This window comes from Blastococcus sp. SYSU DS0828 (assembly GCF_054050975.1).
Genome location: NZ_JBJHAK010000005.1, coordinates 56835 through 114505 on the forward strand (window position 1 = coordinate 56835; position 57671 = coordinate 114505).

46 protein-coding genes (1 of these 46 only partly in view) are annotated in these 57671 nt (G+C 73.8%); 16 read left to right on the plus strand and 30 right to left on the minus strand.

Annotated elements, in window-relative coordinates; all coding sequences use genetic code 11:
- Window positions 1-69: 69 nt before the first annotated feature.
- The 9 genes from ACI79Q_RS05500 to ACI79Q_RS05540 all read right to left on the minus strand — a co-directional run bounded on the left by ACI79Q_RS05500 (window position 70) and on the right by ACI79Q_RS05540 (window position 10754).
- Window positions 70-1821, minus strand: a complete 1752-nt coding sequence (locus ACI79Q_RS05500) for an ABC transporter substrate-binding protein (RefSeq protein WP_456614340.1) — start codon at window positions 1819-1821, stop codon at window positions 70-72.
- Window positions 1822-1892: 71 nt separating this feature from the next.
- Window positions 1893-2702: a triose-phosphate isomerase gene (gene tpiA / locus ACI79Q_RS05505; RefSeq protein ID WP_456590327.1), complete on the minus strand. Its 810-nt coding sequence runs from the start codon at window positions 2700-2702 to the stop codon at window positions 1893-1895.
- A gap of 1 nt (window position 2703) precedes the next feature.
- Complete coding sequence (locus ACI79Q_RS05510) at window positions 2704-3909, minus strand: phosphoglycerate kinase (RefSeq protein ID WP_456612868.1); 1206 nt, start codon at window positions 3907-3909, stop codon at window positions 2704-2706.
- The gene (gap, locus tag ACI79Q_RS05515) at window positions 3909-4913 is read right to left on the minus strand and encodes a type I glyceraldehyde-3-phosphate dehydrogenase (RefSeq protein WP_456590325.1); all 1005 of its coding nucleotides are present in this window, start codon (window positions 4911-4913) and stop codon (window positions 3909-3911) included. The genes ACI79Q_RS05510 and gap overlap by 1 nt, the downstream gene beginning before the upstream one ends.
- Before the next feature lie 340 nt (window positions 4914-5253).
- Window positions 5254-6228 (minus strand): DNA-binding protein WhiA, encoded by a 975-nt coding sequence (gene whiA / locus ACI79Q_RS05520; protein ID WP_456590378.1) that lies wholly within the window; start codon window positions 6226-6228, stop codon window positions 5254-5256.
- 140 nt (window positions 6229-6368) lie between these two features.
- Entirely contained in the window at window positions 6369-7301 is a 933-nt protein-coding gene (locus tag ACI79Q_RS05525) for a gluconeogenesis factor YvcK family protein (protein WP_456590324.1), read from the minus strand.
- Window positions 7302-7336: 35 nt separating this feature from the next.
- Complete coding sequence (gene rapZ, locus ACI79Q_RS05530) at window positions 7337-8311, minus strand: RNase adapter RapZ (protein ID WP_456590323.1); 975 nt, start codon at window positions 8309-8311, stop codon at window positions 7337-7339.
- Entirely contained in the window at window positions 8308-10344 is a 2037-nt protein-coding gene (uvrC, locus tag ACI79Q_RS05535) for an excinuclease ABC subunit UvrC (protein ID WP_456596477.1), read from the minus strand. Before uvrC ends, rapZ begins: the two co-directional genes overlap by 4 nt.
- A gap of 134 nt (window positions 10345-10478) precedes the next feature.
- The gene (locus ACI79Q_RS05540; RefSeq protein ID WP_456598841.1) at window positions 10479-10754 is read right to left on the minus strand and encodes a hypothetical protein; all 276 of its coding nucleotides are present in this window, start codon (window positions 10752-10754) and stop codon (window positions 10479-10481) included.
- 290 nt (window positions 10755-11044) lie between these two features.
- Here ACI79Q_RS05540 and ACI79Q_RS05545 point away from each other — a divergent pair, with 290 nt between their 5' ends.
- Window positions 11045-12310 carry a cytochrome P450 gene (locus ACI79Q_RS05545; protein ID WP_456614341.1) on the plus strand — a complete coding sequence of 422 codons (1266 nt, stop codon included), beginning with the start codon at window positions 11045-11047 and terminating at the stop codon, window positions 12308-12310.
- A 64-nt stretch (window positions 12311-12374) separates the two neighbouring features.
- Here the strand turns inward: ACI79Q_RS05545 and uvrA are convergent, their stop codons facing one another.
- Together uvrA and ACI79Q_RS05555 are read right to left on the minus strand one after the other, a co-directional pair.
- A complete protein-coding gene (gene uvrA / locus ACI79Q_RS05550; protein ID WP_456590319.1) occupies window positions 12375-15272 on the minus strand; it encodes an excinuclease ABC subunit UvrA in 2898 nt (965 codons plus the stop codon).
- A 162-nt stretch (window positions 15273-15434) separates the two neighbouring features.
- Window positions 15435-16892: an amidase gene (locus tag ACI79Q_RS05555; RefSeq protein WP_456590318.1), complete on the minus strand. Its 1458-nt coding sequence runs from the start codon at window positions 16890-16892 to the stop codon at window positions 15435-15437.
- A 47-nt stretch (window positions 16893-16939) separates the two neighbouring features.
- On the opposite strand from ACI79Q_RS05555, the gene ACI79Q_RS05560 reads away from it, so the two are divergent.
- Window positions 16940-17605: an MBL fold metallo-hydrolase gene (locus ACI79Q_RS05560; RefSeq protein WP_456590317.1), complete on the plus strand. Its 666-nt coding sequence runs from the start codon at window positions 16940-16942 to the stop codon at window positions 17603-17605.
- Between the two features lie 62 nt (window positions 17606-17667).
- On the opposite strand, the gene ACI79Q_RS05565 is transcribed toward ACI79Q_RS05560, so the two are convergent.
- From ACI79Q_RS05565 to ACI79Q_RS05595, 7 genes are all read right to left on the minus strand, one after another.
- Complete coding sequence (locus ACI79Q_RS05565) at window positions 17668-18711, minus strand: phosphotransferase family protein (RefSeq protein WP_456614342.1); 1044 nt, start codon at window positions 18709-18711, stop codon at window positions 17668-17670.
- A complete protein-coding gene (locus tag ACI79Q_RS05570; protein ID WP_456614343.1) occupies window positions 18708-19919 on the minus strand; it encodes a phosphotransferase enzyme family protein in 1212 nt (403 codons plus the stop codon). Before ACI79Q_RS05570 ends, ACI79Q_RS05565 begins: the two co-directional genes overlap by 4 nt.
- Window positions 19906-21792 carry an ABC transporter ATP-binding protein gene (locus ACI79Q_RS05575; protein ID WP_456614344.1) on the minus strand — a complete coding sequence of 629 codons (1887 nt, stop codon included), beginning with the start codon at window positions 21790-21792 and terminating at the stop codon, window positions 19906-19908. The genes ACI79Q_RS05570 and ACI79Q_RS05575 overlap by 14 nt, the downstream gene beginning before the upstream one ends.
- A complete protein-coding gene (locus ACI79Q_RS05580) occupies window positions 21789-22964 on the minus strand; it encodes a glycosyltransferase family 4 protein (RefSeq protein ID WP_456614345.1) in 1176 nt (391 codons plus the stop codon). The genes ACI79Q_RS05575 and ACI79Q_RS05580 overlap by 4 nt, the downstream gene beginning before the upstream one ends.
- Window positions 22964-24229 (minus strand): glycosyltransferase, encoded by a 1266-nt coding sequence (locus ACI79Q_RS05585; RefSeq protein WP_456590312.1) that lies wholly within the window; start codon window positions 24227-24229, stop codon window positions 22964-22966. Before ACI79Q_RS05585 ends, ACI79Q_RS05580 begins: the two co-directional genes overlap by 1 nt.
- A complete protein-coding gene (locus ACI79Q_RS05590) occupies window positions 24216-25514 on the minus strand; it encodes a glycosyltransferase family protein (protein WP_456590311.1) in 1299 nt (432 codons plus the stop codon). The genes ACI79Q_RS05585 and ACI79Q_RS05590 overlap by 14 nt, the downstream gene beginning before the upstream one ends.
- Window positions 25515-25673: 159 nt before the next feature.
- The gene (locus tag ACI79Q_RS05595; protein ID WP_456590310.1) at window positions 25674-25955 is read right to left on the minus strand and encodes a hypothetical protein; all 282 of its coding nucleotides are present in this window, start codon (window positions 25953-25955) and stop codon (window positions 25674-25676) included.
- 86 nt (window positions 25956-26041) lie between these two features.
- On the opposite strand from ACI79Q_RS05595, the gene ACI79Q_RS05600 reads away from it, so the two are divergent.
- Entirely contained in the window at window positions 26042-26629 is a 588-nt protein-coding gene (locus ACI79Q_RS05600) for a sugar O-acetyltransferase (protein WP_456596471.1), read from the plus strand.
- Between the two features lie 107 nt (window positions 26630-26736).
- Here the strand turns inward: ACI79Q_RS05600 and ACI79Q_RS05605 are convergent, their stop codons facing one another.
- From ACI79Q_RS05605 to uvrB, 5 genes are all read right to left on the minus strand, one after another.
- On the minus strand, window positions 26737-28407 hold the full coding sequence (locus tag ACI79Q_RS05605; protein WP_456614346.1) for a M28 family metallopeptidase: 1671 nt from the start codon (window positions 28405-28407) through the stop codon (window positions 26737-26739).
- A 273-nt stretch (window positions 28408-28680) separates the two neighbouring features.
- Entirely contained in the window at window positions 28681-30645 is a 1965-nt protein-coding gene (locus ACI79Q_RS05610; protein ID WP_456614347.1) for a S9 family peptidase, read from the minus strand.
- Between the two features lie 57 nt (window positions 30646-30702).
- Window positions 30703-31803: a TerC family protein gene (locus ACI79Q_RS05615; protein WP_456590306.1), complete on the minus strand. Its 1101-nt coding sequence runs from the start codon at window positions 31801-31803 to the stop codon at window positions 30703-30705.
- A gap of 142 nt (window positions 31804-31945) precedes the next feature.
- Window positions 31946-33091, minus strand: coding sequence for a TerC family protein (locus ACI79Q_RS05620; protein WP_456614348.1), 1146 nt, complete (start codon window positions 33089-33091; stop codon window positions 31946-31948).
- Between the two features lie 288 nt (window positions 33092-33379).
- Window positions 33380-35494 (minus strand): excinuclease ABC subunit UvrB, encoded by a 2115-nt coding sequence (gene uvrB / locus ACI79Q_RS05625; protein WP_456587807.1) that lies wholly within the window; start codon window positions 35492-35494, stop codon window positions 33380-33382.
- Between the two features lie 505 nt (window positions 35495-35999).
- Here uvrB and glgX point away from each other — a divergent pair.
- Both glgX and treY read left to right on the plus strand, forming a co-directional pair.
- Window positions 36000-38111, plus strand: coding sequence for a glycogen debranching protein GlgX (glgX, locus tag ACI79Q_RS05630; RefSeq protein ID WP_456598848.1), 2112 nt, complete (start codon window positions 36000-36002; stop codon window positions 38109-38111).
- Window positions 38108-40456 (plus strand): malto-oligosyltrehalose synthase, encoded by a 2349-nt coding sequence (gene treY / locus ACI79Q_RS05635; protein ID WP_456614349.1) that lies wholly within the window; start codon window positions 38108-38110, stop codon window positions 40454-40456. The genes glgX and treY overlap by 4 nt, the downstream gene beginning before the upstream one ends.
- Window positions 40457-40505: 49 nt before the next feature.
- On the opposite strand, the gene ACI79Q_RS05640 is transcribed toward treY, so the two are convergent.
- Together ACI79Q_RS05640 and ACI79Q_RS05645 are read right to left on the minus strand one after the other, a co-directional pair.
- Complete coding sequence (locus tag ACI79Q_RS05640) at window positions 40506-41465, minus strand: ATP-grasp fold amidoligase family protein (RefSeq protein WP_456614350.1); 960 nt, start codon at window positions 41463-41465, stop codon at window positions 40506-40508.
- 241 nt (window positions 41466-41706) lie between these two features.
- Window positions 41707-42471: a hypothetical protein gene (locus ACI79Q_RS05645; protein WP_456614351.1), complete on the minus strand. Its 765-nt coding sequence runs from the start codon at window positions 42469-42471 to the stop codon at window positions 41707-41709.
- Window positions 42472-42682: 211 nt separating this feature from the next.
- On the opposite strand from ACI79Q_RS05645, the gene ACI79Q_RS05650 reads away from it, so the two are divergent.
- Window positions 42683-43423: a hypothetical protein gene (locus tag ACI79Q_RS05650; protein ID WP_456614352.1), complete on the plus strand. Its 741-nt coding sequence runs from the start codon at window positions 42683-42685 to the stop codon at window positions 43421-43423.
- A gap of 2 nt (window positions 43424-43425) precedes the next feature.
- Here the strand turns inward: ACI79Q_RS05650 and ACI79Q_RS05655 are convergent, their stop codons facing one another.
- The gene (locus ACI79Q_RS05655; protein WP_456614353.1) at window positions 43426-44319 is read right to left on the minus strand and encodes an ATP-grasp fold amidoligase family protein; all 894 of its coding nucleotides are present in this window, start codon (window positions 44317-44319) and stop codon (window positions 43426-43428) included.
- Between the two features lie 478 nt (window positions 44320-44797).
- Here ACI79Q_RS05655 and treZ point away from each other — a divergent pair, with 478 nt between their 5' ends.
- Both treZ and ACI79Q_RS05665 read left to right on the plus strand, forming a co-directional pair.
- Window positions 44798-46552: a malto-oligosyltrehalose trehalohydrolase gene (gene treZ / locus ACI79Q_RS05660; RefSeq protein ID WP_456612875.1), complete on the plus strand. Its 1755-nt coding sequence runs from the start codon at window positions 44798-44800 to the stop codon at window positions 46550-46552.
- 1 nt (window position 46553) lies between these two features.
- Complete coding sequence (locus ACI79Q_RS05665) at window positions 46554-47294, plus strand: dihydrofolate reductase family protein (protein ID WP_456614354.1); 741 nt, start codon at window positions 46554-46556, stop codon at window positions 47292-47294.
- Between the two features lie 21 nt (window positions 47295-47315).
- On the opposite strand, the gene ACI79Q_RS05670 is transcribed toward ACI79Q_RS05665, so the two are convergent.
- A complete protein-coding gene (locus ACI79Q_RS05670; protein WP_456614355.1) occupies window positions 47316-47900 on the minus strand; it encodes a maltokinase N-terminal cap-like domain-containing protein in 585 nt (194 codons plus the stop codon).
- 93 nt (window positions 47901-47993) lie between these two features.
- Here ACI79Q_RS05670 and ACI79Q_RS05675 point away from each other — a divergent pair, with 93 nt between their 5' ends.
- From ACI79Q_RS05675 to ACI79Q_RS05700, 6 genes are all read left to right on the plus strand, one after another.
- Window positions 47994-48596 (plus strand): NUDIX hydrolase, encoded by a 603-nt coding sequence (locus tag ACI79Q_RS05675; protein WP_456614356.1) that lies wholly within the window; start codon window positions 47994-47996, stop codon window positions 48594-48596.
- A gap of 60 nt (window positions 48597-48656) precedes the next feature.
- Window positions 48657-49727 carry an ATP-dependent DNA ligase gene (locus tag ACI79Q_RS05680; RefSeq protein ID WP_456587796.1) on the plus strand — a complete coding sequence of 357 codons (1071 nt, stop codon included), beginning with the start codon at window positions 48657-48659 and terminating at the stop codon, window positions 49725-49727.
- 86 nt (window positions 49728-49813) lie between these two features.
- Window positions 49814-51373: an alpha/beta hydrolase gene (locus tag ACI79Q_RS05685; RefSeq protein ID WP_456587795.1), complete on the plus strand. Its 1560-nt coding sequence runs from the start codon at window positions 49814-49816 to the stop codon at window positions 51371-51373.
- Window positions 51374-51407: 34 nt separating this feature from the next.
- Window positions 51408-52475 carry a DNA polymerase domain-containing protein gene (locus ACI79Q_RS05690; RefSeq protein ID WP_456614357.1) on the plus strand — a complete coding sequence of 356 codons (1068 nt, stop codon included), beginning with the start codon at window positions 51408-51410 and terminating at the stop codon, window positions 52473-52475.
- 134 nt (window positions 52476-52609) lie between these two features.
- Window positions 52610-54190 carry an alkaline phosphatase D family protein gene (locus ACI79Q_RS05695; protein ID WP_456587793.1) on the plus strand — a complete coding sequence of 527 codons (1581 nt, stop codon included), beginning with the start codon at window positions 52610-52612 and terminating at the stop codon, window positions 54188-54190.
- Window positions 54191-54366: 176 nt separating this feature from the next.
- Window positions 54367-55470 carry a glycerophosphodiester phosphodiesterase family protein gene (locus ACI79Q_RS05700; RefSeq protein ID WP_456614358.1) on the plus strand — a complete coding sequence of 368 codons (1104 nt, stop codon included), beginning with the start codon at window positions 54367-54369 and terminating at the stop codon, window positions 55468-55470.
- 132 nt (window positions 55471-55602) lie between these two features.
- On the opposite strand, the gene ACI79Q_RS05705 is transcribed toward ACI79Q_RS05700, so the two are convergent.
- Window positions 55603-55848, minus strand: coding sequence for a hypothetical protein (locus ACI79Q_RS05705; protein ID WP_456598859.1), 246 nt, complete (start codon window positions 55846-55848; stop codon window positions 55603-55605).
- 267 nt (window positions 55849-56115) lie between these two features.
- Here ACI79Q_RS05705 and ACI79Q_RS05710 point away from each other — a divergent pair, with 267 nt between their 5' ends.
- Together ACI79Q_RS05710 and ACI79Q_RS05715 are read left to right on the plus strand one after the other, a co-directional pair.
- Window positions 56116-56523 carry a hypothetical protein gene (locus tag ACI79Q_RS05710; protein ID WP_456587790.1) on the plus strand — a complete coding sequence of 136 codons (408 nt, stop codon included), beginning with the start codon at window positions 56116-56118 and terminating at the stop codon, window positions 56521-56523.
- Window positions 56524-56681: 158 nt separating this feature from the next.
- On the plus strand, window positions 56682-56885 hold the full coding sequence (locus ACI79Q_RS05715) for a cold-shock protein (protein ID WP_014377016.1): 204 nt from the start codon (window positions 56682-56684) through the stop codon (window positions 56883-56885).
- A 75-nt stretch (window positions 56886-56960) separates the two neighbouring features.
- Here the strand turns inward: ACI79Q_RS05715 and ACI79Q_RS05720 are convergent, their stop codons facing one another.
- Together ACI79Q_RS05720 and ACI79Q_RS05725 are read right to left on the minus strand one after the other, a co-directional pair.
- The gene (locus ACI79Q_RS05720; protein WP_456596448.1) at window positions 56961-57437 is read right to left on the minus strand and encodes a hypothetical protein; all 477 of its coding nucleotides are present in this window, start codon (window positions 57435-57437) and stop codon (window positions 56961-56963) included.
- Window positions 57438-57509: 72 nt separating this feature from the next.
- Window positions 57510-57671, minus strand: the end of a protein-coding gene (locus tag ACI79Q_RS05725) for a hypothetical protein (RefSeq protein ID WP_456614359.1). Its footprint extends 480 nt past the window's final position; 162 of the gene's 642 nt are visible here — the last part of the coding sequence; its start codon lies off the right edge, out of view — the gene reads right to left on this strand; its stop codon occupies window positions 57510-57512.

The window sequence follows — 57671 nt, forward strand, 5'->3', positions numbered from 1 at the left end:
TTCTCGGTTCGAGCGTAGCCGACGGGGCCGGGTGGTCCGGTCAGCCCTGCCGGCGCCGACCCGCGGCTGTCATCGGACGCCTGCAGTGGCGACGTCGTAGCCGTCGTACGGCCGCATGACCAGGCCGTTGCGCAGCCGCTGCCCCGCCAGGAGCTGGATGCGCGTCTCGACCAGCGGGACGTAGGCGGCTCGAGCCAGCGCCGCCTCGGCCACCTCCGCCCACGTCACCTCCCCCGCCTTCGCCCGGTCGACCAGGGCGTTGACCTCCGGGTCGTCCAGCCGGGCGTGATTGGGATTGCCCACCCGGGCGATGCTGCGCCCGTCGACGAGGGGGACGAGGAAGGACCCGGCCGTCGGGAAGTCCGCGGTCCGGGTGGCCAGCACGAGCCCGTACCCGCTGCGGGCCACGTTGTCCGGGTTGCCGACGTCGGTCGCGTAGAAGGTCGCCGGGTCCAGCGGGCGGACCTCGACGTCGATCCCGATCTCGCCCAGCTGGCCGGCGATCTCCTCGGCGACGTCGACGCTGCTGCGCACGTCGGGCACGGCGAGGACGGTGGCGAACCCGTCGGGCTGCCCGCACTCGGCCAGGGCGGCCCGGGCGGCATCCAGGTCCGGGCCGTCGTCGCCCCCTCCCGGCCCGTCCGGCAGCGCCCGTGGCCACAGCTGGTTGCTGCGCACCGCGTCGACGGCACCGCCGAGTGCGGACTGGACGGCACGCCGGTCGATGGCCGCGGCGACGGCGGCCCGGCAGGCGGCGTCGTCCATCGGCGCGACGTCGGTGGGCAGCGCGAGCAGACGCACGGCGCCGGTGGTGACGTCGTCGACCCGGTCCAGCAGCTGCTCGCCGTCGTCCCCGGCGAGGCGGGCCGTCGTCGCAGGCATCACCCCGGTGCCCGAGATGTCGATGTCGGCGGAGCCGGCGAGCAGCGCCTGGTCCCGCGCCAGCCCCGAGAGGTCCGTGCGCACCACCACGCTGTCGGGCAGCGCCGTCCGCACCTGGTCGGTGGCCGGGTCCCACTCCGGGTTCCGCTCCAGCAGGATGCCCGTCTGCGGGTCGACCGAGGAGATGGCGTACGGCCCGGAGGACACCGGGTCGTCGCCGTACGCACCGCGGGTGTCGGCCTCCGCCGGTACCGGGCTGGCCGACGGCAGCGCCAGCACGTACGGCAGGTCAGGTTGCGGGGCGCGCAGCTGGAAGACGATCGTGCGGTCGTCGGGCGTCTCGATCGAGGTCAGGTCGGGGTCGTCCTCGTCGGTGGAGTACGGCCCCGGGTAGGGGTTGGCGGGGTCGTCCAGCAGGCCCACGAGGTAGGTGGGGCCCCCGACGATCACGTCGGAGGCGAACGAACGCTGGATGCCGTACTTCACGTCGGCGCTGGTGATGGGCCGGCCGTTCTCGAAGCGGACGCCTTCCTTGAGGGTGAAGGTCCAGCGCAACCCGTCCTCGGACACGGTGCCCAGGTCGGTGGCCAGGTCCGGGACGAGCTCGCCGGTCTCCCCCGGCGCGCTGGCGAACGTGACGAGGGTGCGGGCGTACAGCCGCATGAGGTTCCACACCCCCGGCAGGTAGGAGCGCTGCGGGTCCAGGCTGTCGATGGCCGGGGCGACCACCCGGAGCGTGCCGCCGCGCTCGTCCGACGGCGACCGGACACCCTCGATGCCGGCGTCGGGTCCGTCGGCGAGCACCGGCACGTCGGCCCGGCCGCCCGCGCCACCCAGGCAGCTGACCGCGAGGACGGCGACCAGCAGGATCACCGCCGCGGCCGCGAGCAGGCGCCGCGGGGACCAGTCCCGGGCCCACGGCGGGAGCCGGTCGGTCACCCGCTCCAGCGTCGAAGGCTCCACCTGCTGCCCGTCCCCTTCCGTCTGCGGCCGGGGACGGGCAGCAGGGTTCAGCTACCGCCGGCGATCCGGCAGATCTGCGCGAACTCGTCGGCGTCCAGGCTGGCCCCACCGACGAGTGCGCCGTCGATGTCCGCCCCGGCCAGGATCCCGGCCGTGTTGGCGGCCTTCACCGACCCGCCGTAGAGGATACGGACGCCGGCGCCGGTCTCGGTGCCGAAGCGCTCGGCGAGCCGCGCCCGCAGGGCACCGCACACCTCCTGCGCGTCCTCCGGGGTGGCCACCTCGCCGGTGCCGATGGCCCACACCGGCTCGTAGGCGACCACGAGCCCGCTCACCTGCTCGGCGGTCAGGCCCTCGAGCGCGGCGTCCAGCTGCCGGGTGCAGTGCGCGACGTGGTCGCCGGCCTGGCGGACGTCGAGCCCCTCCCCCACGCACACGATCGGCACGAGCCCGTGGCGCACCGCCGCCTGCACCTTGGCGGCCACCACGGCGTCGTCCTCCGCGTGCAGCGCCCGCCGCTCGGAGTGCCCCACGGTCACGTACGTGCAGGCGAGCGCAGCGAGCATGCCCCCGCTGACCTCACCGGTGTAGGCGCCGGCGTCGTGGGCGGAGAGGTCCTGGGCTCCGTAGCCGATCGCCAGCTTGTCGCCGGCCACCAGCGTCTGCACGCTGCGCAGGGCCGTGAAGGGCGGGAGGACGACGACCTCGGTGGCGTCGAGCTCCTTCTCCTTGAGGGAGAACACGACCTTCTGGACGAGCCCGATGGCCTCCAGGTGGGTCATGTGCATCTTCCAGTTGCCGGCGATGAGCGGCCGGCGGCCCTCGCGGGGCTGGGTGCGGCGGTCGTTGCGGGCCATCTCACTCCCCCGCTCGGTCGGCCAGCACGGCGAGGCCCGGGAGCTCCCGGCCCTCCAGGTACTCCAGCGACGCACCACCGCCGGTGCTGATGTGCCCGTAGGCGTCCTCGTCGAGGCCCAGCACCCGGACAGCGGCCGCCGAGTCCCCGCCGCCCACGACCGACAAGCCGGCGACGGCGGAGACCGCCTGGGCCACCCCGCGGGTGCCCGCCTGGAAGGGAGCCAGCTCGAAGACCCCCATCGGCCCGTTCCAGAACACCGTGCGGGCGTCGCCCAGGGTGGTCCCGAAGAGCTCCACGGTGCGCGGGCCGACGTCCAGGCCCATCTGGTCGTCCGGGATGGCGTCGACCGCCACGGTGGTGGTCGGGGCGTCCGCGCTGAACTCCGGCGCGCAGACGACGTCGACCGGGAGCACGATCCGGTCGCCGGCCTCGGCCAGCAGCCGGCGGCAGGTCTCGACCTGGTCGGTCTCCAGCAGCGACTTCCCGACCCCGTGCCCCTGCGCGGCCAGGAAGGTGAAGCACATCCCGCCGCCGACGAGCAGCCGGTCCACCTTGGGCAGGAGCGCCTCGATCACCGCGAGCTTGTCGCTGACCTTGGAGCCACCGAGCACGACGACGTACGGCCGCTCGGGCTCGGTGGTGAGCCGGGTGAGCACCTCGAGCTCGCGGGCGACCAGCCGCCCGGCGTAGCGCGGGAGCCGCTCGGCGACGTCGAAGACCGAGGCGTGCGCCCGGTGCACCGCGCCGAAGGCGTCGTCGACGTAGACGTCGGCCAGCGTGGCGAGCCGGTCGGCGAGCGCGCCCCGCTCGGCGGTGTCCTTGGCCGTCTCGGCGGCCTCGAAGCGGACGTTCTCCAGCAGCAGGACGTCGCCGTCGCCGAGGGCGGCGGCCTTGGCCTGCGCGTCCTCGCCGGCCACGTCGGACGCCAGCGGGACCGTCGTCCCGAGCAGCTCGCCCAGGCGGGCGGCGACCGGCCCGAGCGAGAACTGCGGGTCGGGCGCGCCCTTCGGGCGGCCGAGGTGGGCGGCCACGACCACCCGCGCCCCGGCCTCCCGCAGCGCCTGGAGCGTGGGCAGGCTGGCGCGGATCCGGCCGTCGTCGGTGATCGCGCGGGTCTTCTTGTCCAGCGGGACGTTCAGGTCGGCGCGCAGGAGCACGCGCCGACCCGACACGCCTTCGGCGATGAGGTCGTCGACGGAGCGCATCAGAGGGACTTGCCCACCAGGGTGGTCAGGTCGACGAGGCGGTTGGAGTAGCCCCACTCGTTGTCGTACCAGCCGAGCACCTTGGCCATCGGCCCGAAGACCTTGGTGAGCTTGGCGTCGTAGATGCACGACGACGGGTCGGTGACGATGTCGGAGGAGACGATCGGCGCGTCCGTGTAGGTGAGGTACTTGCCGAGCGGGCCGGCGGCGGCCTCGCGGTAGGCGGCGTCGATCTCGTCGGCCGAGGCCTGCTTCGTCAGCTGGACGGTGAGGTCGGTCGCCGAGCCGGTGGGCACCGGGACGCGGATGGCGTAGCCGTCGAGCTTCCCCTTGAGCTCGGGCAGGACCAGGCCGATCGCCTTCGCCGCACCGGTGGAGGTGGGCACCATGTTGAGGGCGGCGGCGCGGGCGCGACGCAGGTCCTTGTGCGGGCCGTCCTGCAGGTTCTGGTCGGCGGTGTAGGCGTGGATGGTGGTCATCAGGCCGCGCTCGATGCCGAACGCGTCGTTGAGGACCTTGGCCAGCGGGGCCAGGCAGTTGGTGGTGCACGAGGCGTTGCTGATGATCGTCTGCGAGCCGTCGTACAGGTTGTCGTTGACGCCCATGACGATGGTGATGTCGTCGTCGGTGGCCGGCGCGGAGATGATGACCTTCTTGGCCCCACCGGCGTCGACGTGCTTGCGCGCGTCGGCGGCCTTGGTGAAGAAACCGGTGGACTCGACGACGACGTCGACGCCCAGGTCGCCCCACGGCAGGTTGGCCGGATCGCGCTCGGAGAGGACCTTCATGGTCTTCCCGCCGATCTTGATGCCCTCGCCGTCGGCGGCGACGTCCTCCTTGAGGACGCCCAGGATGCTGTCGTACTTCAGCAGGTGGGCGAGCGCCTCGTTGCTGGTGAGGTCGTTCACCGCCACGATCTCGATGTCCTGGCCGCTGGCGGCGGCGGCACGCCAGAAGTTGCGGCCGATCCGGCCGAATCCGTTGATGCCTACCCGGACCGTCACTGCAGACCTCCCATGGGAACCGTCACGTTGGCTGCCGCGCGGACCGCGCGGCCTCGCTCCGTGCAGACCCTATCGGTCGCGGCGAGACGCGGCTCCCACTCGCCCCGTTCGAGCACCCGCCCCCTGTTGATCAGGTCACCTGATCAACAGGGGTCCTGGCTCAGGGTCGACGGTGAGCCAGGACCCCGTCAGGTGAGCCAGGACCCCGTCAGGTGAGCCAAGACGCCGGGAGGTGAGTCAGGACGTCGGGCCGGCGCCCGCACGTCGACCGGCCCGCCACCCCGGGGGGCGACGGGCCGGTCGACGAAACGGTCGAGCAGTGCCGGGCGGGGCCGGGCCGCTACTGGGTCAGCATGTCGTCGGTGACGACCGACTCCGTGTCGGGGATGCCGAGATCCTTGGCCCGCTTGTCGGCCATGGCCAGCAGACGCCTGATGCGGCCGGCGACCGCGTCCTTGGTCATCGGCGGGTCGGCCCGCTGCCCGAGCTCCTCCAGCGAGGCCTGACCGAACTCCAGGCGGAGCCGGCCGGCGACGAGGAGGTGCTCCGGAGCGTCCTCCCCGAGGATCTGCAGGGCCCGCTCGACCCGGGCGCTGGCGGCGACGGCGGCCCGCGCCGAGCGGCGCAGGTTGGCGTCGTCGAAGTTGGCCAGGCGGTTGGCGGTGGCCCGGACCTCCCGGCGCATCCGCCGCTCCTCCCAGGCGAGCACCGCGTCGTGGGCGCCCATGCGGGTGAGCAGCGCGCTGATCGCGTCGCCGTCCCGGACGACGACCCGGTCGGCCCCGCGCACCTCGCGGGCCTTGGCGGCGATGCCCAGGCGGCGAGCGGCTCCGACGAGGGCCATCGCCGCCTCCGGGCCGGGGCAGGTGACCTCCAGAGAGGAGGAGCGGCCGGGCTCGGTCAGGGAACCGTGGGCGAGGAAGGCTCCGCGCCAGGCGGCCTCGGCGTCGTTGATGCTGCCGGACACGACCGCCGGGGGCAGGCCCCGGACCGGGCGTCCGCGCTGGTCGACCAGGCCGGTCTGGCGGGCCAGACCTTCGCCGTGCTTGGCGATGCGGACCAGGTAGCGCACGCCGCGGCGGATGTTGCCGCCGGCGAGCACGCTCACCCCGCTGGTGTAGCCGTAGACCTCGCTGATGTCCCGCCGCAGCCGCCGGGCGACCGAGCCGGTGTCCAGCTCGGCCTCGATGACCACGCGACCACCGACGATGTGCAGGCCACCGGAGAACCGCAGCAGCGCGGTCACCTCGGCCTTGCGCTCGGAGGTCTTCGTGCACTCCACCCTGGAGAGCTCGTCCTTCACCATCGCGGTCATCGCCACGCCGTCCACCCCCACGTTCCCCCGGGGTTTGCCGCCCCCGCAGTCCGGGTCAGCGTCATCTACGCCGTCCCCTCTCCCCCTCGTGCCGGCCGGTCGACCGTCCACCTGGTACCCGCTCGCACACCGCTATTCGTTCACCGCAGCCCGACCACGGAGGCCAGCGCCGCGGACAGCCGCACCGGGTCGTGCCGCGGCGCGCCGTCCGGCTCGGCGACCGGCGCCAGCAGCAGCTCCGCGCCGCACCCGCGGACCGCCTCAAGCAGACCACGGCGGTCAACCACCGATTCCACGTCCGCGATCACGGTGTGCAACGCCACTCCGTCCAGATGGACCTGCAACACGGACAGGTGCTCCTCCGGGGAGAAGCCGTCCGTCTCGCCGGGCTGCGGTTCCAGGTTCAGCACCACCACCACCCGTGCCCGGGTCGCCGCCAGGGCGGCACGGAGCCGGGGCACGAGCAGGTGCGGCAGCACCGAGGTGTACCAGGAGCCGGGCCCGAGCGAGACCACGTCCGCCGCGGCGATCGCCTCGAGCACCGCGGGGTGCACCACCGGATCGGCCGGGGCGAGCCGGATCTCGCGGACCCGGCCCGGGGTCGCCGCGATCGCCACCTGCCCGCGGATGGTGCGCACGCGGGCCGGGTCGTCCGGGTCGGCGGTCTCCACCCGGGCGACCAGGTCCAGTGGCTCGTCGGCCATGGGCAGCACCCGGCCGGCGGCACCGACGAGCGAGCAGAGCTCGTCGAGGGCCCGGACGGTGTCACCGCCGAACATCTCCGTCAGCCCGGTCAGGAGCAGGTTGCCGACCGGGTGGCCGGCCAGGACACCGCTGCCACCGAAACGGTGCTGGAACAGCGTGGCGAGGGTCTGCTCGCGCTCGGCCTCACCCGCGAGCGCGGCCAGCGCCATGCGCAGGTCGCCGGGCGGCAGCACCGGCATCTCCCGCCGGATCCGCCCGGAGGAGCCGCCGTCGTCGGCCACCGTCACCACGGCGGTCAGCGCCGGGGTGATCCGGCGCCAGGCGGCCAGCGCAGCCGCCAGGCCGTGCCCGCCGCCGAAGGCGACCACCCGGGGCGCTCGTCCCGGGACCGTCGGCCCTGCCACTACTCGCGCCCCAGGTCGCGGTGCCGGGCCACGGCGGCGATGCCCTCGGCGCCCAGCCGCCGGGCGAACTCCTCGGCGATCGCCACGCTGCGGTGCTTCCCGCCGGTGCAGCCGACCGCGAGCGTCAGGTAGCGCTTGCCCTCGCGGCGGTAGCCGGGCAGCAGCAGCCGCAGCACCTCGCCGTACCGGTCCAGGAAGTTGGCGGCGTCCTGCTGCCCGAGCACGTAGTCGCGGACGTCGGCGTCGCGCCCGGTGTGCCCCCGCAGCTCCGGCACCCAGTGCGGGTTCGGCAGGAAGCGGGCGTCCACCACGAGGTCGGCGTCCAGCGGCAGCCCGTACTTGAAGCCGAAGCTCATCACCGTCGCGGTGAGGGGCGGGGTCTGGCCGTCGCGGGCGAACGCGTTCTCCAGGGTGGCACGTAGCTGGTGGACGTTGAGATCGCTGGTGTCCACCCACAGATCGGCCTCGCCGGCGATGCCGGTGAGCAGCGCGCGTTCGGCGGTGATCCCGTCGATGAGCGTGCCGTTCCCCTGCAGCGGGTGCTCCCGACGGACGGACTCGTAGCGCCGGACCAGCACCTCGTCGCGGGCGTGCACGTACACCACCCGGGGCCGGTGCCCGGCCTCGGAGAGGACCCGGATGGCCTCCTGCAGGTCGCTGGAGAAGGCCCGGCTGCGGACGTCGACGACGGCGGCGAACCGGCGCAGGTCCCCGCGGGCGCCCAGCTCCACCATCGGCAGCAGCAGCGCCGGCGGCAGGTTGTCCACGACGAACCAGCCGAGGTCCTCGAGCACCCGGCCGGCGCTGTTCTTCCCGGCGCCCGAGAGCCCGGTGACGACGACGACCTCGAGTGGCTGGGTCTCCGTGCTCGCCGGGTCCATCGCCGGCGAGACGTCGTTCTGGGGCCCCACCGGGGGCGTGGTGCCGGGCCCCTGGGCCGGCGCCTCGGCCTCCCTGCCGGCGTCCGCGGTCACGAGGCCACCCGGCCGACCTCGGCGGTGTTCCCGGAGCCGGCGCGCGGGACGCCCTGCTCGGCCGGGCCCTGGGGCGCGAGGGTGGTCTCCGCCGCCGGCGGCTTCCCCTCCTCGGGCGCCGGCACCGGTTCGGCCACCGCCATCTGCACCGCCTCCGCCGTCCGCCGGCCGATGCCGGGTACCGCCATGAGCTCCTCCACTGTCGCGGCCCGCAACCGTTTGAGCGAGCCGAACTGCTTCATCAACGCCTTGCGACGCGTCTCCCCGAGCCCGGGGACGTCGTCCAGGAGGGAGACCAGCATGCCGGTGGACCGCTTCTGCCGGTGGTAGGTGATGGCGAAGCGGTGGGCCTCGTCGCGCACCCGCTGCAGCAGGTAGAGCGCCTCCGAGGTGCGCGGCAGGATCACCGGGTCGCTCTCCCCCGGCAGCCACACCTCCTCCATGCGCTTGGCCAGCCCGCAGACGGCGACGTCGACGATGCCGAGCTCGTCCAGCGAGCGCGCGGCCGCGGCCACCTGGGGAGCACCGCCGTCGACCACCAGCAGGTTCGGCGGGTAGGCGAACCGGCGGGGGCGCCCCTCCTCGGCGGCGATCCCCTGCTCGTCCCGGCGGTCGGCCTCGTCCTTGAGGTGCCGGGCGAAGCGGCGGCGGACCACCTCGGCCATGGCCGCGGTGTCGTCGGTGCCCTCGGTGACGGAGAACCGGCGGTAGTCGGACTTCTTCGCCAGCCCGTCCTCGAAGACGACCATCGAGGCCACCACGTTGGTGCCCTGGACGTGGCTGATGTCGATGCACTCGATCCGCAGCGGTGCGTCGGGCAGCTCGAGCGCCTCCTGGAGCTCCGACAGCGCGAGCGAGCGAGCGGTCAGGTCACTGGACCGCTTCACCCGGTGCCGGGCGAACGCCTCCTTGGCGTTGCGCTCGACGGTCTCCATGAGGCTGCGCTTGTCGCCCCGTTGCGGCACGCGCAGTGAGACCCGGCCGCCGCGGAGCTCCTCGAGCAGCTCGACGTAGACGTCGGCGTCGTCGGGCAGCTCGGGGACGAGCACCTCGCGCGGGACGGCCTCGCCGGCCTCACCGACGCCGGTCTCCTCGTCGACCCCGCCGTACACCTGGAGGAGGAACTGCTCCACCAGTTCGCCGGTGGTGACGTCCTCGACCTTGTCGATGATCCAGCCCCGCTGCCCGCGCACCCGCCCGCCGCGGACGTGGAAGACCTGGACGGCCGCCTCGAGCTCGTCCTGGGCGAAGGCGACGACGTCGGCGTCGGTGCCGTCGCCGAGGACGACGGCCTGCTTCTCCATCGCCCGCTTGAGCGCTCCGATGTCGTCGCGGAGCCGGGCGGCCTTCTCGTACTCCATCGCCTCGGCGGCCTCACCCATCTCCCGCTCGAGCCGCTTGATCATCGAGTCGGTGCGCCCGGCCATGAAGTCGCAGAAGTCGTCGACGATCCGCCGGTGCTCCTCGGCGCTCACCCGGCCCACGCACGGGGCGGCGCACTTGCCGATATAGCCCAGCAGGCAGGGCCGGCCGATCTGGCCGGCGCGCTTGAAGACGCCGGTGGAGCAGGTCCGTGCCGGGAAGACGCGGGTCAGCGTGTCGAGGGTCTCGCGGATCGCCCAGGCGTGGGCGTAGGGGCCGAAGTAGCGGACGCCCTTCTTCTTGGGCCCGCGCATGACCTGCAGCCTCGGGTACTCCTCGTTCAGCGTCACGGCGAGGCTCGGGTAGCTCTTGTCGTCGCGGTAGCGGACGTTGAAGCGGGGGTCGAACTCCTTGATCCAGTTGTACTCGAGCTGGAGCGCCTCGACCTCGGTGCCGACGACGGTCCACTCCACGCTCGACGCCGTCGTCACCATCTGGCGCGTGCGCGGGTGCAGGCCCGCGACGTCGGCGAAGTAGCTGTTCAGCCGCTGCCGGAGGCTCTTGGCCTTGCCCACGTAGATGACCCGGCCGTTCGGGTCACGGAACTTGTAGACCCCCGGGGACTCCGGGATGGAGCCGACCGCCGGGCGGTACGTGGAGGGGTCGGCCATGCCTCCACACTAGGTCGCCGCACCGACACGTCGTCAGCGAGCGCACCCGTCCGTCACAACCGCCCCAGCGGTTGCGGGCAGGCGTCGAGCCCGGTCCGGCGCCAGCGCGCCGCACCGGGCTCGGGGACGCCGGCTCAGACTACCGGGCGGGACCGCCAGGGCGCGTGGGCGGTGAGCCCGGCAGTCGCGCGCTGGGCGAGGTGAACCGCCCGCCGCGCCAGCACCAGGGCCGACACGGCTCCCGCACCGCCGGCCGCGACCGTCATCACGCCCGACGCCCCACCGGTGAGGACGGACGCGGACAAGGCCAGCACAGCGAGCAGGACGATCGTCGACCGCACTCCCCCGCCGGACACGGGCGAGCCGCAGTTCGAGAGATCGGGGTCGCAGTCGGGCGTCAGCGCACTCATCGCTGTCCTCCTCCGAGGGACTCCGCCACGCTGCTCGAATGCTCTACGTGACGTCGGTCACAACGAGAGTACGGCGGTGGGGCTTCCCGCTCAACCCCGTGGCCTCCACCCCCCGGTCCGGCGGCCCCGCGGTCCGGCGGCCCGGGGGTGCGCCGACCCCACGCAGCACGCCCACGCGCGATCCGCCACGGCGCCCGACCAGCACGCCGAGCAGCGCCGCGTGGTTCGGCGATCGCGGTACCGGGCAGCCGTGCCGGGTGGCCCGGAACGACGACCGGAAGAGGTGACCGATGATCCCGACCCTCCCCGCGCCCGACAGCTCGCTGGCCCTGCTGCGCGACGGCTACGCCTTCATCTCCCGGCGCTGTGACCAGCTCGATACGGACGCCTTCCGCACCCGGTTGCTGCTGCAGCCGGCGGTCTGCATGCGCGGCACCGAGGCGGCCCGGATCTTCTACAGCGGTGAGCGCTTCACCCGGACGGGGGCGTTCCCCTCGTCGGTGCTGCGCCTGCTCCAGGACGAGGGCAGCGTGCAGGCGCTGGACGGCGAACCGCACCGCCACCGCAAGGACATGTTCCTCAGCGTGCTCCAGGGCACCGGCAGCGAGGCGATCACCGAGCGGCTCGCCGACGAGTGGCGCCGCGCCGTCCCCCGCTGGCAGCGGGCCGGTCGCGTCGCGCTGCACGACGCGGTGAACGAGGTGCTGACCCGTGTGGCGGCGGGCTGGGCCGGGCTGCCGATGAGCGAGCGCGACGTGCGCCTGCGCACCCGGGAGATGTCGGCGATGGTCGACCACGCCGGTGACCTGGGGCCACGGAACTGGCTGGCCAGGGTGCTGCGCAACCGCTCGGAGCGGTGGGCGCGGGACCTCGTCGAGCGCACCCGCCGCGGCGCCCTGCAGCCGCCGGCCGGCAGCGCGCTGGCCGTGATCGCCGCCCACCGCGACACCGCCGGGGAGCCGCTCACCCTGCCGGCTGCCGGGGTGGAGCTGCTCAACGTCCTGCGGCCCATCGTCGCCGTCAGCCGGTACGTCGTCTTCGCGGCGATGGCGCTGCTGCGTCACCCGTCCTGGTACGACACCTTCGCCGACGGTGACGAGACCGACCTCATGGCCTTCGTCGACGAGGTCCGCCGGTACTACCCGTTCTTCCCGTTGATCGGCGGGCGGGTGCGCCGGCCGTTCACCTGGCAGGGGCACGACTTCCAGGTGGGCCTGCGGGTGCTGCTGGACCTGTACGGCACCAACCACGATCCGCGGCTGTGGCCGGACCCCGAGGCGTTCCGCCCCGAGCGGTTCCGCGACTGGAAGGGCGATCCCTACACGCTGGTGCCGCAGGGCGCGGGCGAGTACGGGGACGACCACCGCTGCCCCGGCGAGCCGATGACCCGGCTGCTCATCGCCGAGGCGATCCGCCAGCTGACCCGGTCGATGCGCTACCGGGTGGGGGTCCAGGACCTCAGCGTCAGCCTGCGCCGGCTGCCGACGCTGCCGACCTCCGGCTTCGTCATCTCCGACGTCCGGCCGCTGCCGACGGCGGTTCCGGCCGCGGGCTGAAGCCGCCCGCGACGTCGACGGCCCGGGCCCCGGCGTGCGGGCGCGGACCGTCGACGTCCACCGGTCAGCTGGCCTTCTTGCGCGCCCGCTTCTTCACCGGGCCGGCCGCCGCCGCGGCGACGGCGTCGGCGTCCAGCAACGGCACGAGGTACCGGCCGGTGTGGCTCTCCGGCACCGAGGCGACGAACTCCGGCGTGCCCTCCGCGACGACCATGCCGCCGCGGAAGCCCCCCTCGGGCCCCATGTCGACCAGCCAGTCGGCGCTCTTGATGACGTCGAGGTTGTGCTCGATCACGAGCACCGAGTTGCCCTTGTCGACCAGCCCCTGCAGGACCAGCAGCAGCTTGCGGATGTCCTCGAAGTGCAGACCGGTGGTGGGCTCGTCGAGCACGTAGATGCTGCGCCCGTTGGACCGCTTCTGCAGCTCGCTCGCGAGCTTCACCCGCTGCGCCTCACCACCGGAGAGCGTGGTCGCCGGCTGGCCGAGCCGGACGTAGCCCAGGCCGACGTCGGTGAGCGTGCGCAGGTACCGGGCGATGGCCGGGATGGCGGCGAAGAAGTCCGCCGCCTCCTCGATCGGCATGTCGAGGACCTCGGACACCGTCTTGCCCTTGTAGTGCACCTCGAGGGTCTCCCGGTTGAACCGGGCGCCCTTGCACACCTCGCACGGCACGTAGACGTCGGGCAGGAAGTTCATCTCGATCTTCAGCGTGCCGTCGCCCGAGCAGGCCTCGCAGCGGCCGCCCTTCACGTTGAAGGAGAACCGGCCCGGCAGGTAGCCGCGGACCTTCGCCTCCGAGGTCTGGGCGAACAGCTTGCGCACGTGGTCCCAGACGCCGGTGTAGGTGGCCGGGTTCGAGCGCGGGGTGCGGCCGATCGGCGACTGGTCGACGTGCACGACCTTGTCCAGGTGCTCCAGCCCGGTGACCGTGCGGTGCCGGCCGGGCACCAGTCGCGCCCGGTTCAGCTCGTTGGCCAGGACGCTGTAGAGGATGTCGTTGACCAGGCTGGACTTGCCCGACCCGGAGACGCCGGTGACGGCGACGAGCATGCCGAGCGGGAAGGTGACGTCGACACCCCGCAGGTTGTTCTCGCGGGCGCCCTTCACCACCAGCTCGCGCCCCGGGGTCCGCTCGCGGCGTTTCGCCGGGACGGTGATCTCCTTGCGCCCGGACAGGTACTGGCCGGTCAGCGACCGCTCGCTGGCGAGCAGGTCCTCGACCGTGCCGCTGACCACCACCTCGCCGCCGTGCTCACCGGCTCCCGGGCCGATGTCGACCACCCAGTCCGCGGTCTTGATGGTGTCCTCGTCGTGCTCGACGACGATCAGCGTGTTGCCCATGTCGCGCAGCCGCACGAGGGTCTCGATGAGCTTGGTGTTGTCCCGCTGGTGCAGCCCGATCGACGGCTCGTCCAGCACGTAGAGGACACCGACGAGGCCGGATCCGATCTGGGTGGCCAGCCGGATGCGCTGCGCCTCACCGCCGGCCAGGGTGGCGGCCGGGCGGTCGAGGGAGAGGTAGTCCAGCCCGACGTCGACGAGGAAGGACAGCCGGGCCTGGATCTCGCGCAGCACGCGATCGGCGATCGCCTTCTCCCGCTCCCCGAGCTCCAGCGCGCCGAGCCACTGCGACGCCTCGCCGATGGAGAGGTTGGTGACCTCGGCGATGGAGCGGCCGTTGAGCTTCACCGCGAGGATCTCCGGCTTGAGCCGGGTGCCGTGGCAGACGGGACAGGGCACGTCGCGCATGTAACCCTCGTACTTGTCCCGCATGTAGTCGCTGTCGGTGTCGTCGTGCCGGCGCTCCAGGAACGGCAGGACACCCTCGAAGGCGGCGTAGTAGCTGCGCTCGCGGCCGTACCGGTTCTTGTAGCGCACGTGCACCTGGTCGGGCGAGCCGTGCAGGATCGCCTTCTGCACCTTGGCCGGCAGCCGCTCCCACGGATCGTCCATCGAGAAGCCGATCTGCTGCGAGAGACCGGTCAGCAGTCGGGTGAAGTACTCGTTGCTCATCGAGCTCGACCACGGGGCGATCGCGCCCTGGTTGAGGCTCTTGCCGGGATCCGGCACGACGAGCTCGGGGTCGACCTCCTTGCGCGTGCCGATCCCGGTGCACTCGCCGCAGGCGCCGAAGGGCGAGTTGAAGGAGAACGAGCGCGGCTCGAGCGCCTCGAACGACAGCCCGTCGTCGACGCAGGCCAGGTGCTCGGAGAAGGTGCGCTCGCGCGCGGGGTCACCCTCCGGCAGGTCGACGAAGTCCAGGACGACCAGCCCCCCGGCCAGCCCGAGCGCGGTCTCCACCGAGTCGGTGAGCCGGCGCTTGGCGCTCTCCTTCACCGTGAGCCGGTCGACGATCACCTCGATGCTGTGCTTCTCCTGCTTCTTCAGCGCCGGCGGTTCGGTGAGCGGGTGCACGGTGCCGTCGACGCGGACGCGGGAGAACCCCTGGGTCTGCAGCGAGCTGAACAGGTCCACGTACTCGCCCTTGCGCGCCCGCACGACGGGGGCGAGCACCTGGAAGCGGGTGCCCTCCTCCATCGCCAGCACCTGGTCGACGATCTGCTGCGGGGTCTGCCGCGAGATCGGCTTGCCGCAGTTCGGGCAGTGCGGCTGCCCGGCCCGCGCGTACAGCAGCCGCAGGTAGTCGTAGACCTCGGTGATGGTGCCGACGGTCGACCGGGGGTTTCGGTTGGTCGACTTCTGGTCGATCGACACCGCCGGCGAGAGCCCCTCGATGAAGTCGACGTCGGGCTTGTCCATCTGGCCGAGGAACTGGCGGGCGTAGGCCGACAGCGACTCGACGTACCGCCGCTGCCCCTCGGCGAAGATCGTGTCGAAGGCGAGGCTGGACTTGCCCGACCCCGACAGCCCCGTGAAGACGATGAGCGCGTCACGGGGGAGGTCGATGTGGACGTCCTTGAGGTTGTGCTCGCGGGCGCCGCGGACGACGAGCCGGTCCATGTGATCCCTGTCGGTCGCTGGTGGGTGGTGCGGTGGTGGCCTGGACGGCGGCGGTCGTGGTCCGATCGCGGCCCAGCCCGTGCAACTCCGGCGCGGCCCGCGGTCGTCCACCCGGCGCTGTGAGTTGCGCCCGGTCACCGGGCGGCCGCTGCGCGCTCGGGCTCAGGCCGGCGTCGCGGTGGGGTCGAAGACGGGCGCGTACCGGCGCCAGGGCCGACGGGACTCCAGCTCGCCGGCGATCCAGAGTAGCCGCTCCTCGGCACCCGGCGGCCCGACGAACTGGACCGGCACGGGGGGCCCGCCCGGCCGGGCGCCGGCCGGCAGGACCGCGGCCGGGATGCCCGCGAGGTTCCAGGCCGCCGTCCACGGGGACCAGCGCGCGTTGGCCGTGAGGTTGGCCAGGAAGGACCGCTCGTGCCAGGGCCGGGCGGGCAGCGGCGGACCGGTGGTGACCGGCGTGAGCAGCAGGTCGACGTCGTCGAAGAAGCGCTCCATCCGCTCCCGGAACCGCTCCTGCGTCCGGGGCCGCACCAGCCCGAGCCGGCGCACCAGCCGGCCGACGCGGGCGTGCGTGCGGCTGCGGGGCTGCAGCCGCGCACGGTCGATGCCGAGGAACTCCGCGTCGTCCTCCGCCCCGGCCATCCACCGCGCGAGCGCGCCGGCCGCGGCGGCCGGGGTGACCGGCGGGTTCCGGCGCACCACCGTGTGCCCGGCCGCCCGCAGCTGGTTCACCACGGCGTCGACCGCCGCGCGCGTGGCCTCGTCCGCGCCGACGCCGGGGAGCGGCGACCGGGTGCTGACGGCGATCCGGAGCGGACGTCCGGGCGCGGCCGGGGCCGTGGGCCGCTCCCCCGCCAGCACGGCGTGCGCGACCGCGAGGTCGGCGACCGTGGTGGCCAGCGCGCCGTTGACGGCCATGCCCGACCAGTCGTCGGCGCCGATGCCACCCGGGACCACCCCGACGCCGGGCTTGAGCGTGACCAGCCCGCACGCCGCGGCGGGCAGCCGGAGGGAGCCCATCCCGTCGTTGCCGTGGGCGAGCGGGACGGCGCCGGAGGCCACTGCCGCCGCACTGCCGCCCGAGCTGCCCGCCGGCGAGAGGGCGGTGTCCCAGGGATTGCGCGTGACCGTGCCCGGGCCGTCGGTGGCGGCGTACAGGCACAGCTCGGGCACCCGGGTGATGCCGACGACGACCGCGCCGGCCTTGCGCAGCCGGGTGACGATCTCGTGGTCGCGGCGCTCCGGTCCGCTCTCCCGGGCCGGGGAGCCGTCGGTGCACACCTCGCCGGCCACCGGCACGTTGTCCTTCACCGCGACGGGCACCCCGGCCAGCGGGAGGGCGAAGCGGGTGAGGCTCGCGTCGACCGCGGCGGCCTCGGCCAGCGCCGCCTCGCGCCGGACGACGCGGAAGGCGCCGACCCGCGCGTCGACCGCCTCGATGTGGTCGAGGTGCGCGCGGACCACCTCCACCGCCGTCAGCTCGCCCGCGCGGACCCGCGCCGCGATCTCCGTCGCCGTCAGCCCGACGATCCGCGCCCCGGGCTCCTGCGGCTCGCCCCCCGCGGCCCCGCCTCCTGCAGCGTCGCCCTGAGCGGTGCCGACACCTCCGCTAGCGTCCATGACTGGACCGTAACCGCGCCCGCCGACACTTTCCGAACGGAGTCCGGATGAGCACCCCCACCTATACCGGAGACGTCACGGTGGGCGGCCCCGCCGACGTGCGCGAGCTGCCCGGGCTGACCATCAGCAAGGTCGCGGTCAGCGAGATGGCGAACAACGCCTACCTGCTCCGGTGCACCGCCACCGGCGAGGCCCTGCTGGTCGACGCCGCCGACGAGCCGGCCACCCTCCGCTCGCTGGTCGGCGACGCCGACCTGCGCACGGTCGTCACCACCCACGGGCACTGGGACCACCACCGGGCGCTGCCCGACGTCGTGCGCGAGACCGGGGCGGCGACCGTCGCCCACCCGGCCGACGCCGCCGCCCTGCCCGTTCCGGTGACGCGGCCGGCCGAGCACGGCGACACCGTGGCGGTCGGTGAGCAGACGCTCGAGGTCGTGCACCTGCGCGGGCACACGCCCGGCAGCATCGCGCTGGTCTGGCGTGGCCCCGCCGACGCGGGGGTGCACGTCTTCACCGGCGACAGCCTCTTCCCCGGCGGCGTGGGCAAGACCTGGTCGGCGGAGGACTTCGCCAGCCTGATCGACGACGTCGAGGAGCGACTGTTCGCCGTCCTCCCGGACGACGCCTGGATCTACCCCGGGCACGGGCGGGACACCACCCTCGGCGCCGAGCGCCCGCACCTGGGCGAGTGGCGCGAGCGCGGCTGGTGACCCCGCCGGTGGTTCCGGGTGCACCAGGCGCCATCCGGCCGTCGACAGGTACCCCGGCGAGGTCAGCTGACCGCCGCGCCGGGACGGAAGGCGTACACCGCGGCGAGCCGGAGCCGGGTCGCCGCCGCGTAGGCCGGTAGTCGGGTGAGCGTGGCGGTGGACGGGCGGTACCCCTCGAGCACCGCGTCGCGCAGCACCGCCGCGGTTCCGAGAAGACCCTGCTGCTCCCGCAGCTCCAGGTGGACCAGCAGATTGGCCACGTCGAGCGCCGGCTCCCCGGCGGCGAGCAGGTCGAAGTCGAGCAGCCCGACGGACCCGTCGTCGGCCACGAGCACCTGCCGGTCGTGCAGGTCCCGGTGCAGGAGCGCCGGTGGACCGGCCGGCCGGTCCGCCAGTGCGCGGGCCACGTCCTCGACACCGGGGACGTCCGCCGCTCCGAACGTGCGGGCCAGCTCCGCCCACCGACGGAGCACCGCCACCTCCGCCGCTGCGTCGTGCACCGGCGTACCCGGCGGTACCGGCGCCCGGTGCAGCGCAGCCAGGGCCGTGCCCAGCGACCGGCAGGCCGGCACCGCGGCTGCGGAGGCGAGCAGTTCGTGCAGCGGCCGGCCCGGCAGGGCGGCCGTGGTCAGCCGGCCGAGTCCGAGGTCGGACCCGAGCAACCGCGGTGTGCGCACCGGCAGCCGGGGCACCCGCTGGGCCGCGAGCAGCAGGCCCGGCAACCGGTCCGGCCGCACCACCTTCGTGTAGGCCACTGCTCCGTCCGGTCCGCCGTGGCGCAGCACCGCGCGCCGCTCCGGGCGGTGGGCCAGCAGAGCGGCGCCCGGAGCGGCGAGGAGCTCGCCCAGGCCGCGCAACCGCCGGTCAGCGCCCCGGGGCTGCAGCACGAGGCCGCCATGCACGGTCGCGCCGACGGTCGCCTCGGCGACCGCCCGGGCGCGTCCGGGATCGCCGAACCACTGCCCCGCGGTCGGCCCCCCGCCCAGCGTGGCCTCCAGGAGCAGGTGCTCCGGACCTCGCGGCCAGGCCCGCAGCAGCCGACCGCCCAGGCTCTCGACGGCGGCGCAGGCGGCGGCGAGCCGGGTGCGCGTCCGGCTCCCGTTCACGACAGGGCCCGCTCGGCGGCGTCCAGGGCGCGGACCAGACCGCTGTCCCACGCGGGTTCGGCCAGCCGGAAGGGCTCCGGCGCCCGGCGCAGCAGCGCAGCGGCGGTGTGGGCGGCCAGCTGACGAGCCGGGGGCAGCGCACGGATCGTGGCGTAGCCGGCGAGCACCGGCTCCACGTCCCCCCCGTGCCCGCCACCGTCGAGACGGGCGCCGGCGATCATCGACGCGAGGTCGGCGGCAGGATCGTCGAGCGCCAGCTCGTCGAGGTCGGCGAGCGCCGGGCCGCTCGGCCCGACGACCACCTGGTCGGCCGAGAAGTCACCGTGGCAGACCCGCAGCCCGGGCGGTGGTCGGAGCCGCGCCGCGATCACCGCGGCCAGGCCCAGGGCGCGGCCGGCCTGCGCGGGGAGCAGCCGCGCCACGAGGCGGGCTCCGGCCCGCGTGCTCTCCGCGACCGTCTCGGGACGGCGCCGCAGCCCCGGGGCGGAGTGCTGGTGGAGCTGCGCCAGCGCCCGGCCCGTGGCGCGGAGCAGCGGCGCACGGTCGCCGACGGGGACGTCGCTCAACGCCTCACCGGGCAGCCACTCCATGACCGTCAGGCCGAGGCCGGCATCCGCGGCGACGAGCCCCGGCGTGCGCACCCGGGCCGTGCCGAACGCGGAGAGGGCGGTCACCAGTTCGGCGGTGACGGCCGGCCGGTGGACACGCAGCAGCACCGGCTCCCGGCCGGCGGCGGTGAGGACGCCGACCCACCGGCGGGCGGGCTTGTACCGCAGCACCCGGATCGTCGCCGCGGCGAGCGGCCACCCCGGGAGCAGCGGAGCCAGGACGCCGGGCCCGCCGCCCGGCCCGGCCAGCGCGGCGACACCCGGCAGGTCGCGGTCGGCCGCCCCGGTGGTGAGCAGCAGGCGCCTGCCCTCGTCCACGGCGAGCACCGTTCCGCCCGGGGCCCGGCGGCGGGTCTTGGCGAGCTTGGGCGCGCTGTGGCCGGCCCAGGCGCTGAGCACCGCAGGGACCGCGCCCGCCCCGGTGCGCAGCTCCAGGCCGAGCACGCAGCCGGTGCCCGGCTTGTACCGGAGGTAGCGGCGTCGCGCGGTCCCGAGGCCGTGCCCGGCCAGCCAGCCGGCCAGCACGTCGTCGTCCAGCAGCACCGGCAGGCCCGGCAGACCGGGGTCACGGGCGGCGAGGTCGGCGTCAGCGGGCTGCACGGGGGAACTCCTCGGACCGCGTCGCCGGCCGGTCCGCCGGCACGACGGAGATCGGCGCGGTGCGCGGGTGCTCCGCCGGCAGCGGGACCGGCCCGGCCGGCAGGACCGCCTCGGGCCGCCCGGTGCGGAGCACCCGGCCGTCCTCCATCCAGAACACCCGGTCGGCGTTCCGGGCCGCGGCGAGGTCGTGGGTGATCACGAACGTGGTGCGCCCGTGGGTCAGCCGGGCCAGCGCCGCGGTCACCTCCGCCTCGGTGTCCTCGTCGAGGCCGGTGAGCGCCTCGTCCAGGACGACGATCGGGGCGTCGCGGAGAGCGGCCCGTGCGATGGCGATCCGCTGCCGCTGGCCGCCGGACAGCGTCGAGCCGCGCTCGCCGACCACGGTGTCGTAGCCCTGCGGCAACCGCCTGACGAAGTCGTGTGCGCCGGCGAGCCGGGCGGCCGCCTCGATCTCCTCCTGGGTGACCTCCCGGTCGACACCGAGCGCGATGTTCTCCCGCACCGATGCGGCGAACAGCACGCTCTCCTGGAGCACGATGGACACGCTCGCGCGCACCGACGCGACGGTGAGGTCGCGGAGGTCGTGCCCGTCGAAGGCGACGGTGCCCGTGTCCGGGTCGCGCAGCCGGGACAGGAGCGAGACGAGGGAGGACTTCCCCGCCCCCGAGGGGCCGACGACGGCGATCCGCTCCCCCGGCCGCACCCGCGCGCTCACGCCCCGCAGCACGGGATGACCGGGCTCGTAGGCGAGGTGGACGTCGTCGAACTCGACGTAGCCGAGCAGTGCGGGGCACGGGCGTGCCCACGGGGCGTCCCGCAGCCCCGGCTCCACCTCCAGGACGTCGACGATCCGCTCCCCGGACGCGGCGGCCTTGGAGATCCGGCCGGTGTACTTCGCGATGTCGCGCATCGGCTTGAACGCCGTCTTCAGGTAGGTGAGGAAGACGGTCAGCTCGCCGGGAGTCAGGTCACCGGCCAGGACCTGACGGGCCCCGACGTAGAGGACGATGCCCGTGGCCAGGCCCACGAGGACGTCGGTGCTGCGCTCCAGCCCGGCAGAGAGCCGCTTGGCCCGCACGCCGTCGCGCAGGCTTCGCTCGTTGCTGCCGCCGAAGCGCTGCTGCATGCGCTCCTCGAGGGAGTAGCTCTGCACCACCGTCATCGCCCCGAGCGACTCGGTGGCCAGCGACGCCAGCGCTCCCTCGGCCGTGCGCTGGGTCCGCGAGACGCCACTGATCCGCCGGGTGAGCCGCACGCTGATCAGCCCGAAGAGCGGGAAGACCAGCAGCACGACCATCGCCAGCTGGAGGTTGAGCGCGGCGACGACCGCGAGCATCCCGAGCAGCGTCACGGCGTTACCGAACAGGGGCAGCGCCGCGGTGACCGTCGCCTCCTGCAGCCGGCCGACGTCCCCGGTGACCCGCGTGACCAGGTCCCCGGTCCTCGCACGGTCGTGGAACGCCATCGACAACCGGTTGAGGTGGGCGTACAGCTCGCCGCGCACCCGGGTGAGCACCCGGTTCCCGGCCAGCGCGAAGCAGACGGTCATGCCGAAGGAGGCCAGCGCCCTCAGCGCGACGACCGCGAAGACGGCGATCGAGGCGACGACCAGCACGGTGCCCAGGTCGTCACGCGGTGCGACGGAGAGGTCGGCGCCGGCAGCGACCACGACGGCGTCGATGACCCAGGCCAGCGGCCAGGGCTCCAGCAGCCGCATGGCGACCTCGGCGAACAGGGCGAGCAGCCCCAGCAGGAGCAGCCGGCGCTGGCTGCGCACGTGCGGGCCGAAGCGGCGCAGCGTGCGCCGCAGCCCCGGCAGCGCCGAGCGCAGGCCGATCGGCCGCTCACGGCGGATCGGCGTGCCCGTCCTCACCGCGGCACCCCCGGCCCCGCCGGCGCGGCCGTCCCGAGCGCGTGCGCGAGCGAGCGGCGGACGACGTCCCGCCAGGTGTGCCGGGACACCGCGGCCGCGCGCCCGGCGGAGCGGAGGCGCTTCCGCTCGGCGGCATCCGCGCGCAAGGCCGACAGGGCGGCGGCCAGCGCGGCCGGGTCGCCGGGCGGGACGAGCCGGCCCAGCGGCCGCCCGTCGGGCCCGCCGCCGAGGATGCCCGGCACCTGCCCGACCCGGCTCGCGACGACCGGGAGCCCGGCGGCGAGGTACTCGTAGACCTTCAGCGGGGAGAAGTAGCTGTTCTCGTCGGCGGGGTAGGGCGCCACTCCGACGTCCATGCGCTGCAGCTGGGCCGGCACGTCCGCCGGCGGCAGGGCGCCGGTCGCCTCGACCACGGCGCCGACCTCCGCCGCCCGGGTCAGCAGGGCCGGCCCCATCGGCCCGTCACCCACCAGCAGCAGCCGCCAGGTCGGGTCGTCCACGGACAGAGCGGCGACGGCGTCGACCAGCGTCTCCACGCCGTGCCACGGCTTGAGGGTGCCGACGAAGCCGACCGTGAACGGCGTGCCCCATGCCGGGGTCACCGGCCGCGACGTCGGCTGCACCCGCTCGACGTCGACCCCGTTGGGCTCGGTCCGCACCCGGTCGGGACGGCGGGACACCGACCGGGCCCAGGCGGCGACCGGGTCGCTGACGCACACGACCGCCGTCGCCGCGGAGAGGGCCGCGGAGGCGACGGCCTCGGCGCCCGCGCGGTCGGCCAGCGACCGGTGCGCGGCCTGCTCCGCGGGCAGCGGCGCGTTGACCTCCAGCACGCTGGGCACGCGGGCTCCCTGCGCCCAGGCGGTCGCGGTCCGCCCCCACAGCGAGTACCGCTCGTAGACCAGCTCGGGTCGGATCCGATCGAGGCAGGCGGCGACGGCGGCGTCGCAGGCCTGCGCGGAGCGCTCCCGGTCAGCGTCCTTTCCCGTGACCGGTGGCAGACCGTCCAGCGTGAGGCCGGGCAGCGGCTCGCCGCCCAGGCGGGGACTGAGGACGTGCACCTCGTGCCCGTCGGCGGCGAGCTCGCGGAGGACCGCCTGCAGGTGCACCGACGCGCCCTTGCTGCCGAAGACCGGGATGCCCGGATCGGTGCAGACGACGGCGACGCGCATCAGCCGGCCACCACGGCCTGCGTGCGGGCCGTCGACGCGCTCCCCGTGGGAGCTGCAGCGGGCGGGAAGCCGGCCGCGACGCCGGCCGCCTGCCGGCGGGCGTCGAAGTCGGCCTCGATGCGGTGCCGCGCCGACGTCGCCAGCCGGGCGCGCAGGTCGGCGTCGTCCAGCAGTCGGCCCAGAGCGGTCGCGAGCGCCCCGGGGTCGCGCTCGGGCACCAGCAGGCCGGTCTCCTCGTCCCGCAGGACCTCGGGGATGCCGGTCACCGGCGTCGCGACGCACGGCGTCCCGAGTGCCATCGCCTCCAGCAGCACGGTGGGCAGCCCGTCGCGGTTCCCGTCGACGCCGACGACGCAGGGCGCGGCGAAGACGGCGGCCGAGCCGACCACCCTCCGCACCTCCTCCTGGGTGAGCGCCCCGGTCATCGTCACGACGTCGTGGAGCCCCAGCCGGCCGACCCGGGCGGCCAGCTCGCCGGCCAGCGGTCCGGTGCCCACCAGCTGCACCGAGAGCTCGCGGCCACGGGCGCGCAGCAAGGCGACGGCGTCCAGCAGGTCCGCGAACCCCTTCTTCTCCACCAACCGGCCCACCGCCGCGATCACCGGCGGGCGGTCCGTGACCGGGTTGCGCGGGAAGGCGGCGAGGTCCAGGCCGTTGTAGACCCGCCGGACCCGGTCCGCGGCGGAACCGAAGCGGCCGCGCAGGTGCGCGAGGTTGAAGTCGCTGATCGTGACGACGTCGGCGGCGTCGACCAGCTTGGCGCGCAGCTCCTCGTGCCGGACCTCGCTGTGGAAGATGTCCTTCGCGTGGGCGGTGAACGAGTACGTGATCCCCGCCAGCCGCGCGGCGAGCCGGGCGACCGTGGTCGCGACGGACGCGAAGTGGGCGTGCAGGTGCGTGACTCCCCCGGCGCGGACGGCGAGTGCGAGCTCCAGCGCCTGCGCGGCGTCGAGCGCGTCGGCGTCCCACAGCTCGTCGGCGTGGTGGGCGAGGTCAGGCAGCCCGGCGCGGGCGTCCCGGAACGCCGTCCACAGGTCGTCGGCGCGGATGCTCGACGAGCGCAGGTAGGTGACCGGCGCCCGCAGGCGGGCGAGCGACTCGTGGAAGCGGCCGTCGGCCGGTGGCCGCAGGGAGAAGACCGCGACGTCGAGACCGCGCTCCTGGTGGGCGAGCAGCTCGGTGACCACGAAGGTCTCGGAGAACCGTGGGTACATCTTCAGCACGTAGCCCACGCGGCCGGGGCGGATGGGCTCAGGCAGCTGCACGACGGACCTCCTGCAGCGCGGTGCCGCCCGCGCCACCGGTCCCGCGGGCGGAGCGGCCGAGGGGCGGACGGGACCGGCCGCCCAGCACCAGGTCGGCCAGGTGCGGGACCCGGCGCAGCCCGTCCAGGTCGACCGGCGCACCGGCCGGGGCGGGCGTGCTGACCGCGGTCGCCAACCAGTCGCCCAGCACGGCGCCGCTCAGGTCGGCCGGGCGGCAGTAGTCGAGCAGCCCGCGCTCGGCGAGCCGTTCGGCACGTACCAGCTGCTCCTCGCGTGGGGCCACCCGCGGGACGACGAGCGCCCGGACGCCGGCGGCGAGGAGCTCGCAGACGCTGTTGTACCCGCCCATCGAGACCACCGCGGCAGCCGCGGCGAAGAACTCCTCGCTGTCCGGCACGAAATCGAGGACGGTCAGGCGCTCGTCGGCCGCGGCAGCGGCCCGGACGGCGTCGCGCACGGAGGCCGCCATGAACGGCCCGGTGAGCAACACCCCCCGGTGCCCCTCGGGCAGCGGCGCCGAGGCGAAGGCCCGGGCCAGCTCCTGGCCGTCCTGCCCACCACCCACGGTGCAGAGGACGTAGGGCTCGGCGGGCGGGGTGAGCCGGGCGGTCGGGCGGCTTCGCGGGCGAACGGTGTCCCGGCGGCCGTGCCCGAGGTAGCCGGTGTACTGGACCATGGCGACCACCTCGGGCGGCAAGCGGTACTCGGCGACCGGGTCGTAGACGACGGGATCGCCGTAGACCCACACCGCGTCGAAGTAGTCGACGAGGATCTCGGTGGTGGCCGACCGCTCCCACTCCTCGATCGCCACCTCGGGGCGGTCGAGCACCTCCCGCAGCCCCAGGACGACGCGGGTGTCTCCCAGCTCGCGGAGCGTGCTCAGCGCCGGGAGCAGCTCGCCGCAGACCCCGGCGGCGACCTTGTCGACGACCAGCAGGTCGGGGGCGAAGGCTCCCAGAGCGGCGTCCAGGATGCGCGCCCGGACGTCCAGCACCACCTCGAGCGGGCTGGCCAGCGCACGGGCTGCGTAGTCCCCGTCGTCGGTCTTCCGGATCGTGGGCAGCGTGAGGACGTCCGTGCGCGGTGGGAGCGGAAGCATCGCCGCCTCCGGGTTGCCGGTCAGCAGGAGCACGTCCGTGTCGGGGCGTGCCGCCACCAGCGCGGCGGCCAGGGCGATGTTGCGGCGCGTGTGCCCGAGACCCTGGGTGTCGTGCGAGTAGAACGCGATCCGCCGCAGCCGCGGCGAGGCCTGTGAGGTGCGCGAGGGCTGGGGTGTCGGCGACATGAGGTCCTCCGGCGACGAGGACGTGGCCGTCCGGTGTCGAGTGGGTGACCCCACCGTGCCCAGCTCGCGTGGCACCCCGGTGAGCCGTGGATGAGAGAGACCTCATCCACGGGCGGGTCGAACGGCACGCGGGGCGCGTGGCCGGCCCCGCTCGCGGCGTCAGTCCTCGGTGAAGAGCGCCACCAGCTCGTCGGGCGTGCCGGGCACGTGCAGCGGGAGCACGGAGACCGACCACTCCGGGCGCCGCTCGTCGACGCCGAGCGCCAGGTCCCACGCCGCGCGGGGGGTGAGCGGGCCGAAGCAGGCGTCGTCGCCGTCCTCGCCCAGGTCGACCTCGACGAGCCACTGGTCCGACAGGTCGGCGGCGAGCTCGGCGAAGTCGGGGGCCGCGTCCTCGTCGGGCTCCGGGGAGTCGATCCGGACCGGGTAGATGAGCGCCATCCTGCGCACGGTAGGCCCCCGGGCCCCGTCCGGCATCCCCCGGACGCCCGGGGCGCCGGGGAGTGCCCCGACCGTAGGTTGGGCGCATGACGACGCCGCGGGACGACGGTCGCTCCATGCGCGAACGGATGCTGGCCGGCGAGCCGTACCTCGCCGACGACCCGGAGCTCGGCGAGCTCAGCTCGCGGGCCCTCGACCTCGCCGACGCCTACAACGCGACGTCGGTCCGCCAGGCCGGGCTGCGCCGGAAGCTGCTCGAGCAGCTGCTGGGGTCGGTCGGCGAGGACACCGAGCTGCGCCCGCCGTTGCGCGTCGACTACGGCCGGCACCTGACCGTCGGCGCCCGCTGCTTCGCCAACTTCGGGCTGGTCGCCCTCGACGTCGCCCCCATCACCATCGGGGACGACGTGCAGATCGGGCCCAACGTCCAGCTGCTCACGCCCACGCACCCGGTGGAGGCGGAGCCGCGGCGGCAGAAGTGGGAGGCCGCGCAGCCGATCACCATCGGCGACAACGTCTGGCTCGGCGGCGGGGTCATCGTCCTGGCGGGCGTCACGATCGGCGCGAACACGGTCGTCGGCGCGGGCGCCGTCGTCACCCGGGACCTGCCGGCCGACGTCGTCGCGGTCGGCAACCCGGCACGCGTCGTGCGCCACCTGGACGAGGCCCGGTAGCCGACGAGCCGCCGCCGGCGTCCCCGTGGGAACGCCGGCGACGGCTCGACCGGTCGGAGGCCGACGGGGCGCGGCCGGTGCGGCCGCGCCCCGTCAGCCGTCAGTCGTCAGTCCACGACCTCGTGACCGTGCACGTGGTCGTGCGCGAGGCCGCCGCCGCCGGCCGCCTCCCTGAACGTGCCCTGCTCGCCGGCCGGGGCCGGCAGCTCGAACGCCGGACCGGGGACCGGTCGGCCCGGGACGCCGTTCACCGACTCCGTGGAGAAGGCGAACGTGAGCATCGCGAAGGCGATGAGGTCGCTGTTCACGTCCAGCGCGTCGAGGGCCATGTTGTCGATCTGGTCGCAGGCCAGGTGGTAGCACGGGTCGAACTGCTCGCCCGCCGTACCGCCCCAGATCGCCGCCTGCTCCTCGGTCTTGCGCACCTCGGCGCCGGTGAACAGACCCCCGGACGGGATGCCGGCGTTGATGAACGCCTGGTAGTCGCTGCGGCCGGAGTACTCCGCGTCGTCGTAGGGCACCCCGATCTTGGTGTAGTACGACTCGTAGAGGTCCTCGATCGCGGTGGAGCCCGCCGGGATCGGGGCCGAGGCGTCCCAGGTGGACTCGTCCGAGTCGTAGACCATCTGCACGTAGTTCGGCGACGCGACCATGTCGTAGTTCATGTAGAGCGCGATGCGGTCGAGCTCGGACTGCGGCAGCTTCTCGACGTAGCTCGTCGAGCCGACCAGCCCCTGCTCCTCCGCGGCCCACCACGCGAACCGCAACGTGTTGTGCGGCTTCATCCGAGCCATCGACAGCGCCGTCTCGAGCAGCGCCGCCGACCCCGAGCCGTTGTCGTTGATACCGGGTCCGACCTCGACGCTGTCCAGGTGGGCACCCGCCATGACGACGTTGTTCCGGTCCCTGCCCCGCAGCTCCGCGATGACGTTGTAGTCGGTGCGGGTCTCCGCGGGGAGCACCTTCACGAAGGCGGTGGCACCGTCGGCCGCCAGGGCCTCGCCCTGCGCGAAGCTGGCACCGACGACCGGGATGCCGTGCTGCACCGTGGTGCCGTCGCCGAGGGTCGCCGCGTTGGCGACGATCAGCTCCATGCGGTCGGGGCCGTTCCCCTGGTTGAAGATGATCACCGCCTCGGCGCCGGCCTGCTCGGCGTTGGCCACCTTGTCGCCGAAGTTGCAGGTGCCGCGCTGGACGAGGGCGATGTCGGCCGGGCCGGTGAGGTCCAGCCCGGCGAAGTCCTCGGCCTCGCAGCCGCTGCTGGAGGCGGCCGGGTCGGTCAGTGCGAGGTCGACCGGTACGACGGCGCCCTCCACCGTGCCCGAGCCGCTGCCGGTGAAGACCCCGGTCTCGTACTCGGCCTCGACGGGGGTGAGCTGGCGCAGCTCGGCGGGGAAGTTGAACGTGACCTCGACCGGGTCGAGCGTGACGTCGAACCTGGCCTGCCGCAGCAGGCCCGCGACGTACTCCACGCTGTCGGCGTAGCCGTCCGTGCCCGCCGCGCGGCTGCCCGGGTAGACCGGGTCGTCGCTGTTGTCCGCGATCTCCTGGAACGCGCGCTGGTGCTCGAGGATGTCCTCGAGGTCGACGCACTCCAGCAGCTTCTCGTACGTGATGTTGTGCCGGCGGTCGCACGGATCCCGGGGCAGGGTGTTCGAGTCCCGCGGTGCGGCGGTGGCCGTGGCGGGGAGGGCCAGCGCCAGCAGCAGTCCGCTGGTGCCCAGTGCGATGGCTCGAGCCGCCGTCCGTCGTGCGGACGCGGTCCGTCGTTCGTTCACGCTCGATCCCTTTCGATCGGTGGTCGGCGGGATCCCCGCCGGCGCCGGCGCCCTTGCCGGCACCGGAACTCCACCGGAGGAGAGGGCGCTTGCATAGGGGGAGTTCGCGATCCGGAACTGGCAGGAGCCCGCGCGGCACCCACCCGCCGAGGGCTCTTCTCCGCGGCCGACCAGCGGATTCAGGCGTGAGCCAGGTCACGACACGCAGAAAACGGAAACGACCCTCCGTGACGGGCTGCGACGCTCGGCGACCGTCGCCGGGCGGGCGGGACCTCAGCCCGCCCGGCCGGCCCCGTCCACCGGAAGCCACCGGCGCCACCAGCGGAGCAGGTGCTCCAGGCGGTCCACCCGGTGCCGGGGGCGGCCGCGTCGCGCCAGCTCGTGCCCCTCGCCGGGGAACAGGAGCAGCTCTGCCGGCACCCCGCGCCGGACCAGCTCCGCGTACAGCCGCTGCCCCTGCTCCAGCGGCGTCCGCCGGTCCTCCTCCGCGTGGACGACCAGGGTCGGGGTGCGGATCGTCCCTGCCCGGGCCAGCGGGCTCTGCGCCGCCAACCGCTCTGGGTCGGTGCCCAGATGCGTGTCGACCAGGTACCAGCCCGCGTCGGAGGTACCGGCGAAGGCGACCGGGTCGGTGAGCGCCCCCTCCACCACGGCCGCCGCGAACCGGTTCGTCCGGCCGATCAGCAGCGCGGCCAGCGAGCCGCCGTAGGCGCTGCCCATGATCCCCACCCGACCGGCGTCCAGCGCCGGCTCGGTGAGCACCGCGTCGAGGAAGGCCAGGACGTCGTCGGCGTCCGGGCCGCCCCACGCGCCCCGGACGGCCCGCCCGTGCGCCGCGCCGTAGCCGGAGGAACCACGCGGGTTGCACTGCACGACCGCGTACCCGGCGGAGACGAGGACCTGGACCTCCTCGGCCAGCTCCCAGCCGCACTGGCGGAACGGCCCGCCGTGCACCACGAGCAGCACCGGGTGCGGGCCCGGCCCCGGTGGCGCGGTCACCCAGCCGTGCACCGGGTACCCGTCGGGGGCGTGCGCGGTGCACTCCCGCATCCGGTGCAGCCGACCGGTGGCACCGAGGTGGCGGCCGAAGCCGGTGAGCAGCCGGCGCCCCCTACCGCCGAGGGCCAGCAGCTCCCCGGCCGACCGGTCGTGGCCCACCGTGGCGACGACGACCCTGCCCCCGGCGGCGATGCCCCGGACGGTGAACGGGCCGTCGACGAGCGTCTCGGGTGGCCCGCCGTCCAGCGGTACCCGCAGCAGCTCGACCGCGCCCCGTCGTTGGACGCCGACCAGCACCGCTCCGTCGGCCAGCACGGTCGCGGGGGTGGTGTCGCCCCGCCCGTGCTGCTCGGGGTCGAGGAGCACCGCCAGCGGGCCGCCGTCGACGGGGACCCGGCAGGGCACCGGCTGCCGGGCGGCCGCGTCCACGCCGTCCGGGCCCAGGTCGGGGATCGCGGTGAGCACGATCGTGGCGCCGTCCGGCGTGTACGCCGGGGAGGAGCAGTCGCCGCGGGACTGCGTGACGCGACGGAGCGCGGACCCGTCGGGACCGATGACGTACACGTCCCGGACCAGGTCCCTGTCCGCCCGGTCGTGGCGCGCCGACACGAACGCCAGTTCGGCGCCGTCCGGGCGCCAGGCCACGTCCGCGCAGTCCGCCTCCCCCGCCGTCACCTGCACCGGCTGCGGGGGCGCGGCGGTGTCGTCGGCGAAGTCGGCCGGCAGCGAGGCGACGAAGACCTGGGCGGGGCGGTCGCGGAAGAAGCCCAGCCCGTCCCGGCGGTAGGTCAGCGTGGTGATCAGGCGCGGCGGCTCGGCCTCCGGGCGCACACCGGGGACCGTGCCGTACCGGCCGTGCTCGGGCACCCGTGCGACGTAGGCGATGCGGCGGGAGTCCGGGGACCAGGCCGGCGCACCGGCACCCAGCGGGTGGTCGGTCAGCCGACGCGGCGCGCCACCGGCGGCGGGCAGCACCTGCAGCTGCGGACGGCCACCTGGTTCCGCGCCCAGATAGGCCAACCACCGACCGTCCGGGGAGAACTGCGGGTCGGTGTCGCACCGGCCGGTGGTGAGCGGGCGCGCCGGCGCGGAGCCGTCGGTGGGCACCGCCCACAGCTGGCTGCGGTACTCGTCGGCGACGGGGTCGGGCCAGCCGACGGCCACGACCGCCATCCGACCGTCGGGCGAGACCGTCGGCGTCCCCGGCGTGCGCAGGAGGGCGAGGTCCGACGGGCGCATGCCGGCGACGCTAGCCGAGGGATCGGGGCCGGCCGCCCGGCGGCCGGGCCGTCGCCGTCAGCGTGCTGCGCCGCCTCCGCCCGGGCCGCTGGTGTCGGCGATCCGCGCCTCGGCCGCTGCTGCGGCCTCGGGCCCTCCCGGCGCCACCGCCTCGGCCTCCTCCGGCTCGATCACCGGCTCGTCGGCCGAGACGAGCTGGCCCCGCGTGCGCAGCAGGCTGGCGATCGTGGCGACCACGAGGACGCCGAGGATGACCGACAGCGACAGCCAGATCGGGATCTCGGGAACGGCCTCGATGTGCTCGCCGCCGTTGATGAACGGCAGCTCGTTCGTGTGCAGCGCCTCCATCACCAGCTTGACCCCGATGAAGGCGAGGATCACGGCGAGGCCAAGCGAGAGGTAGACCAGGCGCTTGAGCAGGCCACCCAGCAGGAAGTAGAGCTGACGCAGCCCCATGAGCGCGAAGACGTTGGCCGTGAAGACGATGAACGCCTCCTGGGTGAGGCCGAAGATCGCCGGGATGCTGTCGAGCGCGAAGAGCAGGTCGGTCGTCCCCAGGGCGAGGAAGACGATGATCATCGGCGTCCAGAGCTTCGCGCCGTTCTCCGTGACCCGGACCTTGGCGCCCCGGAAGTCCTGGGTCATCGGCAGCACCCTGCGCATGCGCCGGATGAACGGGTTCTCCTCGTAGTCCTCGTCCTCGCCGCGGTGGCGGACCAGGTTGATCGCCGTGTAGACGAGGAACGCACCGAAGACGTAGAAGACCCAGGTGAAGCGCTCGATCACCGCGGCGCCCAGCAGGATGAAGATGCCGCGCAGGACCAGCGCGATGATGATGCCGACCATCAGGGCCTCCTGCTGCAGGTGCCGCGGCACCCGGAAGCGGGCCATGATGATCACGAACACGAACAGGTTGTCGACCGAGAGCGAGTACTCGGTCAGCCAGCCCGCGTAGAACTCGGTCGCGGAGGTGCCGTCGGCGACCCAGAACAGGATTCCGCCGAACACGAGGGCCAGCGCCACGTAGAACGCGACCCAGCCTCCCGCCTCCTTCGTGCTGGGTTCGTGCGGGCGGCGGGCGACGATGGCGAGGTCGGCGAGCAGCAGGACGGTCAGCCCCACCAGCGTCGCGACCTCGAACCAGACGGGGAGGGCCACGCGCCGGAACGCTACGTACCGGAACGGCGGCCCGCCCGGCGAACGACGGGCCGGGGGCGGTGAGGCTGCTCACGTGCCGCCGCGGCCCGCCGGACGGCCGGCTCCGCCCGGGGAGACCACCCCGGGCGGAGCCGGCCGGGGCTCAGTCCGTCGAGCCGTCGTCCCGCGAGGTCACCGGGGCGTTCCTCGGGTCCGGCGGACCCTCGCCGCGCCCGGGGGTGTCCAGACCGTCGTGGCTCCCCGGAGCGGGCACGTTGCGCCCGGTCCGGTCGGCGCCCGGGTCCCCGGCACCCGTCGGGCTGGTGTAGCCGGCTGCCTCGTCGCGCTTGTTCTTGGCCAGGCTGGCGACGGTGGTGATCAGCAGGGTGACGAGGATGACCGTCAGGGACAGCCACGTCGGGATCTCGGGCACCACGGTGACGTGCTCCCCACCGTTGATGAACGGCAGCTCGTTCTCGTGCAGGGCGTGGATGAGCAGCTTGATCCCGATGAAGCCGAGGATCACCGCGAGGCCGTAGGCCAGGTAGACCAAGCGGTCGAGCAGGCCGTCGATCAGGAAGAAGAGCTGCCGCAGCCCGAGCAGCGCGAAGGCGTTGGCGCTGAACACCAGGTAGGTCTCCTGGGTCAGCCCGAAAATCGCCGGGATGGAGTCGACGGCGAAGAGGATGTCGGCGCTGCCGATGGCCACCAGTGCGATCGCCAGGGGCGTGATGTAGCGCTTGCCCTCGAGCTTCGTGACCATCCGGTCGCCGTGGTACTCCTTCGTCGTCGGCACGGCCTTGCGGGTGAGGCGGAGGAGGAGGTTCTCCTTGAACTCCTCGTCCTCGTTGTGCCCGCCGCTGCGCGCCTGCGCCCAGGCGGTGTAGATGAGGAATCCGCCGAAGAGGTAGAAGACCCAGCTGAAGTTGTTGATCGCCGCGGCGCCGACGAGGATGAAGGCGGTCCGCAGGACCAGCGCGAACGCGATCCCGAACAGCAGCACCTTCTGCTGCAGCTCCCGCGGTACCGCGAAGCTCGCCATGATCAGCACGAAGACGAACAGGTTGTCCACCGAGAGGCTCTTCTCGGTGATGTAGCCGGCGAAGTACTCACCGCCGTACCTGCCGCCGTAGGCCCACAGGATCAGCAGTCCGAAGACGACCGCGATCCCGACGTAGATGGCCGACCAGGTGGCCGATTCCCGCAGGGTCGGCGCGTGCGGCGTGCGCACGTGCCCGTAGAAGTCGAACACGAGCATGCCCACGATCGCGCCGACCGTGACCGCCCACACCCAGAAGGGCACGTCCATTGCAGAAGACCTCCGGTATCACTGCCAGCCATCCGGCACCGGAGGTCTCTCCCGCCGCCGGCCCGAGGCCTGCGGCCGGCAGCACCGGAGGCCATGGGACCTCGTGATGACGACGCTGCCGCGCGGGGATACTCCCCTCCATTGTGCATCCCGCCGCCGTGCAGACGTCGTCGGATGCGGGCGCCGGGGTGCTGGGCGACACGCTACCCCGAGGGCGCCGGAACCACCGCCCGTGCGTCCAGGCGCGCCGCCCGGTGCCCCGCTCCCGGGCCCACCGGCCGGCCGCCGTCAGGCGTGCGCGGCGTCGAACTGGCGCAGCTCCTTCTTCAGCTCGTTCAGCTCGTCCCGCAGGCGGGCGGCGACCTCGAACTGCAGCTCGCGGGCGGCGGCGAGCATCTGCTCGTTCATCTGCGTGATCAGGTCGGCCAGCTCGGCACGCGGCAGGCCCTGCACGTCGATCGAGCCGGCCTTGACCTTGCCCTTCGACGACAGCCCCGGCACCGGGGCCTTGCCGCGGGACTGCTGCCGCCCCGATCCGCCGACGAGCTCGACCGACTCCGAGTCCTCCGCCTCGCGGTAGATACCGTCGAGGATGTCGACGATCTTCTTCCGCAGCGGCTGGGGGTCGATGCCCCGCTCGGTGTTGTAGGCGATCTGCTTCTCGCGCCGGCGGCTGGTCTCGTCGATCGCCTGGGCCATGGACGGGGTGATCTTGTCGGCGTACATGTGCACCTGGCCGGAGACGTTGCGCGCCGCGCGGCCGATCGTCTGGATCAGTGACTTGCCCGACCGGAGGAAGCCCTCCTTGTCGGCGTCGAGGATCGCCACCAGCGACACCTCGGGCAGGTCCAGCCCCTCGCGCAGCAGGTTGATGCCGACGAGCACGTCGTACTCGCCCTGCCGGAGTTCCCGGAGCAGCTCGACGCGGCGCAGGGTGTCGACCTCGGAGTGCAGGTACCGCACCTTGATGCCCAGCTCGAGCAGGTAGTCGGTCAGGTCCTCGGCCATCTTCTTGGTGAGCGTGGTGACCAGGATCCGCTCGTCCTTCTCGGTGCGCAGGCGGATCTCGTGCACCAGGTCGTCGATCTGCCCCTTCGTCGGCTTCACCACCACCTCCGGGTCGACCAGCCCCGTCGGCCGGATGACCTGCTCGACGACGTCGCCCTGGACGCGGCCGAGCTCGTAGTCCCCGGGCGTTGCCGAGAGGTACACCGTCTGGCCGATCCGGTCGGCGAACTCCTCCCACTTCAGCGGGCGGTTGTCCATCGCCGACGGCAGCCGGAACCCGTGCTCGACGAGCGTGCGCTTGCGGCTCATGTCGCCCTCGTACATGCCGCCGATCTGCGGCACGGTCACGTGCGACTCGTCGATGACCAGCAGGAAGTCGTCGGGGAAGTAGTCGATGAGGCAGGCACCGGCGCTACCGGCCGCCCGGCCGTCGATGTGCCGCGAGTAGTTCTCGATGCCGGAGCAGAACCCGACCTGGCGCATCATCTCGATGTCGTAGGTGGTGCGCATGCGCAGCCGCTGCGCCTCCAGCAGCTTGCCCTGCTTCTCGAGCTCCGCCAGGCGTACCTCCAGCTCCGCCTCGATGGAGGCGATCGCCCGCTCCATGCGGTCGGGGCCGGCCACGTAGTGGCTGGCCGGGAAGACGAACAGCTCCTCCACCTCGCGCACGACCTCGCCGGTGAGCGGGTGCAGGTAGTACAGCCGCTCCACCTCGTCGCCGAACATCTCGATCCGGACGGCGAGCTCCTCGTAGACCGGGAAGACCTCGATCGTGTCGCCGCGCACCCGGAACGTGCCACGGGTGAAGGCGAGGTCGTTGCGGGTGTACTGCTCGGTGACCAGGGTGCGCAGCAGCTCGTCGCGGTCCCGCTCCTCCCCCACCGAGATCTTCAGCGCGCGGTCGACGTACTCCTCGGGCGTGCCCAGGCCGTAGATGCAGGAGACCGTGGACACCACCACGACGTCGCGCCGGGTGAGCAGGCTGTTCGTGGCCGAGTGCCGCAGCCGCTCGACCTCCTCGTTGATCGAGGAGTCCTTCTCGATGTAGGTGTCCGTCTGCGGGACGTAGGCCTCGGGCTGGTAGTAGTCGTAGTAGGAGACGAAGTACTCGACCGCCGCGTCGGGCAGCAGCTCGCGGAACTCGTTGGCCAGCTGCGCGGCGAGGGTCTTGTTCGGCGCCATCACCAGCGTCGGGCGCTGCACCTGCTCGATCAGCCACGCCGTGGTCGCGGACTTGCCGGTGCCGGTGGCGCCGAGCAGGACCACGTCCTTCTCCCCGGCGTTCACCCGCTCGGCGAGCGCCTTGATCGCCGCCGGCTGGTCGCCCGCGGGCTCGAACTCGCTGACGACGCGGAAGCGCCCCTGCGTGGGCCGGAGATCGGTGGTCGTGCGCACGCGACGACGGTACGTCGGCGGTGTGACAGAAGGCGTCGCGCGCGCACCGGGCGGTGGCTGGGGCGGAGGGGACGGCGGCGGCGGGGCCGGTACTTGTCTGCTCCGGCTCGCACCCCTAGCGTGCCCAGTCGCAGGAGCGGTCCGCGCCGAGGACCAGCGCCACCCGGGGCTCCCCGGGCGAGGTCGGACCCGGCGCGCCGCCGGCCCCACCCCACCGGGCAGGTGGCACCGCCGCCCCCCGGTCGGCCGGGCCCCCGGTGGCATCCCGGCCGGACCTGCGCACGACGCCCCCCGCGGTCCGCCGCGGGGGGCGTCGTCGTCCGTCGGAGCGGCGTCCCGCCGGAGACCCGGGGCACGGTCGCCGGTCTCACGCCCGCCGGAGGTGTGGCGAGCCCCGGACGCGGGCACCGGGGTCCCGACGTCCGTCCCGACCCGGTCACGCGAGCACGCGCCCGGGTCTCCCGCCCCCAGCCCCGGGGCGCCCTGCGCAGGAGGAACGACCCAGATGACCCAGGTGTGGCCCGGTAGCGCCTATCCCCTCGGTGCCACGTACGACGGCACCGGAACCAACTTCGCGATCTTCAGCGAGGTGGCCGAGAAGGTGGAGCTGTGCCTGTTCGACGAGGACGGCAACGAGGAGCGGGTCCGGCTGCCCGAGATGGACGGGTACGTCTGGCACGCGTTCCTCCCCGGCGTCCACCCGGGCCAGAAGTACGGCTTCCGGGTGCACGGGCCCTACGACCCCTCGCAGGGCCTGCGCTGCAACCCGAACAAGCTGCTGCTCGATCCGTATGCCAAGGCGATCGACGGCCAGGTCGCCTGGCACCCCTCGGTCTTCGGCTACGACTTCGAGACCCAGGAGCGCAACGACGAGGACTCGGCCCCGCACATGCCGAAGTCCGTCGTCGTCAACCCGTTCTTCGACTGGGGCGTCGACCGCCCGCCGAAGACCCCCTACAACAAGACGGTCATCTACGAGGCCCACGTCAAGGGGCTGACGATGACCAACCCGCGGATCCCCGAGGAGCTGCGCGGTACGTACGCCGGCATCGCCCACCCGGCGACGATCGAGCACCTCACCGACCTGGGCATCACCGCCCTCGAGCTGCTGCCGGTGCACCGCTTCGTGCAGGACGACACCCTGCAGCAGAAGGGCCTGCGCAACTACTGGGGCTACAACTCGATCGGCTTCTTCGCGCCGCACGACGAGTACGCCAGCGACACGACGGCGGGTCAGCAGGTGCAGGAGTTCAAGGGCATGGTGCGCGCCCTGCACGAGGCGGGCATCGAGGTCATCCTCGACGTCGTCTACAACCACACGGCCGAGGGCAACCACCTGGGCCCGACCCTGTCGTTCAAGGGCATCGACAACCGGGCGTACTACAAGCTCGTCGAGGGCGACGAGCAGTACTACATGGACTACACCGGCACCGGCAACACGCTCAACGTCCGGACGCCGCAGGCGCTGCAGCTCATCATGGACTCGCTGCGCTACTGGGTCACCGAGATGCACGTCGACGGCTTCCGCTTCGACCTCGCCTCCGCCCTGGCCCGCGAGCTGCACGCCGTCGACCGGCTGGCCACCTTCTTCGACCTCGTGCACCAGGACCCGGTCGTCAGCCAGGTGAAGCTGATCGCCGAGCCCTGGGACGTCGGCGAGGGCGGGTACCAGGTCGGCAACTTCCCGGCCCTGTGGACCGAGTGGAACGGCAAGTACCGCGACACGGTCCGCGACTTCTGGCGCGGCGAAGGCGGCACGATCGGGGAGTTCGCCGACCGCATCTCCGGCTCCTCCGACCTCTACCAGCACTCGGGCCGGCGACCGGTGGCCAGCATCAACTTCGTCACCGCGCACGACGGCTTCACCATGCGCGACCTCGTCTCCTACAACGATAAGCACAACGAGGCCAACGGTGAGGGCAACAACGACGGCGAGAGCCACAACCGCAGCTGGAACTGCGGGGTCGAGGGCGAGACCGACGACCCCGACGTGCTGGCCTGCCGGGCCCGCCAGCAGCGCAACTTCATCACCACGCTGATGCTGAGCCAGGGCGTGCCCATGCTGCTGCACGGTGACGAGCTCGGCCGCTCGCAGGGCGGCAACAACAACGGCTACTGCCAGGACTCGCCGCTGACGTGGATCGACTGGGAGAACGTCGACGAGGGGCTGCTGGAGTTCACCAAGAAGGTCACCAAGCTCCGCGCCGACCACCCGACGTTCCGCCGTCGCCGGTTCTTCCACGGCCGGCCGGTCCGCCGCGGGCTGGGCGACCCGGTGCCCGACATCGCCTGGCTCGCCCCGACCGGCGAGGAGATGGCCGACGAGGACTGGGACGCCGCCTACGCCAAGTCGCTGGCGGTCTACCTCAACGGCGTCGGGATCCGGGAGACCGACGAGCGCGGCGAGTACGTCTCCGACGACCACTTCTACCTGGCGTTCAACGCCTCGCACGAGCCGATCGAGTTCACCCTGCCCAGCGCCGACTACTCGCGGAGCTGGACGCCGGTGCTCGACACCGCCGAGATGCACGAGGTGGAGCCGGTCGAGGTGAAGCCCGGCGAGACGGTGACCGTGCAGGCCCGCTCGATCATCGTCCTGACGGGTCCCGCCCAGTGAGCGAGCCCATCCAGGTGCCCGGGGACGAGCGTCGCCGCGCGGACCCCACGGCGACGTACCGGCTGCAGGTGCACGCCGGCTTCCCGCTGCAGGACGCCGCCGAGGTCGCGGGCTACCTCGCGGACCTCGGCGTCACCCACGCCTACTCCTCCCCGCTGCTCCGCTCGGCCGAGGGCAGCAACCACGGGTACGACACCGTGGATCACGCGCACATCGACGAGGCGCGGGGCGGGCAGGCCGGCTTCGACCGGTTCGTCGCCGCGCTGCACGAGCACGGGCTCGGGCTGGTGCTCGACCTGGTGCCCAACCACATGGGCGTCGACGACCCGGCGGCGGCGCCGTGGTGGTGGGACGTGCTGCAGCACGGCCGGGACAGCGCGCACGCGGACGCCTTCGACATCGACTGGGACTTCGGCGGCGGGAAGGTCCGCATCCCCGTCCTGGGCTCCGCGGACGACGTCGAGAAGCTCGAGGTGGTGGACGGGGAGCTCCGCTACTACGACAACCGCTTCCCCATCGCCCCCGGAACCGGGGACGGAACGCCGCAGGAGGTGCACGCGCGGCAGCACTACGAGCTGGTGGACTGGCGCCGCGCGGACAGCGACCTGAACTACCGGCGCTTCTTCGCGATCAACACGCTCGCCGGGCTGCGGGTCGAGGACCCGGCGGTCTTCCAGGCCACGCACGAGCTGGTGCTGCGACTGGTGCACGACGGAGCCGTCGACGGGCTGCGCATCGACCACCCGGACGGGCTGGCCGACCCGAAGGGATACCTGGACCGCCTGGCCCAGGCGTCGGACGGCCGGTGGACGGTCGTGGAGAAGATCCTCGAACCCGGGGAGGACCTCCCCGAGAGCTGGGCGACGGCGGGGACGACGGGTTACGACGCCCTCGCCGAGGTGGACGAGGTGCTCGTCGACCCGGCCGGGGAGCCGGCGCTGACCGCGCTGGACACCGAACTCGCCGGCCGGCGGGTCGACTACGCCCAGCTGGTCCACGACTGCAAGCGCGAGGTCACCGACGGGATGCTCGGCTCGGAGGTCGCCCGGCTGGTCCGGGTCATCGGCGCGCTCGGAGGGGCGGGCGGCGGCGCGGTCGACCGGGAGCAGGAGACCGAGGCGCTGGCCGAGCTGCTCGCCTCCTTCCCGGTCTACCGGAGCTACCTGCCCGACGGCCGGGAGCACCTGGACCGGACCGTGGCCGCGGTCCGGGAACGCCGCCCCGACCTGGCGCCGGCGCTGGAGGCGCTGCACCCGGTGCTCTCGCAGGCCGGTACCGAGGCGGCCACCCGCTTCGAGCAGACCAGCGGGCCGGTCATGGCCAAGGGCGTCGAGGACAGCGCGTACTACCGGTGGGCGCGCTTCGCGGCGCTGAACGAGGTGGGCGGTGACCCGGCCCGCTTCGGCAGCACGGTGGCCGAGTTCCACGAGGCACAGCGCCGGCGGCTGGCGTTGCGGCCGCGGTCGATGACCACGCTGTCCACGCACGACACCAAGCGCAGCGAGGACGTGCGCGCCCGGCTGGCGGTACTCGCCGAGCTCCCCGCCGACTGGGCGCGGCTCGTGCGGGGCTGGATCACCCGGCACCCGCTGGCCGACCGCTCGCTGGCCCACCTGGTGTGGCAGAACCTGGTCGGCGCGTGGCCGCTCTCCCGGGAGCGGGCGCACACCTACGCGGAGAAGGCGGCCCGCGAGGCCGGCACCTCGACCACCTGGACCGCTCCGGACCAGGAGTTCGAGGAGCAGCTGCACGCCCTGGTCGACGCCGCGTTCGACGACCCCACGACGCGGTCGGAGATCGACGCCTTCGTCACCCGGATCGCGCCGCTGGGCTGGTCGAACTCGCTGACCCAGAAGCTCCTGCAGCTGACGATGCCCGGTGTCCCCGACGTCTACCAGGGCACCGAGCTGTGGGACTTCTCCCTGGTCGACCCGGACAACCGCCGCCCCGTGGACTACGCCCTGCGCCGGCAGCTGCTCGCCCGGCTCGACGGCGGGGAGGTGCCCGCGGTGGACGAGACCGGCGCGGCGAAGCTGCTGGTCGTGTCGCGCACCCTGCGCGCCCGCCGGGACCACCCCGAGTGGTTCACCGCCTACGAGCCGGTGGCGGTCACCGGGGCGGCGGCCGACCACGTGATCGCCTACGACCGCGGTGGTGTCGTCGTGGTCGGCACGCGGCTGCCGGCGAAGCTGGCGCAGGACGGCTGGGGCGACACCGCACTCCAGCTGCCGAACGGCGCGTGGCGGGACCTGCTCACCGGTGGACGGACGGTCTCGGACGTCGCCGGTGTCGCTGCCGACGTCGTGCTCTCCCGGCTGCCGGTGGCTCTGCTCGTGCGGGAGTAGGCGGCACCGCCGGTGGCGCCGGAGCATCCTCCCGCGCCACCGGCCGACGTCACGACACCATCCGGGCCTCGGGCGGTGCGGTCGCACGACGCCGCCGGGGTCCTGGCTCCGGCACCGGGTGCGGTGCCGTCGGCAGGGACCAGTGCTCCCCGAGCCAGGCATCGAACGAACGGGGCTCGTACCGCATCGTGCCCCCGCTCGGGTACGGCGTGAACTCGCCGAACCAGACCGCGTTCCCCGTGGTGTAGAGGTCGACCCGCATGAAGTCGAAGGACCGCCCGAGGACCCGCGCGGCGTGCAGCATGGCGGCCAGGTTCTCCGGCGCCGCCATCGGCGGCCCGCACGGGGCGACGAGCTGGACGGGGATCTGCTCCCACTCGGGGGTGTAGTAGCTGCGCGTCTGCTCGCGCGTGAACCTGCCCCGGTCCACCTGGATCGCGGCGACCTCGCCGTCGAAGACGAGGAACTTGAAGTCGTCCAGGCGCGCTCCCCCGGCGATGTGCTCCTCGAGCATGAACAGCTTGCGCGCCCTGCTGTAGGCCCACTCCCCCAGCAGCGCACTCTGGTCGTCCCGCAGCCACTCCCGCGTCGCCGCCACGGTCGACGCGTCGATCACCTCCGAGGCCGCCCCGAAGCGCACCAGGCCGCTGCGGTGGTTCGGCTTGAGCACCCACGGGCGGTCGAACGCGCGACCGACCACCTCGCCCAGGTCCTCGCCCCACCACAGGGTCTCGGGCACCAGCACGCCGGCCTCCTGCTGGAGACAACGCGCGTGCTCCTTCATCGCCAGCTTGTCGCAGGTCCACTCCAGTTCGGGCCGGCGGTCCCGGAGGATGCGCCAGCTGACCTTCTCGGTGAACGTCCGCGGGTCGCGGAGCCGAGGGAGGCGCCGCTGCCCGGCCAGGTAGAGGTACCGCCGCCGGGCGGCCGGCGGCAGGAAGCCGGCGAACCGGCGGTGCGCGGGCTGCAGGCGCGAGCGGAGAACCGCGTTGAGCTGGCTCCGGGGCATCACGAGCTCCTTCCGCGCGGGGCACCTGTTCGTCCGACGTTCTCCTGACCGTGGTGGACACAGGTATCCCACCGTGGCCGAGAGGCTAGTGCGGACAACGCCCCCCCACCTCCCTCCGTCGAGCGAGAGCCGCCGGCGGGCTGGGCCACGTGACCCGTCGAGGCGGTTTCCACGGCGAGCGGGGATCGCTCAGGGAGCAGGCGGCATTCCGCGGCCGTCGGACCGCAGGTGGCTCAGGTGGTCACGACAGCGAGGTGCCCGGCCGGTGCTCGGCGAGGTCGACCGGTCGTCGGGCGAGCCGGACGGTCGACCGGGACACCGAGATCATCGCCGCCAGGAAGACGATGGCACCGGCCATCTCCAGTGACTCCTCGATCGAGGAGGCCACGACGAACGCCAGGCTGCCCTTCTGGCCACCGTTGAGGTCGTAGGCGAGGCCGCCGATGGCCTCGACGCCCATCGCCCCTCCGACGTACAGCACGGCGGCGATCACGACGAGTCGACCGATGGAGGTGGGCAGCGCGCGCAGGAATCCGAGGTAGGCCAGCGCGAAGGCGACGACGACGGGCGCCGCGACCAGGATCCAGCCGAACGAGAAGATGCCGCGGGCGTCGATCAGCGAATCGACCACCACCTCGGCCGATTCGTGCAACCTGGCCGCCTCGTCGGCGGAGAGGTAGGCGAAGGCGACGGCGAGGAACGCCCAGTGCCGCCACCACCTGTCCTCCGCGGTGCGACGGTCCACCGCGATCCCCCAGACGACCAGGGCCGAGAGCAGCAGGATCGTCGCGGACAGCCAGGACGCCAGATTGGCCTCCTGGTCGACGCTGAAGATCCGCAGCAGGCCCTGGAAGCCGAAGAAGACCGGCTGTCGCACGCCGCTGTCGAGCTCGGCCGCGTTCGCCGGCTGGGCCGCGACCACCCGCAGCACGAGGCTCACGAGGTTGATGACGATCGCGGCCACGCTGAGCGCGACGAGCAAGCGTCGGGTATTGCCGATCGGCACCATCGTGACCGTCTCCCGCCATCTCGAGCCCCATGGGCAGTCATCGATCCGGCGACCCTAGCCCCGGCCTCCCCCGGGTCCGTCCCCGGTCGCGTCCCGGGTGGATGCGGACGGCGGGGGGGGCACCCGCTGGCCGTCGCCCCCGAGCTGCGGCTGCCCCCGCGGTCGCCGGGACGAGCCGGGCGGCCCCCCGTGGGTAGCATCCGGCTGCGTGACCGGAGGACGAGACGCGGAGCGGGTGCGGCTGCTGTGGACCGGCGGCTGGGACTCGTCGTTCCGGCTGCTGCACCTGGTGCTCGTCGAGCGACGCCCGGTGCAGCCGATCTACGTGATCGACACCGGTCGACCGAGCACGCTCTTCGAGCTCCGCGCCATGGAGGCGATGCGTGCAGGGGTGCTCGCACGACTGCCGGACCCGTCCCTCCTGGCCCCCACCGCATTCGTCCTGGCGAGCGACCACCCGCCCGGTCCGCGTGACGCGGCGATCGGGGAGCGTCTGCGCCGGGAGACGACGATGGGCACCCAGTACGTCTGGCTGAGTGGTCCTGCCGAGGCGCTCGGGTGGTCGGACGTCGAGCTCTGCATCGAGCGTTACGAGTCCGGCCTCAGCGACTGGCAGCGCAGGGTGTTCGACGAGCCGGGGCAGCTCAACGGCTCGCCGGAGTCGGAGCTCTTCCGGTTCTGGTCGTTCCCCGTGATCCACCTGACCAAGGAGGAGATGCGGCAGGTCGCGCGGGCCCACGGCTTCCTGGACCTGCTCCTGCTGCGCTGGTTCTGCTTCCGCCCGCTGGACGGCAAGCCGTGCGGCCGGTGCCGGCCCTGCCGGCTGACGCACGACGAGGGCGTCCGGTTCGCCAATCCCGTCCTGGTCACGGTGCGCGACCTCGGCCGCAAGACCAGGAAGGCGCTGCGGGAACCCGCCGCGGCGCTGGACGTGCTGCGCCGACGCTGACCTCAGGACGAGAGCTCCGGCACCGACCACCGCGCCCCGAGCCACTCGTCGAACTCGGTCGGCTCGAACGGGGTGACGCCGCCGCCCGGGTACGGCGTGAGCTCGCCGAACCAGACCGTGTCCCCCGTGGTGTACAGGTCGACCCGCATGAAGTCGAAGGGCTGGGCGAGCACCTCCGCCGCGCGCAGCATCGCGGCCAGGTTCTCCGGAGCTGCCGTCGGTGGCCCGCTCCGCACGGTCTTCTGCACGGGGAGGGGCTCCCAGTCGGGCGTGTAGAAGTTCCTCGCCTGTCCCGTCGTGAACCTGCCCCGATCCACCTGGATCGCGGCGACCTTCCCGTGGAAGACGAAGAACTTGTAGTCGTCCAGCGGTTCGCCGGCGGCGATGTCCTCCTCGACCAGGAACAGCTTCCGGGCCTGGCTGTAGGCCCACTCCCCCAGCAGCACCCCCTGGTCGTCCCGCAACCAGTCCCGCGTCGCCGCCACCGTCGCGGCGTCGATCGTCTGCGCGGCCGCCCCGAACCGCACCAGCCCGCTGCGGTGGTTCGGCTTGAGCACCCACGGGCGGTCGAACGCCCGCCCGACCACTGCGCCCAGGTCGTCGCCCGCCCACAGCGTCTCGGGCACGGCGATCCCTGATCGGTCCTGCAGCTGGCTGACGTGCTCCTTGGCCGCCAGCTTGTCGCAGGTCCACACCAGCTCGGGCCGCCGGTCGTTCAGGATGCGCCAGTTGACCTTCTCCGAGAACGTCCGTGGGTCCCGCAGCCGAGGCAGTCGCCGGTGCCCGGCCAGGTACAGGTACCGCCGCCGGGCGCTCGGCGGCAGCAGCCCCGCGATCCGGCGGTGCGCCGGCTGCAGGTACGAGCGGAGAACGGCGTTCAGCCGACTACGGGGCATGGTGAAGTCCTCCTGCGCGGGACGCCGGCATCTCCGGCGGCCGTCTCTCCGTGGCGCACACGGGTACCCCGCGGCCGCGGAGGGTCTGGATGGGAGCTACCGTCCCGGAACCCCGCCGCGGTGGACGCACGCCGCCGGCGGATCCGGGCCGCTCAGAAGCGGATCGCATCGATCACCTTCGCACGGACGGCGATGATCACCGGCAGCAGCCCGGCGAGCGCGGTCGCGCAGACGCTCTCCAGCACCACCGCGGAGAAGTTCCGGCCGGACGTCCTCGTCCCGGGCCTCCGACAACGCGCCGAGGACGCCGGTCACGCGACTCCCCGGCCGGTCGCGGCGTCGAGCGCACCGACCTCGATCGCGCCGTCGAGCGCAGCGACCTCGATCGCGTGGTTGGGCGCCGGCGGTGCGGGCATGAAGCTCGCGCCTGGAACCCCTCGGCCAGGTCCGTCCCGCCCGCCCCCCTGGAGGCCCCCGCATGTCCGCACCCGTCGAGTTCTCCGTCTGGGCCCCGCTGCCCGAGCGCGTGCGGGTCCAGGTCGACGGCACCGTCCACGACATGCGCCGGGACGAGGGCGGCTGGTGGCGCGCCGAGGTGGAGGCCGGGCCGGAGGCCGACTACGGCTTCCTCGTGGACGACGACAGCACGCCCCGCCCCGACCCGCGGTCCCGTCGCCAGCCCGAGGGCGTGCACGGGCTGTCCCGCCGGTTCGACCCGTCCGCCCACCGCTGGGGCGACGGTGCGTGGACCGGCCGCCAGCTCGCCGGCGGCTCCGTCTACGAGCTGCACGTGGGCACCTTCACCCCGGAGGGGACGCTGGACGCCGCGGTCGCGCGGCTGGACCACCTGGTCGACCTCGGGATCGACTTCGTCGAGCTGCTGCCGGTCAACGCCTTCGACGGCACCCACAACTGGGGCTACGACGGCGTGCTCTGGTACGCGGTGCAGGAGACCTACGGCGGCCCCGCCGCCTACCAGCGCTTCGTCGACGCCTGCCACCAGCGCGGCCTGGGCGTGATCCAGGACGTCGTCTACAACCACCTCGGCCCGTCGGGGAACTACCTGCCGCTGTTCATGCCGATCTTCAGCGAGGGCGGCGCGAACACCTGGGGGGAATCGGTCAACCTCTCGGGGCCGGACTCCGACGAGGTGCGCCGCTACATCCTCGACAACGCGCTGATGTGGCTGCGCGACATGCACGTCGACGGGTTGCGGCTGGACGCCGTCCACGCCCTGGTCGACGAGCGGGCCACCCATCTCCTGGAGGAGATGGCGCAGGAGGTGGACCGCCTCTCGGCGGCCGTCGGGCGGCCGCTGACCCTGATCGCGGAGAGCGACCTCAACGACCCCCGGATGGTGACCCCGCGGGTGGCGGGCGGCACGGGCATCCACGCCCAGTGGAGCGACGACTTCCACCACGCGCTGCACGCCACGCTGACCGGCGAGGACCAGGGCTACTACCGGGACTTCGCGCAGGCCGGGCTGGGCGGCCTGGCCAAGACCCTCACCGGCGCCTTCTTCCACGACGGCGCGTGGTCGAGCTTCCGGCGCCGGCACCACGGCCGGCCGGTGGACACCGCACGGCTGCCGGGCTGGAAGTTCATCACCTATCTGCAGGACCACGACCAGATCGGCAACCGTGCCGTGGGCGACCGGATCTCGGCCTCCCTCTCCCCCGGGCTGCTGGCCGTCGGTGCGACGCTCGTGCTGACCAGCCCGTTCACCCCCATGCTGTTCATGGGCGAGGAGTGGGGCGCCGCCACGCCGTGGCAGTTCTTCACCAGCCACACCGACCCCGAGATCGGCCGGGCGACGGCGGAGGGGCGCAAGGGCGAGTTCGCCGAGCACGGCTGGGACGCCGACGAGGTGCCCGACCCGCAGGACCCCGAGACCTTCACCCGGTCGAAGCTGGACTGGTCGGAGCTGGGCGCGGAGCCCCACGACCGGCTGCTGGCCGTGCACCGCTCGCTGCTCGCCCTGCGCCGGGCGCACCCGGACCTGGTGGACGCCGACCTCTCCGCCGTGCAGGTCAACTGGGACGACGCCGACCGCTGGCTGGTCGTGCACCGGGGCTCCCTGCGGGTGGTGGCGAACCTGGCGGACCAGCCGCGGGAGATCGACCTCGACGTGCCGGCCGGTGACGTGCTCTTCGCGACCGGTGAGCTGCCGGACCTCGACGGACGCACGGTGACGCTGCCCCCGGAGAGCGCGGCCGTGCTCGGCACCCGCTGACGTGCGCCGGCTGTTCCCCGAGCCGGCCGAGCTCGACGACGCCGGCCTGGTCGAGGCCTACCGCTGCCCGCCGGGGCGGTGGCTGCGGATGGACTTCATCGCCTCGCTCGACGGCGCCATCACCGTCGGCGGGGTGAGCGCCGGCCTGGGCTCGCCCGGCGACCGCCGGGTGTTCCGCGTGCTGCGCGCGCTCGCCGACGTCGTCCTCGTCGGGCACGGCACGGCGGCGACCGAGGGCTACCGGCCGGTGCTGCCCGACTCGCCGGTCGGGCGGCTGCGGGACGAGCTCGGCCGCACCCCGACCGCGCCGGTCGCCGTCGTCTCCCGGCGCGCCGCGCTGGACCCGGCGGGCACGCTGGTCACCGCCGCCGTCTCCCCCACGATCGTGGTCACCTGCGCCGCCGCCGACCCCGGACGCCGCGCGGCCCTGGCCGCGGCCGGCGTCGAGGTGCTGGTGTGCGGCGACGACGACGTGGACCTGCCCGCCGCCCTGGAGGCGCTCGCCGGGCGCGGGCTGGAGCAGGTGACCTGCGAGGGCGGCCCGCAGCTGCTGCGCACCGCGCTGGCGGCCGGGGTCGTCGACGAGCTGGACCTGTCGGTGTCACCGGCGCTGGTCGGCGGCGAGGCCCGGCTGCTCGACGCAGCCCTGCCGGCACCGGTGCGGTTGACGCTGCGCCAGGTGCTCGAGGAGGACGGGATGCTCTTCACCCGGTACGGCGTGGACGGCGCGTCGCTCGCGTAGGGAGGAACCGTCGGCCCGGGGTCACGCCCGGACGACGGCGACGGTCCCGCGCACGACGGTGCCGTCCGCCGCGGTCCACTCGGCCTCGATCGAGCCCGCGCCCTCCCCCGGTGCGCCGTCGCCGGGCTGCAGCACCCGGACGAACTCGACCGAGCCGGTGGCCTCCGGCGCGCCGGCACCGGTCCAGCGGCGCGCCACCGAGGGATCGGGTGTGTCGCTGTCGTCCTGGTGCTGCGCCTCGGCCGCCCCCGCGACGAAGGCCCGCACCTGGGCGACGGCGACCGGGTCGTGCGCGGCGTCGTAGACCCAGCGCGTGCCGAGGACGCCGTGCTCGGACGTGCCGAGCAGCCCCTCCTCCGCCCCGGCGAGGGGTGCGCCGCGGTAGCTCAGCGGCACGAAGTAGGTCGTCTCCCGCCCTGGGGGGCCGTCGGCGACCACGATGAACTCGAGCCCGACCTCGCCCGCGGGGTCGTCCAGCCGGAACCCCCCGGCGCGCCGCAGCGCCGGCGGCGCGCCCGGCGGGCGGTACCAGGGCTGGCGGGGCAGCCACCCGCCGATCAGCTCGAGCTTGGTCGGCACCATCGTCGTCCGGTGGATCGTCGCCATGGCCCCATCCTGCTCCCGTGGACGGCACCGCAGCAGGTGGCGTGCGAGGGTGGGGCGACGGACGAGGCCCGCGAGCCGGTACGAGGAGAGCCCGTGGAACCGCTGGACCGGGACGGCATGGCCGGGCGTCTCGCCGGCTTCCCGCGGGTGGCCGCGGACCGGCCCGAGCTGAAGCAGGCGGCCGTCGCCGTGTGCGTGACCGTCCGCGACGGCGCTCCCAGCCTGGTGATCACCCGCCGCGCCGCGGGGCTGCGGGCGCACGCGGGTCAGTGGGCGCTGCCCGGCGGGCGGCTCGACGCCGGTGAGGGCCCCGTCGAGGGCGCCCTCCGCGAGCTGCGCGAGGAGGTCGGGCTCGACCTGGGGCCCTCGGCCGTCCTCGGGCTGCTCGACGACTACGTGACGCGCTCGGGCTACGTGATGACGCCGGTGGCCTGCTGGGCCGGTCCGGTCGACCGCCTCACCGGGTCCGAACGCGAGGTGGCCGCCGTCCACGAGGTGCCGCTGGCCGACCTCGACGTCGACCCGGTCGTCGAGACCATCCCCGAGTCCGAGGCGCCGGTGATCCGGCTGCCGCTGCTGGGCGGCCACGTGCACGCGCCCACGGCGGCGGTGGTCCACCAGTTCTGCCGGATCGCCTGCCGCGGCGAGGTGCAGCGGGTCGTCCACTACGAGCAGCCGGTCTTCGCCTGGCGCTAGCCGTGGCCACCGCCGCGACGCGGCCGCCGCCGGTGCGGTGGTGCTGCTTGACTGACCGGCATGGATCTGCCCGTGCAGCCGCCGGTGAAGCCGATGCTGGCCAAGGCCGCGACGAAGGTGCCGACCGGCGACGACTGGTTCTACGAGCCCAAGTGGGACGGCTTCCGCTGCATCGTGTTCCGCGACGGCGACGAGGTGGAGCTGGGCAGCCGCAACGAGCGCCCGCTGACCCGCTACTTCCCCGACGTCGTGGCGGCGGTCAAGGCCAACCTGCCGGAGCGCTGCGTCGTCGACGGCGAGATCATCGTGCCGCGGGGCGACCGGCTGCACTTCGAGGCGCTGCTGCAGCGCATCCACCCCGCCGAGTCCCGCGTCACCCTGCTCGCCGAGCAGACGCCGGCGTCGTTCGTGGCGTTCGACCTGCTGGCCGTGGGCGACGAGTCGCTGCTCGAGACGCCGTTCGCCGACCGGCGGGCCCGGCTGGAGACCGCGCTGGCCGGCGCCCGTGCGCCGGTCTACCTGACCGGCGTCACCCGCGACCCCGCCACCGCCGAGCGCTGGTTCGAGACCTTCGAGGGCGCCGGCCTCGACGGCGTCGTCGCCAAGTCGGCCGCCCTGCCCTACGGCCCCGACCAGCGGCTGATGACGAAGGTGAAGCACGTGCGGACGGCGGACTGCGTCGTCGCGGGTTTCCGCTGGCACAAGAGCGGGCCGATCGTCGGCTCGCTGCTGCTCGGGCTCTACGACGGCGGCGAGCTGCAGCACATCGGCGTCGCAGCGTCCTTCCCGATGAAGCGCCGGGCCGAGCTGGTCGAGGAGCTCGCGCCCTACCGCGCCGAGGCGCTCGACGGCCACCCCTGGCAGGACTGGGCGAACGCCCAGGTGCAGGCCGACGGCGAGCAGCGGATGCCCGGAGCGGTGAGCCGGTGGAACGCGAAGAAGGACCTCTCGTGGGTCCCGCTGCGGCCGGAGCTGGTCGTGGAGATCAAGTACGACCAGCTCGAGGGGCGTCGACTCCGTCACACCGGTCAGTTCCTCCGCTGGCGACCCGACCGCGACCCCCGCAGCTGCACGTACGACCAGCTCGAGGTGCCGGTCCGCTACGACCTGGGCGAGGTCCTGGAGGGCTGAGACGGTGCTCCGCGGCGGCCTTTCTGCAGGGGCCCGCCCCGAGCGTGCGAGCGGTGGGGGGCAGAAAGGTCCCTATGCTCGTGATCATGCGTCTGCACCGAGGCCTCCCGGCCGCCGCGTCCGGCCTGCTGCTGGCCTTGCCCCTCGCGCTGAGCGGCTGCACGTCGTTCGGGGAGAGCGCCGAGGAACCGGCGGCGACCACCACGGCCCCGGCCGAGCCCGAGGCGGCGCCGATCGAGTGGACCGACTGCGACGCGCAGATCGAGCCGCTGATCGAGGGCCAGCCCGGCAGCGAGCGCGACATCGCCTTCGAGTGCGGCCGCACCGACGTGCCGATCAGCTACGACGAGCCCGGGGGCGCCACGCTGCCGCTCTTCCTGGTGCGCGCCGTGCTGGCCGGGCAGACCGACCGCATCGGCTCCCTCATGGTCAACCCCGGTGGACCGGGCGGCTCCGGCGCGGACGCCGCCATCGGGCTGGCGCTCACCCTCCCCGAGGACGTGCTGCGCCGCTTCGACGTCGTCGGCTTCGACCCGCGCGGCGTGGGTCTGTCCACACCCGTCGAGTGCATCCCGAAGGAGCTCAAGGACCGCGCGATCGCCGCGGAGCCCCGCCCCACCACCGACGAGCAGCTCGACAGCGTCTTCGCACTCTCCCGCGAGATCGCCGAGGGCTGCGCCGAGGAGTACGGCGAGGCGCTCGGCACGTTCAACACCGTGGACACCGCGCATGACATGGAGCGGCTGCGCGAGGCCCTGGGCGAGGAGCAGCTCAACTACCTCGGCTACTCCTACGGCACCACGCTGGGCTCCACCTACGCCGAGCTCTACCCCGACCGGGTGCGCGCCATGGTCCTCGACGCCGCGGTCGACCCCGACGACGACGCCATCGCCGAGGCGGAGGCCAGCGCCGCCGGGTTCGAGGCCGGCTTCGACGCCTTCGCCGAGAACTGCCGGGGCCTGATCGCCGGCTGCCCGCTGGGCGACGACCCCCGGCGCTTCCTCGAGGACCTGCTCGCACAGGCACAGGCCGCGCCGATCCCGAGCAGCGAGGAGGGCGAGACCCGCCAGGCCACGCCCGGCGTCGTCCTCACCGCGGTGCAGGCGGCGCTCTACGACACCGCGTCGTGGCCGCAGCTGGCGCAGGGCCTCGCCGCCGCCCGCGACGGCGACGCCCGGGCGCTCTTCTCGCTGGCCGACGACTACAGCGGGCGGCTGGAGGACGGGTCGTACTCCAACCTCCTCGACGCCAACGTGGCCATCAACTGCGCCGACACCGAGGAGACGGTGGAGGAGAGCCGGGTCCGCCAGCTCGCCGCCGAGTGGGGCGAGCGGTACCCGCTCTTCGGCGCCGGTTCCGCCGCCGGGCTGTTCACCTGCTCGGTGTGGGAGGCCGACCGCACCCCGGTTCCGGAGCGCGACGCCGAGGGCAGCAACCCGATCGTCGTCGCGGGGAACGCCGGTGACCCGGTGACCCCGCTGGCCGGCGCCGTCGACCTCGCCGAGGACCTCGACAACGGCGTGCTGCTGACCTGGGAGGGGCAGGGCCACACCGCCTACCCCAAGACCGACTGCGTCACCGGGGCGATCAACGCCTACCTCATCGACCTGGCGCCCCCCATGGACGGGCTGACCTGTCCGGCGTGACACTCGTCGGCCCCGGAGCGAGCGGAGCAGCTGCATGGCCACGAGCAAGGACGCCGTCGTCCTCGACGTCGACGGGCACGAGGTGCGGGTGTCCAACCCGGAGAAGCCCTACTTCCCCGATCGCGGGATCCGCAAGATCGACGTCGTGCAGTACTTCCTCGCCGTGGGCGAGGGGATCCTCTTCGCGCTGAAGGACCGGCCGACGACGCTGGAGCGCTGGCCCGGCGGCTACTCCCCCGACGCGAAGATGGCCACGCGGGCGGACACCCACGGCGACGCGTTCTACCAGAAGCGGGTGCCCAAGAACGCCCCGGACTGGGTGCCGACCGCGCACATCACCTTCCCCAGCGGGCGCACCGCGGACGAGATCGCCCCGGACTCGGTCGCCGTCGTCGCGTGGTGCGCGAACCTCGGCACGCTCACGTTCCACCCCTGGCCGGTGGACAAGACCGACGTCGAGTCGCCGAACCAGATCCGCATCGACCTCGACCCCCAGCCGGGCACCGACTTCTCCGACGCGGTGTGGGTGGCGCCGCACGTGCGGGAGCTGCTGCACGAGTTCGGCATGGAGGGGTGGCCGAAGACCTCGGGCGGCCGCGGGGTGCACGTCTACGTGCCCATCCAGCCGCGCTGGACCTTCACCGACGTCCGCCGGGCGGTGATCGCCTTCGGCCGCGAGCTGGAACGCCGTCTCCCCGACCGCGTGACGATGTCCTGGTGGAAGGAGGAGCGCGGCGAGAAGATCTTCATCGACTACAACCAGATGGCCCGGGACCGCACGATCGCGTCCGCCTACTCGATCCGGCCCCGGCCGCACGCCCCCGTCTCCGCGCCGGTCGACTGGGACGAGCTGCCCGACGTGCACCCCACCGACTTCGACGTGCTGAGCATGCCGGCCCGCTTCGCGGCCGTGGGTGACAAGCACGCCGGGCTGGCCGAGCACGCCTTCGGCATCGAGCCGCTGCTGGAGCTGGCCGAGCGCCAGGCCGCCGACGACGGCCTCGGCGACCTGCCCTATCCACCGGACTACCCGAAGATGCCGGGCGAGCCCATGAGGGTGCAGCCCAGCCGCGCCCGCCGCACCGCCGCCACCGGGGACTGATCCCCGAGCGCCTCCCCGGAGCCGGCGGTCACTGCGTTCACCGGATGCTCCTCTGCGGGTCGCCATGCCGTCCTCCCGGCGTCCTCCCCGGACACGACGCTGTCCGCCGGACACCCCACGTCGAGGAGGCACACGTGACCGGATCATCGAGTTCCCTGGACGGCTCGTCGGCCGAGGCCGCGCTGACCCGGAGGCGCCTGCTGCAGGCCGCCGCCGTGGTCGGGGCCGGCATCGGGGCGGGCACCGTGCTGGGCCCCGCCCCCCGGGCCTTCGCCGCGCCGGGCCTGGCCCGGTCGCGGCCGGAGGTGCGCTGGGGCGTGCAGAGCGGGGACGTCACCGCGCGCTCGGCGGTCGTCTGGTCCAAGACCGACCGCCCCGCGCGCATGGTGGTCGAGGTGGCGGCGACCGAGGACTTCCGCACGCCCCGTGGCCGGTGGTCGGTCGACGTCGGGCCGCACACCGACCACACGGGCAAGGTGCTCCTCTCCGGCCTGCCGGCCGGGACCGAGCTGTTCTACCGGGTCAGCTTCGCCGAGCACGACGCGGGGCAGACCAGCGAGCCGCTGACCGGTCGGCTCCGCACCGCCCCGGGCGACCGCCGGGACGTGAGCTTTGCCTGGTCCGGGGACGTCGCCGGCCAGGGGTGGGGCATCAACCCCGACACCGGCGGCATGACCGGGTTCGAGGCGGTTCGCCGGCTCTCCCCGGACTTCTTCATCCACTCCGGCGACAGCGTGTACGCCGACGGACCGCTGGAGGAGCGCGTCGTCCTGCCCGACGGCACGGTCTGGCGCAACGTGGTCACCCCGGAGAAGAGCAAGGTCGCCGAGACGCTGGACGAGTACCGCGGCCAGTACCGGTACAACCTGCTCGACGACAACGTGCGGCGCTTCGCGGCGGAGGTCCCGCAACTGGTCCAGTGGGACGACCACGAGGTGACCAACAACTGGTACCCGGGCGAGGTGCTCACCGACGAGCGGTACACGGTCAAGGACGTCGACACGCTGGCCGCCCGCGGCCGGCGGGCGTTCCTCGAGTACATGCCCATCGGGGGCAAGCGGATCGACCGGGTGCTGCCGTACGGCCCGCTGGTGGACGTGTTCACCCTGGACCTGCGCACCTACCGCGGCCCCAACTCGCCCAACCTGGCGCAGGGTGGCCCCGAGGCCCGGATCTTCGGCACCAGCCAGCTGGGCCAGCTCGCCCGGCAGCTCCGCAACTCCCGGGCCCTGTGGAAGGTGATCGCCTCCGACATGCCGATCGGGCTGGTCGTGCCGGACGGTCCGGTGAACCACGAGGGCATCGCCAACCGCGACCCCGGTCTGCCCGCGGGCCGGGAGCTGGAGATCGCCCGCCTGCTGTCCGACCTCAAGCGGCACGGGGTCCGCAACGTCGTCTGGTTCACCGCCGACGTCCACTACACCGCGGCGCACCACTACGACCCGGCACGGGCGACGTTCACCGACTTCGACCCGTTCTGGGAGTTCGTGTCCGGCCCGCTGCACGCCGGCACCTTCGGCCCGAACGAGCTCGACGCCACCTTCGGCCCGCAGGTCGTCTTCAACCGGGCCGCCGACCGCCCGAACCAGCCGCCCAGCGACGGCCTGCAGTTCGTCGGCCACGTGCGCGTCGACGGGGGCAGCGGCACGATGACGGTGCAGCTGCGCGACGTCGCCGGGAACGTCCTGCACCAGACAGACCTGACCCCGGCCTGACCGGCTCCCGGGAGGCGGCCGCGAGCGCGGCCGCCTCCCGGGAACGCGTCCGTGCGGCCTCGGCCGCCCGCCGTCGCGGCGCGCCTCCGCGCCCCGCTCCTGCTGGTGGGCCGGTGCACGGCGAGTCGCCCCCTGGAGGTCACGAGGAGGTCACGGTGGTGCGGTCGACTCACCCCATGTCACTCCTCCCGTCGTCCCCGCGACGACCCCTCCTGGCCCTGACCGCCGTCCCCGCCCTCCTGGCCCTCGTGGCGACCGCCGCCCCGGCCGCCGCCCAGTCCCCGCGCGACTTCGACCTGCAGGCGCACCGCGGTGGCCTCGCGCTCACCGTGGAGAACACCCTCCCGGCCTTCGCCAACGCCCTCGAACTGGGGGTCAGCACGCTCGAGCTCGACGTCCAGATCACCGAGGACCAGCAGGCCGTCGTCACCCACGACCGGCAGATCTCCGCCACCAAGTGCCAGGACACCGGGCCGGCCACCCCGGGCGACCCCGAGTTCCCCTACGTCGGCGACTACGTCCACACGCTGACCCTGGCGCAGGTGCGCACGCTGGACTGCGGGTCGCAGCGCCACCCCGCCCATCCGGAGCAGGAGCTGGCGCCGGGCGAGCCGATGCCCCTGCTGTCCGAGGTGTTCGACCTCGTCCGGGCCTACAAGGCCCGGCAGGTGACGTTCAACATCGAGACGAAGGTGGAGGCGGGAGCACCGCACGAGACGGCGCCCCGCGAGCAGTTCGTCCAGGTGGTCGCCGACCTCGTGATGCGGGCGAAGGTCGCCCGCCACGTGACCATCCAGTCCTTCGACTGGGGCGCGTTGATGCAGATGCGGGAGGTCGCGCCGAAGCTGCCGGTGGTCGCGCTCACCAACGGTCAGCAGTTCCTGCAGGCCGGCCAGCCGGGCGCCTCCCCGTGGCTCGGCGGCATCGACATCGACGACTTCATGACCGAAGGCCGTTCCCTGCAGGAGGCCTACGTCGCCGCGGCCGCCTCCTTCGGTGCCGACGCGGTCTCCCCCGTGCACGGCACGCCGCAGGGCGGCTCGGTCGCCGACGCGGGGTACGTGCCGTTCACCACGCCGGAGCTCGTCGACGCCGCGCACGCCGCCGGCATGGACGTCGTCCCGTGGACGGTCAACGACCGCCCCACCATGGAACACCTCATCGGCATCGGGGTGGACGGGCTGATCACCGACCGGCCCGACCTGCTGCGCGAGATCCTCGCGGAGCGCGGGTTCCGGCTGCCGCGGGCCTACCAGCCGCCGCGGACCGGCCGTTCCTGACCACTGCGCACCGCCCGCCGATGGCGGGCGGTGCGCCCGTCCGGGCGGCGGGGCCCGCCACGTCGTCCTGGCGGCCACGCCCCGTCCTGCCCCGGTCGGCTGACCGGAGCCGGTGAGCGTGCGCCCGCCCGGTCAGCCGGCCAGCCGGTGCGCGGCCGGGCCCAGGGCGTGCACCGGCAGCGGGCCCCGCTGGGAGATCTCCTGCGCCAGCTGGGCGGCGGTCACCGCGGCGCGCAGCGCGTCGGCGGACTCGGCCAGCCGGTCGGCGAGGACCAGGTCCAGGTCGGCGTCGTGCAGGTCGTCGACGTCGCGGAGGAAGACGGCGCCGCTCGGGGCGGCGACGCGGGAGGACACGGGCGAGGCGACGAGCGGGTGCATGGCGGTTCTCCTGGATCGGTGGTGCGCCGGATCCGTCCGGCAGGTCCCACCGTCGGGGAGCAGCCGCACGGCGGCGCCGAGAGAACCGCAGGAAAGCCGCAAGACCGCCCGGTCGCCGCGCTGCGCGACCACGTCGCCGGCCTGCTCCGCCGCGGGGGCGGCGCCCGTCCCCCCAACGGGTGAGCGCCGGCCCCCGGGCGGCTCCGGGCGCTCCAGCCGGGGGTAGCGGTGGTCGATGCAGGTGTCGACCACGGCGGAGGAGCACGGGTGAGGATCTGGTTGCTGGCGTACGGCGTGCTGTACGTCGTCGTGGAGATCGTCGGTCACCAGCTGGAGAGCGTCGGCTGGGCCCGGATCACCGCCCTCGACGTGGCGACCGCGGTCACCGACGCGTTCCTCACCGTCTCGATCGTCCTCGCCGTGCTGCTGGCCGGGCAGCTGGGGCTGCGCCGCTGGGCCCCGGTGGTGGCCGCGCGGCTGCACCCCCCGGCGCCTCCGGCGTTCCTCGTCGACCGGCCGCTCGGCGTCCGCTCGTGGCGCGCCGAGCCCCTCGCCCTGCCGGCCGCCACCTCCGCGCGCAGCCCGTACTCGGTGGGCGCCTACGGGCCGGCGTGGAGCCGCCGCGGACGCCGGGTGGCCCCCGCGTTCCCGGAGGAGCCCGGCCACCTGCTCTGAGGCCCGGGTGCCCTCACGACCGGCCCGGAGAAGAGTCCCAGGTCACAGTTCTGCGGCACCGGTGTCCTCATCCCCCGATCGACGGCTAGGGTGAGGACGTCGGGAAGGCCCCGCGCTATGGCAGGACCCCGATGTACCACCTCAGCTAGGAGCGAGCAATGCCCGAAGGAACTGTCAAGTGGTTCAACGCGGAGAAGGGGTTCGGCTTCGCCACCCCGGACGGCGGCGGACCGGACGTCTTCGTCCACTACTCGGCCATCCAGTCCAGCGGGTACCGCTCGCTCGATGAAGGCCAGCGGATCGCGTTCGACATCGAGCAGGGCCAGAAGGGCCCGCAGGCTGCGAACGTCACCCCGCTCTGATCGTCTGATCAGCACAGCGCCCCCCGCCCGGTTCTCCGGGCGGGGGGCGCTGTCGTTCGTGGGCCGGGCCGCCGGTCAGCGGGCCCGCGGCACGTACCCACCGATGAGCGCGGACATGAGCAGGGCCCCGTCGTGCTCGCCGACCGCGGCCGCCGCGTCGGCGAAGGCCCGCCAGCGCTGCCGCTCCAGCTCGGTCGGGGCGTTCTCCGCCCGGGTAGCGAGCTGCTCGAGCAGCCGTTCCCACTCCCCCTGGGGGGTCGGCCAGAGCCCGGCCAGCCGCCGGGCCTCCGGGGAGATCGCCGTGATGCGCACGATGTCGCCGGCGTGGTTGGTCAGCGGCTCGATGTACCCCGCGGACGCCAGCGCCTTCGCCGCGGCGATGACCTCCGCCTTGGGCAGCCCGCTCCCCGGCACGACGGAGCCGAGCAGGTACGGCGCGCCGCCGTGCTTGGGCTCGTCGACCAGCCGGGCGATCGCCCGGAGCACGGGCAGGTCTCGGGTGAACCAGACGTCGGGCAGGACGCCGTCGGGCGGCTGGGGCGCGGAGGTCACTCCCCCAGTCTCTCCCGGTCCCGGACGCGACGGCGCCCCGCCTCCCCGGAGGGGCGGGGCGCCGTCGGCGGTTCAGGCGCGGGCGCCGGTGAGGTGTGGCCGGGTGGCGAGGATGACGCCCAGGGCGACGTACCCGATCAGCAGGTGCGCGGCACCCACGTACTGGGTGATCGCCGGCAGCAGGAAGGCGGTCGGGACGGTGACCGGCGCCCAGCTCTCGGCGACCATCGGCCA

What these genes read in the sequence shown, in the direction of transcription:
- tpiA (WP_456590327.1), bottom strand. Translation starts at nt 2,702, where the DNA reads ATGGCCCGCAACGACCGCCGCACCCAGCCCCGCGAGGGCCGCCGGCCG.
- ACI79Q_RS05510 (WP_456612868.1), bottom strand. Translation starts at nt 3,909, where the DNA reads ATGCGCTCCGTCGACGACCTCATCGCCGAAGGCGTGTCGGGTCGGCGC.
- whiA (WP_456590378.1), bottom strand. Translation starts at nt 6,228, where the DNA reads ATGACCGCGATGGTGAAGGACGAGCTCTCCAGGGTGGAGTGCACGAAG.
- uvrC (WP_456596477.1), bottom strand. Translation starts at nt 10,344, where the DNA reads ATGGCCGACCCCTCCACGTACCGCCCGGCGGTCGGCTCCATCCCGGAG.
- ACI79Q_RS05540 (WP_456598841.1), bottom strand. Translation starts at nt 10,754, where the DNA reads ATGAGTGCGCTGACGCCCGACTGCGACCCCGATCTCTCGAACTGCGGC.
- ACI79Q_RS05545 (WP_456614341.1), top strand. Translation starts at nt 11,045, where the DNA reads ATGATCCCGACCCTCCCCGCGCCCGACAGCTCGCTGGCCCTGCTGCGC.
- uvrA (WP_456590319.1), bottom strand. Translation starts at nt 15,272, where the DNA reads ATGGACCGGCTCGTCGTCCGCGGCGCCCGCGAGCACAACCTCAAGGAC.
- ACI79Q_RS05555 (WP_456590318.1), bottom strand. Translation starts at nt 16,892, where the DNA reads ATGGACGCTAGCGGAGGTGTCGGCACCGCTCAGGGCGACGCTGCAGGA.
- ACI79Q_RS05560 (WP_456590317.1), top strand. Translation starts at nt 16,940, where the DNA reads ATGAGCACCCCCACCTATACCGGAGACGTCACGGTGGGCGGCCCCGCC.
- ACI79Q_RS05580 (WP_456614345.1), bottom strand. Translation starts at nt 22,964, where the DNA reads ATGCGCGTCGCCGTCGTCTGCACCGATCCGGGCATCCCGGTCTTCGGC.
- ACI79Q_RS05590 (WP_456590311.1), bottom strand. Translation starts at nt 25,514, where the DNA reads ATGTCGCCGACACCCCAGCCCTCGCGCACCTCACAGGCCTCGCCGCGG.
- ACI79Q_RS05595 (WP_456590310.1), bottom strand. Translation starts at nt 25,955, where the DNA reads ATGGCGCTCATCTACCCGGTCCGGATCGACTCCCCGGAGCCCGACGAG.
- ACI79Q_RS05600 (WP_456596471.1), top strand. Translation starts at nt 26,042, where the DNA reads ATGACGACGCCGCGGGACGACGGTCGCTCCATGCGCGAACGGATGCTG.
- ACI79Q_RS05610 (WP_456614347.1), bottom strand. Translation starts at nt 30,645, where the DNA reads ATGCGCCCGTCGGACCTCGCCCTCCTGCGCACGCCGGGGACGCCGACG.
- ACI79Q_RS05620 (WP_456614348.1), bottom strand. Translation starts at nt 33,091, where the DNA reads ATGGACGTGCCCTTCTGGGTGTGGGCGGTCACGGTCGGCGCGATCGTG.
- glgX (WP_456598848.1), top strand. Translation starts at nt 36,000, where the DNA reads ATGACCCAGGTGTGGCCCGGTAGCGCCTATCCCCTCGGTGCCACGTAC.
- ACI79Q_RS05640 (WP_456614350.1), bottom strand. Translation starts at nt 41,465, where the DNA reads ATGCCCCGGAGCCAGCTCAACGCGGTTCTCCGCTCGCGCCTGCAGCCC.
- ACI79Q_RS05655 (WP_456614353.1), bottom strand. Translation starts at nt 44,319, where the DNA reads ATGCCCCGTAGTCGGCTGAACGCCGTTCTCCGCTCGTACCTGCAGCCG.
- treZ (WP_456612875.1), top strand. Translation starts at nt 44,798, where the DNA reads ATGTCCGCACCCGTCGAGTTCTCCGTCTGGGCCCCGCTGCCCGAGCGC.
- ACI79Q_RS05670 (WP_456614355.1), bottom strand. Translation starts at nt 47,900, where the DNA reads ATGGCGACGATCCACCGGACGACGATGGTGCCGACCAAGCTCGAGCTG.
- ACI79Q_RS05680 (WP_456587796.1), top strand. Translation starts at nt 48,657, where the DNA reads ATGGATCTGCCCGTGCAGCCGCCGGTGAAGCCGATGCTGGCCAAGGCC.
- ACI79Q_RS05685 (WP_456587795.1), top strand. Translation starts at nt 49,814, where the DNA reads ATGCGTCTGCACCGAGGCCTCCCGGCCGCCGCGTCCGGCCTGCTGCTG.
- ACI79Q_RS05690 (WP_456614357.1), top strand. Translation starts at nt 51,408, where the DNA reads ATGGCCACGAGCAAGGACGCCGTCGTCCTCGACGTCGACGGGCACGAG.
- ACI79Q_RS05700 (WP_456614358.1), top strand. Translation starts at nt 54,367, where the DNA reads ATGTCACTCCTCCCGTCGTCCCCGCGACGACCCCTCCTGGCCCTGACC.
- ACI79Q_RS05705 (WP_456598859.1), bottom strand. Translation starts at nt 55,848, where the DNA reads ATGCACCCGCTCGTCGCCTCGCCCGTGTCCTCCCGCGTCGCCGCCCCG.
- ACI79Q_RS05715 (WP_014377016.1), top strand. Translation starts at nt 56,682, where the DNA reads ATGCCCGAAGGAACTGTCAAGTGGTTCAACGCGGAGAAGGGGTTCGGC.